Origin of the sequence: Rufibacter roseolus, from assembly GCF_017916365.1 — a bacterium.
In the GTDB taxonomy this organism is placed as follows: Bacteria; Bacteroidota; Bacteroidia; order Cytophagales; family Hymenobacteraceae; genus Nibribacter; species Nibribacter roseolus.
On record NZ_JAFMSU010000001.1, the window covers coordinates 1 to 57,671 of the forward strand.

Sequence of the window (57,671 nt, forward strand, 5' to 3'; positions counted from 1 at the left end):
GTTTCGAGGCCCGCAGGCTTCGTCCCGAAGCGGGGTGCAAAGGTAAGAAGATCCTTCCGCTTTGCAAGCACTCAGTAAAAGTTTTTTTTCTTTTCCCGCTCACCCTGTCGGCAGTGCGGGCCTCCTTTTCGGAAGGGAGTGCAAAGGTAAGGAGAAGTTTCTAATCCGCAATAGATGCGGAAAACTTTTTCTTTCCTTTTGCGTCTACCCTAAGTTCTGTGTCCCCTCCGGTTGAGCGGGCTGCAAAGGTAGGAAACCTTTTTGGAGTTTCAAGGCCTTTTTTCGGAAGAAGGCTAAGTCTGTAGCTTCTCCGCCGTAGCCTAAGAGGCAACCCAGCTCAGGGCCAGGGAGTTCCGGGGCGAAAGTTTTTTTCCTGCTTTGCCCTTCTCCGGGACAGGTCCCGGTTGGCCCCTGGGCAAGAACCACGATGAGGTACCTGGAAGTTCCCGATGGGGGGGGGGGAATTTTTCTTCTTTTTGCCTTCGAAGAAGGGCTCCCAGCTGAAACCTGGGGAAGAACTATTGCTGGAGGGTAGAAGTTCCGCTCCAGCAATAATCTTATGCAGTGGCTACTTTGTCCTTTGGCTTCTTGTAGATAGGCACAGTAGAGCATGGTTCTCCGTACATAATGCTGCTTACTACTGGCAACAACTTCTGCATGATCTCTACATAGGCAAAGGTAGGTACCGGAATCTGCCCACAGCCTTTAATTACTACCTTGGCATCCTGGTAATCATCAGCGTTTATTTTGGCAATGGCATCCTGGAGCAAAGCCTGCTCCAGGGAATCCAAGTCACCGAACACATATCTGTTTACATAGGGCTGCAGCTTACTTGCCAGCAGCATATAAGCCCAGGTGGGAACAATGGCATCAGTGGAGCAGATGATGGCCACGCTCTTGCCGGTGTACTGAGACCAGTCATTATCTTTCACAAAGGCACGAAAATCCTTTTCGCGTAGCATAAGCCCCATGAACAGGTTGTCCTTTATATCATAGACCACGCGCTCACCAGGGTGCAGGTATTCTTCCAGGTTTAAAGTGACGAGGCCACTGTTGGCCACTCGGTTTACAAACTCTTCCATCTTTCCTTTATTTCCCTGAGGGTTTTGTGATATATACTTCTTTTAAATAGAATGGCTCATAATAGGCCACATCTTCAAATTGCGCTGCCCGCAGTTTGGCAAAGGCCAACTCACCAATAGCTTTGGCTGTAGGTTTAACATTCTCCAGGTAAAAAGCGTTCGGGTGGGGTGCCAGAAGTTCTTTGGCTTTGGCCGCTCCACTTCCGAAGAAGATTATGGGCTGTTTTCCTAATTCTGCGGCAAAGCTCGATGCCTCTAAAATGAGGGGCTCTACCGGCAACTGCAATTCCAAGTCATGAGATAAGAGGCAAGTGTAGACCTCAGCACGGCGGGCGTCAATCATGGGGCAGAACAGGTAACGCTCCGGAGCCGGTGTCACGGAGATGATCTGCTGGGCCATGGCCTCCAAGGTGCTCACCGAGATTAAAGGCTTGTCCAGGGAAAAGCACAGACCTTTGGCCGTACCTGACCCGATGCGCAAGCCGGTATAGGAACCAGGCCCACCCGATACGGCCACTGCCGCCAACTGCTCCAGGCGCACTCCGACATATTCCAGCACTTGCTGCACCATCACGGTAATGTGAGAAGAATGGGATTTCTCCATCTGCAGTTCTGCGTAAGACAGTAGTTGCCGGTCTTGGTGCAGGGCCACAGAACAAACAGTGGTGGAGGTTTCTAAGGATAAGAGGTACGCCATGGATTGATAAAAGGCTTAACAGCAATTATTCTGCAAAGCTACGCTATTCTAAAACATAAGGGCAACCGTGCTCCGGTTGCCCTTATTATACTATATAATATAGTGTAATCTCTATTTCTTGGTGCTGGTAGAGAGTAAGCTCTGATACTTAGTCGGGTTGTTGAGCACCTCAACGGCGGCCACAATGTTTTTGTCGTCGTTAAAGGTGGCTTCTACCAAACCTTTCTGCAGGTAATAGCGGGATACGATCTCCTGCTCCAGCAACTCTACAATTTCGGGCTTGAAGCGCATCAGGTCATTGCCTTTATTGGCGGCCACCTTTTTCCTGATCTGCTCAATATCGCCTTTCACTTCGTCATAGTGTTTGTCTTCCTTGGCTTTCTTGATCATGTCGTCCAGGGCTTTCTCCACATCGGTGGAATAGGAGATGTCCTTTCCGTTCAGGAAGGTCACGAATTTCTGGTACTCAGCATCTGACAGCCGGAAGTCTTTAGCTGAGGCAATGGTTGGGTTAGCGGCTCTGAAGCGAGTAGCATAATCAAAGATGTAGTTTTTGGAAACTAGCTTACGGATGATATCCGGCACGGGCTGCTCTTTCACCTCCACATCTGGGCTGATGCCGCCACCGTCATACACTACGCGGCCACTGGCTGTTTTGAACGCCACCCGCAAGGAATCCGGGGTCTTGTGCAGCGAGCCATCGGCGGCGCGATGGGCGTAGTCAATGGCCTGGATACAGCGACCACTAGGGATGTAGTATTTGGCAGTGGTTACTTTCAATTGGGAGTTATAGGAAAGCGGACGCGTCATCTGCACCAACCCTTTCCCGAAGGTTCTTTCGCCTACCAACACTGCGCGGTCATAGTCCTGCAGGGCACCGGCCACAATCTCGGCGGCCGAGGCGCTGTTGCTGCTGGTCAGCACTACCAACGGCATCTGCACATCCAGCGGCTCATCCAGGGCTTTGTACATTTTGTTCCAGTCGGCCACTTTGCTTTTGGTGCTCACAATGTCTTTGCCGCGCGGCAGGAACAGGTTAGAGATGTTCACCGATTCGTTCAGCAAGCCGCCTGGGTTATCGCGCAGGTCCAGGATCACTTTCTTGGCGCCTTGCTCCTTCAGTTTCACAACGGCGTTGTGGACCTCGCGGCCCGCGTCTACGGTAAAGCCCGAAAGTTGCAGGTACCCGATCTCAGGAGTGACCATGCCGTAGTAAGGCACGTTGTTGATCTGGATGTTGGCACGGGTAAGATCTACCAGCATGGGCTTCTCTACGCCAAAGCGTTTGATCTCCAGCTTCACAGTGGTGCCCGCCTGCCCTTTGAGCAGTTTGCTTACCTCGTTGTCGTTTTTCTTGGAAAGGTCAATGCCGTCAATCTTCAGGATCTCATCGCCAATGATGAGACCGGCTTTCTGGGCCGGAGATCCCTCGTGCGGCAGGGAGACAATAATGCGGCCGTCGCGCTTACCCACTAAGGCGCCTATGCCACCGTACTGCCCGGTGGTCATGGTACGAAAATCCTCTATATCGTCTTCCGGGATATAGTTGGTGTAAGGGTCCAGCGATTTGAGCATGGCATCAATGCCAGTACGCACCAGTTTGGAGGGCGCCACCTCGTCTACGTAGTAGGTGTTCACCTCCTTGAAGAGCGTGGCAAAGATGTCCAGGTTTTTAGCGATATCGAAATAGCGTTCAGAACCTTCGCCCTTGAAGGCAAAAAGGCCATACGCAGCGCCCGCCACCAGAAGGCCGGCAAAAGTTTTCTTCAACATATCAGCAGAGATGAAAACAGGAAAAAAGGAAGACTATTTATTAAGCAAACGTTCCAGTCCTGAATTTAGTTTTTTGCTGATAACATTGAAAGGACTTTTTTCTTTACCTATATAAAGGATGCCGATGCACCAGGTACCGCCCTCAGATTTTGCGCTGGAAAAGACGTGTTTGTGCAGCCGGTAAGCTTCCCGCATTTGCCGCTTGATACGGTTACGGTCTACAGCTTTTTTGAAACTCCGCTTTGAAACCGACACCAGCACCTGAACGGGAAGTTCAGTGGGTCCGGGCACCTGCAGCGCCACGAAACGGAGCGGGTAGGAATTAAAAGAAGAACCCTCACGGAAAAGCTGTTCAATCAGCTTTTTGCTCCGTAAACGTTCTTCTTTGGGAAATCTATAAGAAAGCGGTTGCTCTTCTGCAGAATGTTCAGTGAAGGTACCCATTCGCAAGGCGCCTTGCAGCGAGCTACTCAGAAAAATTAGGCTTTATGTCTTCTTTCGTCAGAAACGGTCAGTTTATGACGGCCTTTAGCTCTTCTGCTAGCCAATACTCTTCTACCATTTGCAGTCTCCATTCTAGAGCGGAAACCATGCTTATTTCTTCTTTTGCGTTGCGAAGGTTGGAATGTTCTTTTCATCTTACACTAAACATTTTATTAAGGGATGCAAAATTAGGAAACCAATTCTGATAAATCAACCCCTTTGCCCATTTTAATTTGATTAATTGTACGTTACCCGCCTCTTCTGAAAGCCTTGCTGCACCAACAAACCCCAGAAAAGCCGTTTTTAGGCCTATTTTCAGAAATCAGCCTTAAAGCCCACAAGCCAGGTAAACCCGTAAACGCCAGCTCCAAATAGCACCAGCCGGCGCTCTGGACCACAAAGATAGCCGAACCGTTCCTCCCCGCAAACAATTCCCTCCATCACAGCAAGCTGCTTTTGCGTACATCCTTTTTGGCTTGTTTTGCTGAAATGAGGCCGAAAACGCTCTACCTTCGTTACCAAGAAGAAATCAACATAAGAACCATACGCAGTGCCGCACTACCACCTCTCCTCCCAGAACCCGCTCTCCGGTTTTCTGCAGATCCGGACGTCTATTGAGAACATCGCCACGCCAGAAGTTTACCTGCAGCTGCCCGCCTGGCGGCCCGGCCGGTATGAACTGCAGAATTTCGCGCAGAAGCTGCAGGCCTTTGAAGTTCTGGCCCCAGATGGTTCCCCCCTGCCCTTCCGAAAGGAGACCAAAGACCGCTGGCGGGTAGAAACGCAAGGACACCAGACCCTGGAAGTGCGCTACAATTTCTTCGCCCGCCAGATGGACGCCGGGGGCTCCTGGCTTGCGCAAGATTTCCTGTACGTGAACCCCGTCAACTGCCTGCTCACCGCCCTGGGTCAGGAACAAGAACCCTGCACTTTAACCCTAGAGATCCCCGATGATTGGCAGATTGCCTGCGGACTCTCGGTTTCAGCCCCCCGCACGCTACAGGCCCAGAACTTTGATCATTTGGTAGATTCTCCGTTCATCTCCAGCGCCACGCTGCAGCACCAGGTCTATGAAGAAGGTGGTATTCTGTTCCACGTGTGGTTCCAGGGCGATTGCACACCAGAATGGAAACAAATTCTGCCGCACTTTCAGGCGTTTACCAAAGAGCAACTGGACCTTTTCGGGAGTTTCCCGGTCAAGGATTACCACTTCCTCAACATTATTCTGCCTTTCCAGCATTACCATGGGGTGGAGCACCTCAATTCCACGGTGATCACGCTGGGGCCATCGGAGCAGCTGATGACACCGGCACTCTATAAAGAACTCTTGGGCGTGAGCTGCCACGAGCTTTTCCACACGTGGAACATCAAGCAAATCCGGCCCAAGGAGATGCTGCCCTATGATTTCACCCGCGAAAACTACTTCCGGACGGGCTACGTGGCCGAGGGCGTCACCACTTATTACGGCGATTACCTGCTGGCCCGAAGCGGCGTGTTTACCTCAGAGCAGTACTTCCAGGAACTGAACACCGTACTCAAGCGCCACACCGTGGACCAGGGCGAACAGAACCTCTCCGTTGCTGATTCCTCTTTTGACACCTGGCTGGACGGCTACAAACCCGGCATCCCCGACCGCAAGGTGAGCATCTACCACAAAGGCTGCATTGCGGCACTGGTCTTGGACCTAGAAATAAGAAAAGCCACCCAAAACGCCCGTTCCCTGGATGAGGTCATGCGCCGGATGTGGCTGGAGTTTGGCAAGCAAGGCATCGGCTACGCCGAAGAAGATTACCAGCGCCTGGCTGAGGAAGTAGCAGGCGTTTCTTTGGAGCAATACTTTCGGGAAATGGTTTTCGGGACGACGGCTTTTGAAACCTGGCTGGCACCGGCGCTGGAATACGTGGGTTGTCTGCTGGAAAAAGAACCGGCTGCACTGGCTTACGAAAGCACGTATGGTTTCCGGTTGAACGCTGCCTTGCCCTCTGCCTCAGTCATTGGCTACGTGGTTCCTAACTCGCCGGCGGCCCAGGTGCTTTCCGTAGACGATGAGTTGATTGCAATCAATGGTCGCAAAGTGGAGAACAGCAACTTGGCTAATCTGGTCAAAGGTCAAGCTGAGCTGGAAATTACCTTGTTCCGGCAAAAGAGGCTGAAAACGGTAAAGCTCAAACCTGACGGAACGGTGTACCTGCCGCAGTACTGCGTGAAAAAGAACCCATCGGCTACGGCCCAGCAACAGGCCAACTTCAAAGCCTGGCTTAATCAGGACTTCAGGGATACAGCAAAGGCAACCAAGGCATAAATTTCGTTTCTGAGGCTCTTTTGAAGAAACAGGCTCTAAACGCTTAAGGAAGATCTCCGGGAAAATTGGAGGCGCTTTCTTACCTTGAAGAGACAAAACAAGAAGACCATGCGCATTTCCCTTTCCCTGCTGACTCTGGCGTTCCTGGCGCTGGGCTGCACGGCTATGAAACAGAAAAAGAATATGCTGCGATTAAGAGAAGAAGTTCTGGCGGAACTGGGTAAGCAGAAAGGCACCTTCGCGGTGGCGTTCAAAGACCTGAAAACCGGCGAGGAGCTCCTGATCAACGAGCACGAGAGTTTCCACGCGGCCAGCACCATGAAAACGCCGGTGCTCATTGAAGCTTACAAGCAAGCCGCCGAGGGCAGATTCGCCATTACAGATTCTATTCTGGTGAAGAACGAGTTCAAGAGCATTGTAGACGGCAGCCCCTTTAGCATTGCGCCGGAAGATGACAGCGAGCAGGAACTCTACACCCAACTGGGGCAGAAGCGGCCATTGTCTGAGTTGCTGTACAAAATGATTATCCAGAGCAGCAACCTGGCTACCAACATCGTCATAGAGCAACTGGATGCGAAGAAGGTAACCCAAACCATGCGTGAGCTGGGCGCCAAAGACCTGCAGGTGCTGCGCGGCGTGGAAGACACCAAAGCCTACCGTCAGGGCCTGAACAACACCACTACTGCCTATGACCTCATGGTGCTCTTCCAGCTGATGGCGCAGGGGAAAACTGTAAGCCCATCGGCTTCACAGGAGATGATCAAGGTGCTGCTGGACCAGAAATTCAAAGACGTGATTCCGGCCAAACTGCCCCAGGACGTGAAAGTAGCCCACAAAACCGGCTGGATTACTGGCGTGCGCCATGACTCCGGCATTGTGTTCCTACCCGATGGCCGCCAGTATGTGCTGGTGCTGCTCTCCAAGGGTCTGGTAGATGAGAAAGCGGGCATCCAGGCCATGGCCAACGTCTCGGAGATGATTTACCGGCACATGGTGAGATAGTTCTGAGTCTGGAGTTCTGAGTTTGGGAAACTTGATCCAACATCAGCCTTGAATCAGAGGCATAAAAAAGGGAGGCTGCTCTTTGAAGAACGGCCTCCCTTTTTGCTTTATCTGCGGTGTATCTTATTTACCGCGGTCTACCTGGTTGTCGCTTGGGTTACTGCGCGGACGGTCACCGCCATCGCCGTAAGAGGCATTTACCCCTTCGCGGTTGTTGTTACCGGTTCTGGACACCGCACGCTCATCCTGAATGGTAGTGCCACCGCTCTTGGAGCTCATATAGCTACTCTCAGGGGTCTGGGGCGTTTGATCATCCGGGGTCAGGTGATTTTTGTCAGTGTTATCAATAAACCCGCCCTTCTTGTTATCCTTTTCTCCACTGTGATTTTTCTTATTGCTGCTCATAAAATCCTCCGTTTGGTTAAGTAATACCTTCCTATACGAGCGGCTTGGGCAAAAGTATATCACTTTATCAGCTAAAAGCTAGGACCAGGAGCACTAATAAGGTGGGCAAGGACAGATAAAACCAGAAGAGCACGTGACGGCGGTAATGGCGGGGCACCTGCGAACTGGCCAACAGCAGCGCTCCCACCACTATGCCCATGTAGAGGAGAATAAAGGTCATAACCTTATTCCAGTTGCGCACAATAGAGCCGCCCTGCTCCTCTACCTCGGGGTCTGTGGGCACCAACCAGGTAACCAGTCCATAATAAACCATCACCTCTAAGGCCAGGAACACCACCGCCCCCACAAAAACAGCTAGCGCGGCACTCTCTTTTTTCTGCATATTTGTTCAGCTAAGAGCCACTCCAATGGAGTTTGGGCAGGAATTTCGGAGTTTTTCTCCGGTTTTAAGCCTATTTTCGCAAAATCTACCCTAAACAGCAGCAAGAATTAGACAGCGTTGCACGTTCTACCCTTGACGTTATTTTGAGGGCTTTGAGACTAGAGATGAACACAAATCAAGTAGACACTAGCTTGCAGGCAGTGGTGGCGACCTATAACGGATTTCTGAAACACCCGGAGTTCAAGGAGATTGCCGAGGGCAGCCTCCAGTTGATCAAGGAGAGCGGTTTCTCCAAGATTCTGGTAGACACGCGCCAGACCAGGGTTATTCAGAAGGAGAGCCAGGAGTGGATAGACCGCGATTGGTTTCCCCGGGCCATACGGGCAGGCGTAAAGCAAATGGCGTTTCTCACCCCAGATGATTTCTTCGGGAAGATGAGCGTGGAAGCCACAAACAAGCAAGCCGTGCTAGTGGGCGAGATAGACATCCAATATTTTACTTCTATTAACGCTGCCAAAAGATGGCTTCTGTCAAAGAACGGGCATTAAGCATCTTCTGTAGAAACAAAAAAGCGAGGGGCTATTGACACAGATCAAGAGCCCCTCGCTTTTTTGTTTCTGTTTAAGGCCTGTTTTCAGTAAACCAGCCCTAAACGGTTTAGGCCTGTGGCTGGAAATTCACCAGTTTCACAAACTCCAGTACGCGCTGCACCACTTCATCGGGTTGCAGGTCCACCAGGCGCTCGGTCCCGAACTGCTCTACGCAGAAAGAGGCCATCGCCGAGCCGTGGATAACGGCGCGTTTCATGTTCTCAAAGCTGATATCATCTGTAGAAGCCAGGTAACCTATGAACCCGCCCGCAAACGTATCGCCGGCACCGGTTGGGTCAAACACTTCCTCCAGCGGCAGGGCCGGCGCAAAGAAAACCTCTTCCCCGTGGAACAACAGCGCACCGTGCTCGCCTTTTTTGATGATAAGGTATTTAGGCCCCATGCCCATGATCTTCTTGGCGGCTTTCACCAGAGAGTACTCACCGCTCAACTGACGGGCTTCCTCGTCATTAATGCTGAGCACGTCTACCATGCCAATGGTCTGAACGAGGTCATCTAGGGCAATGTCCATCCAGAAGTTCATGGTGTCCATCACAATCAGTTTGGGACGGTTGTTCAGACGCTCAATTACCTGGCGCTGTACCTGCGGGGCCAGATTGCCCAGCATGAGGTATTTGCAGTCCTGATAGCTCTCGGGGATTACCGGATCAAAATCGCCCAGCACGTTCAGCTCGGTCACCAGCGTCTCACGACTGTTCATATCATTGAAGTACCGGCCCGACCAGAAAAACGATTTCTCATTCTCTTTGATCTGCAGACCATCCACGTTGATGCCTTTGCTCTGCATCATCTCGATGTCTGATTTCAGGAAATCGCCCCCTACCACAGACACCAGGTTCACCGGCTGCACAAAGTTGGCCGCTGACAATGAAATGAAGGTTCCGGCTCCGCCGATGATCTTGTCCCGTTTCCCGAACGGAGTTTCCAGCGCATCAAACGCCACCGATCCAATGACTAATAGACTCATGTGTTTTTCTCTTTTATGTGTGACCTGCTTCAAGTAGCAGGTATCAGGTATCAAGTAGCACGAATAACTAAACAACCCTTCCCTTCTGTCATCCTGAAAGGATCTTGCGTACCAGCTAGAAAGGCGCAAACTTACCTTTATTACGGTTTGCCGCCAAGATTCTTTCCAGACCTCTCTTGTTTTGCAACTGCTTTCTGGAAAACAGCCTTAAAACGAAAAAAGCCCCTGACGAATCAGGAGCTTTTTGGGTGGCCGATGGGGTTCGAACCCACGACTTCCAGAATCACAATCTGGTGCTCTAACCAGCTGAACTACGGCCACCGTGTAATTGGAGAGCAAAAGTAGGGGCTTTCTCTATTCAACGCAAGCTTTGGCGGCAAATTTTCTTTAAAAATTTACTTCCTAGCGGCTAAACAGCACTCTTTCACCACGTTTACTTTCGTCAAACTGTCCGTTCTGGTAAGCCAGATGACCAGACACGATGGTATGCGTCACCACGCCTGGCAGGGTCTGTCCTTCCAACGGCGACCAGCCGCACTTATAAAAGGTATTCTCTTTGCTTACTGTCTGGCTTTGCTCCAGGTCTACCAGCACCAGATCGGCCCAATAACCTTCCCGGATGAACCCACGCTTCTCCACCTGGAAACAGATGGCCGGAGCGTGGCACATTTTCTCCACCACCCGCTCTAGCGAGATCTTGCCTTGTTTGTAGAACGCCAGCATCACCAGCAGAGAATGTTGTACCAGCGGCAAGCCCGAGGGTGCTCCTTTATAGGTAGGTGCCTGCTTTTCTTCCCAGGTATGCGGCGCGTGGTCCGTCGCGATGATATCCAGCCTATTATCCAGCAATCCCTGGAACAAGGCCTCTTTGTGGCCGGCTTCTTTGATAGCGGGGTTGCATTTAATCTGGGTACCCAGGGTTTCGTACTGGGCGGCGTCAAACCAAAGATGGTGCACGCAGACCTCGGCGGTGATGCGCTTCTGCTCCAACGGCACGTCATTAGCGAACAAGGCCAGTTCTTCTTCGGTGGAAATGTGCAGGATGTGCAGCCGCGTATTGTGCTTCTTGGCTAGTTCCACCGCCATGCTGGAGGATTTATAGCAGGCCTCTACGCTCCTGATCACCGGGTGCGCACTCATGGGGATGTTCTCCTCTCCGTACTGCTCTACAGCCTGCTGCATATTGGCCCTGATGGTGGCCTCGTCCTCGCAGTGCGTGGCAATAAGCATGGGCGACTGCTTAAAGATTTCCTCCAGCGTGTGCACGTTATCCACCAACATATTGCCGGTGCTGGAGCCCATGAACAGCTTGATGCCGCAAACGCTCCGCGGATCGGTCTTCAGGATTTCCTCCAGGTTATCATTGGTGCCGCCCATGAAGAAAGAGTAGTTGCCTAAAGATTTCTGCGCTGCGGTGTCATACTTCTGCTGGAGCAGCTCCTGCGTCGTGGCGTTGGGTACCGTGTTGGGCATCTCCATGAAGGTAGTCACGCCACCGGCTACCGCCGCTCTGGGCTCAGAGTACAGATCGGCTTTGTAGGTGAGGCCGGGGTCCCGGAAATGGACCTGGTCGTCAATGATGCCGGGCAGCAGGTACTGGCCACGGGCGTCTATTACGGTATCGGCGGAGGCGCTCAGGTTCTGCCTGATGGTATGGATGTAACCGTCTTTTACCAGCACATCGGCGGCCTGGATGCGGCCTTCATTCACCAGCTGGGCGTTTTTGATCAGGATGCTCTTCATGGCGCTAAGATAAAGGCACCTTTTCTAAGTCAGGTATTTTTAGGCTGATTTTCTAAAAACAAGGCGAAAACGGCAAAGTATAGACGCTCGCAGGTCCTTCCGGACGTTATGAGGTCAAGTAATTAGTCTTAAGTTCTGAGTCCTGAGTGGGGAATGTGTTTTTAGGTCTTCTGAAGAAAGAGGTCAGAAACGCAGTTGAACCTGCCCCTCCCAAGAGGGGAATCCTGTTTTACCATCGCTGGCGCGGGCCTCTGGCTCGTGTCCGCACGCGTTCCTGGTCCCTACGTTTGAGAATCAGCGCTCATCAGCAAAAGAAGGCATGAGCCGGAGGCTCGCGCCAGCGAGAGGTTCGCAGGTCCTCCAGACCTCGTAGCGTCCGGAGGACCTGCGAGCGTCTCACCACCATTTCGTTCCCTGCCTGTTTCCCCAAAATCGGCTTGAAAACGTAATCTAAAACAGAACCCGTACCTTTGCACCGATGATAGAAGAAGAAAACGATAATCTTGCCCCCGAGCAGGACGAGCCTATAGCCCCAGAAGAGACCCCAGATAACGCACAGGAAGAAGAGGAGCAACCTAGTTTTGAGGATTTCAAGCTGAACAAACAGTTGCTCAACGCCATAGCGGAGCTGGGCTTCCAGAAACCTACGCCGGTGCAGGTGAAGACCATTCCCCTGGCCATGGCGGGGCATGACGTGATGGGCATTGCGCAGACGGGTACGGGCAAAACGGCCGCTTACGTGCTGCCGCTGCTCATGAAAGTGAAATACGCCCAGGGCAAACATCCGCGCGCGCTTATCCTGGCCCCCACCCGCGAACTGGTGATGCAGATAGAGGAGAACATTCAGAAATTCAGCGCTTACCTGGACGTGCGCACTGTGGGCATCTACGGCGGCGTGGGCCCTAAAACCCAGATTGAGCGCATCCAGGCTGGCTTGGATATTTTGGTGGCCACACCCGGCCGCCTCATGGACATCTACCGGAAAGGCGAACTGCACCTGAAAGAACTCAAAACGCTGGTGCTGGATGAGGCCGACAAGATGATGGACATGGGCTTTATGCCGCAGATCAGGCAGATTCTGGAAATAATACCCCGGAAACGGCAGAACCTGCTGTTCTCCGCTACCATGCACGAACGGGTACACACGCTTTCAGAGGAGTTCCTGGAATTCCCGATGGTAATAGAAGTGACGCCACAGGCCACGCCGGTAGAGACCGTGAGCCAGAAACTGTACCGCGTACCCAACCTCCGCACCAAGATTGCGCTGCTGGAACATCTCTTTGAAGACAAGGAAACGTTCAACCGCGTCATGATCTTCACCCGCAGCAAAACCAACGCCGATAACGTGAGCTCCTTCCTGGACCGCAAAGGCGAAGGCGGTGTGCGCGTGGTACACGGCAATAAAGGCCAGAACACCCGTATCAACGCCGTGGAAGCATTCAGGGAAGGCGAAGTGCGCTACCTGGTAGCTACTGACGTGGCCGCCCGCGGCATTGACATCAACGACGTGAGCCACGTGATCAACTTCGATGTGCCCATTATCTATGAGGACTACGTGCACCGCATCGGGCGCACCGGACGGGCCGAGCAGACCGGGGCTTCCATCATTTTCGCCAACGAGGCCGAGATGCACCACATTGACCGTATTGAGAAGCTGATCAAAATGAAGATCCCCGAAGCACCCATCCCTGCGGAAGTGCGGGTGTACGAGACGCCGTTTGAGGAGCAGCAGGTCATTAACCGAGAACTGGACAACCAGCGCCGGCGCGATGACCCTGATTTCAAAGGCGCGTTCCACGAGAAAAAAGCCCGACCAAAGGAGAACATTGGCAAAGGCGAGAAAGTGAGAGACCTGAAGAAAGCTGGTTGGAAAAAAACTAAATCTGGCGGGGCCAGCAAACGGAAGAGCGGCCGGCGGTAATTGATTGCTGATTGCTAGTTGCTATTTCTGCTATTTTAAAGAGGGCATCTCTTTTTGAGGCCAATTTTGAAATAGCACCTAAAAACAGAAGAGCCGCATGGTTATCCACGCGGCTCTTCTGTTTTATACCTGTTTTAAGAAAAATCACTTCAAATCGCCTACACTCGGTCTATTTTCCTTTTTACCAATCAGCAATCAACAATTACTTAAGGAACTGCAGAAAAGGAAGGTGGCTCAGTTCAAACAAGGTCAAGGTGACGGTAAAACCCCAGAAAACGGCGCTCCAGAGCATGTGCAGCATGATGCGGCTTTTAGAGACCCCCAGAACAGTTGCCAGCACGGTGCCCACAATGGGCGTAAACAGAATTGGGGTCAGAAAGGCGATGCCAGACATCCCAAACTTCTGCCATACAGAGACAATCCGGCGGTTCTTTTTGCTGAATTTGGGCTTGTTCTTGGTTCGTTGCCGGGCCACATAGCGGTCATGCACCGCAGACCCGATGAGTGAGAACAGACAAACGCTGGTCATCATGCCGGCGATGGTTAGCCCCAGGGTAGCCCAGAAAGACACTCCCATGGTAAAACCTACCAAAGGGCCTCCAAAGAACTTCACAGAACTTAGAAGATAGACAGAAATATATTTTAGAACTGCAGAAACCATACAGTCTTACCTTGAAACATTGAACCCAACAATATTATTTACCTAATCCGCAGAAACATAGACCTAAGAAGAACAAAGGTCAGGGGGATTTAAAGATACAACTATAGTTAAGCAACACAGTTATAAATCTTTAGTTTAAAAATTATTTTTTTCAGGCTATCAGCTCTTGGAGCCGAAGGCCAGGTCACCGGCATCGCCCAGACCCGGTACTATATACGATTGCTCGTTCAGGCGCTCATCCACCGCTCCTACCCATAATTCTGCCTCTGGTATTTGTTCCTGCACGTGCGCCACGCCCTCGGGGCTGGCGATGATGGCAGAAATAATGATCCGCTTGGGCGTACCGAAACGCAGCATGTCCTTATACGTGAGCACCAGAGATTTTCCGGTGGCCAGCATAGGGTCTACCAGAATCAGGATCTTGTCTTCCAGGTGCGGCGTGGCCATGTAATCTAAGTGTACAGACAGCTGACGCCCCCCTTCTACCCTATAGGCACCCACAAAAGCACTGGTAGAATGGTCAAAATAGTTGAGAAAACCCTGGTGGAACGGCAAACCGGCACGTAGCACCGTGGCCAGCACGGGAAACTCAGTGAGCAGCGTCTGCTGCGTCTGGGCCAGCGGTGTCTGGATGGTCCGCTCCGTGTAGCCCAAGGTCTCGGAGATTTTGTAGGCCATCACCTCGCCCAGGCGCTCCAGATTCCGGCGGAACCGCAGACTGTCTTTCTGCACCGTCACGTCGCGCAACTCAGAGATAAAATGATTGGCTAACGAAGGTGTCTGGCTAAGAATCTGAAGACGTTTGGGGTCCATGATAAGGCGGCTGGGTTAGGTTTTAGGCTTAAAGATACGTACGTGGCGGGTTGAGCGCCAAAACCGGCGTAAAATTTAGCAACCCCCGGCACCTCGCTGCCTTCAAAGTCAAAGGTCTTCCCAGAACCGGCTTCCCGCTGAATAAGTTGGTCCAGCAGAAAGGCCATGGCGTTGTGGGTCCTACCTTCCGCGGAACTGGCTCCGAACAGGAAGGTGGTTCTCTGTTCAGTACTCAGGATGAACGCCGCCGCCAGCAACTTATTTTGCCGATGAACCTCCCACACCTGGCCCACGCCTTGCTGTTTGGCTTGTGCGTAGAGATCAGCCAGCCTTTGGTAGTGCCGGGGCCGCAGTTCAGGCAACTCCTTGCCTTTGGTGCTTTGGAACAGTTCTATCAAGGATTGTATAGCGTCAGCAGGTTGCAATATCAGTTCTTCCTGCCCTGCTTTCTTCAGGTTCCGGCGGAGGTTATTGGCGTAGTTTTGCCCTAATTCTGTGTATTCGGCCCCTAAACTCAGTTCAAAGTTGGGTCTCCGCCGCCAGGTCCAGGCCTCCGGCAGGTTCACCGCCGCTTCCTGAGGCCATGGCAGTTGGTACTGCACCTGTCCATACAAATCGGCCGCCAAGGCCAGGTATTCTTCTGGCGCGGTATGCCGGCTAGCCGATGTTACTACCAAGCCCAATTGTTGCGTGAACAGCGGCTGGTACACTTTCTTCTTTCCTAAGAACCTTCTAACGGGCAGCGGAAACACAGATACGTAGGCACCGGCTTGTATTTCTACCAGGGCGTCCCACTCACCGACGCACACCACCTCCAGGTACCAGGCCTGCCGGTACACCAAAGACTCCCGGGCGTTCTGGAGGCAGGTCTCCCAACGGGCAAAATCAATCTCATGGTGGCGCAGCAGCTGGATCATGTGAGCGGCAAGATACTGTTTTCAGCGCACTCCGTAGAGCCCCATGGAAGATTGGAATAGTTGCATAGAGGTGTTTTGAGACTGTTTTGGCAGAACCGGCCTCAAAACACGTGCTTGTGCGTTCTTCCCCAAGACTCGCACAGGCAACCTGAGGGGGCTCGGAAGAGTACACGCTCAAAATTCCCTTATCTTTAGGGATCCACAATTCCATTATATGAGAAAAACATACCGTCTGCTATTGGGTTTCCTCTTTTTGGCAGGTTCAGCCACGGCGCAGGATGCCACTGTGCCGCTAAACCCGGATGTATACCGGGTAATTGACCGCTACCATATCAAGCAAAACACCGAGAACCTGCATACTTCCTTTAAACCTTACGGCCGTGCCCGGGTAGCCGAGTTGGGCGAGGCAGCCCGTCAGGAGACCAACAACTCCGGTTCCCGCACCGATGAGTACAACGTCAATTACCTCCTCAACGATAACTGGAACTATACCCGCTTTGCCCGCGAAAACGAAAGCCAGCGCTCTTTAGGCCCGTTTTTCAGAAACAAGACTGATCTCTACCACTACGAAAGTCCAGAGTTCTCCCTGCGCGTGAACCCGGTGATCGGGCTGCAGGTCGGCAAAGACACCGATTCCGATGGTTTGCGCTACATCAACACCCGTGGCTTGCAGATAGAAGGCTCCATTGATCAGAAACTGGGCTTCTACACTTTCCTGGCGGACAACCAGGTAAAGCTGCCTGATTACGTGAATGAGCGTGTGAACCGCGACAACATCGTACCGCACGAAGCCTACTGGAAACCCTTCGGGAGAAGCGGTGGCTATGACTTTTTCTCGGCCCGTGGCTACATCAATTACGCGGCCACCAAGCACATCAGCGTGATGCTGGGCCACGACCGCAATTTCATCGGCAACGGCTACCGCTCCATGATCCTGTCTGATTACGCCGCGCCTTACTTCTTTCTGAAACTGCAGACCCAGGTCTGGAAACTGCAGTACACCAACCTCTACGCCGAGCTCACCCAGGACTTCAAGTTCGCAGATCAGCTGTATGACAAAAAGTACATGACCCTGCACCACCTCAGCATGAACATCCTGCCTAACCTTAACGTGGGCGTGTTTGAGTCAGTGATCTTTGGCCGTGACCACGGCCGGTTTGAGTTGCAGTACCTCAACCCTATCATTTTCTACCGCAGCGTGGAGCAGGGCCTGGGCTCAGAAGACAATGCTTTACTGGGATTTGATTTTAAATGGAACATCTACAACCGGGTGCAGCTCTACGGCCAGGCCGTGCTGGATGAATTCCTGATCAGTGAGCTGCGCGCAGGCAACGGCTGGTGGGGAAACAAATTCGCGCTGCAGGGCGGGGCTAAATACATTGATGCCTTCGGGGTGCCTAACCTGGATTTGCAGGGCGAGCTGAACCTGGCCCGGCCATTCACCTATCAGCACGAAGACCCTTCCAAGAACTACCAGCACTATCTTCAGCCTTTGGCGCACCCCATGGGCGCGAACCTGGCCGAGGCCGTGGCCATTGTGCGCTATCAGCCGGTGCCTAAGTTAACGCTCACCGCCAAAGCCATCGCCACGCGCTACGGACAGGACCCGGAGCCAACCGTTGATCCGTTAAACCCCGAGGGCGGCACCACTGTGTACAACTACGGCGGCAACGTGCTTAAATCCTACAACCTGCGCCAGGGCGATTACGGCTACCAGATTGGCAGCGGCATTACCACAGACCAGGTTTACGGCGAGGTCACGGCTTCCTTCCAACTGCGCTACAACATGTTCCTGGATCTAACCCAGGTAGTGCGCCGCGCCGATGCTGAGGATAACCGCTATGACCGCAACAACGCTTTCTCCGCCGTCTCTTTCCGGTGGAACATCCCGCAACGCACGCATGAGTTTTAGGAGTATTTGATTTGCGCCTCGGACATTCACCTTGGCCCTAAATGTAGGGGCAATCCCTTGTGGTTGCCCTTTCGCCAGCCACCGCAGCCTGGGTTGTTGGTGAGAACACATAACAACGACGTGGGTAAAGAGCTAAGTTAACACCCAAGGTACCCTCCGGATTTTCCTTATATGAGATTCAAAAGGATGGGCCGCTATTCTTCAGGAGTAGTGGCCCATGCCGTTTTCTGCCTCTTTTACAGAAAACAAGCCCGAAAGGCATAATGGAACCGGGTGCGGTTTCATTCCGGCAAAGCCGTACCTTTGCAGGAATGAAAACTTATTTCCGCATTTTAAAATTTGCGCGGCCGTTTAGCCAATACGTTCCGTGGTACGCCATGGCCACCTTATTGGCCACCATCTTCGGGGTTCTGAACTTCGGGTTGCTGGCTCCCTTGCTGAAGGTATTGTTCGGGCAAGCCAAAAACATGAATGACATTCCGGCGGCGGTGCCGGCGTTTGAATTCAATATCAGCTGGTTTACCAAGTTCTTCTACTACCATGTGGGTCAGATCATCCAGACCGAGGGGAATATTGGGGCCTTGCGCTTCATCTGTCTTATGCTGGTGATCTCGGTACTGCTAGCCAACCTGTTCCGCTACATCGGCCTCCGGATTGAGGGCGTGGTGCGGGCCCGGGTGGTGAAAAACCTCAGGATGCAGGTGTTTGAGCGTCTTACGCAGCTGCAACTAGGTTTTTTCTCCAACCAGCGCAAGGGCAACATCATGTCAACGCTCACCAACGATGTGCAGGAAGTGGAGAACTCGGTGGTAAGTACCTTGAACGTGCTGTTCAGAGAGCCTTTTCTTTTGATCGGGTATTTTGTGGTGCTGTTCTACATCTCGCCACAGCTCACGTTTTTCAGTTTGCTCGTGCTTCCGGTCTCGGGATTGATCATCTCCAGCATCTCCAAGAAACTAAAGCGGCAGTCGTCGCAGGGCCAGGATGCGCTGGGTTCTATCCTGGGCATTATTGACGAGACGCTGAGCGGTCTGCGCGTAATCAAAGGGTTTAACGCCCAACCGTACGTGCTGGACAAGTTCCGGCAGAGCAACAGCCTGTACGCGCGCATCATCACTTCCATGAACAACAAACGCAGCCTGGCCTCGCCTTTCTCAGAGTTCATGGGCGTTTCGGCGGTGGCAGGCATTCTGTTCTACGGCGGATCTTTGGTCTTGCGCGGCGAGTCTGACCTGGGCGGCGAAGACCTCATTGCCTACCTGGCTTTGTTCTCGCAGGTATTGGTGCCGGTGAAAGCCATTTCCAACGCCTTCAGCAACATCCAGCGTGGCCTGGTTTCCGGCGAGCGCGTGCTAGCCCTCATCGATACTGAGCCTCTGATCCGGGACCGGCCAGACTCCAAAACGCTGCCTGAGTTCACCAGCGCCATCGAGTTCAGGAATGTAGGTTTCCGGTACGCCAACGATCCCATTCTGCAGAACATCAACCTGACTATTCCTAAAGGCAAGACCATCGCGCTGGTAGGTCCGTCCGGTGGCGGAAAATCAACGCTGGCCGATTTGTTGCCCCGTTTCTATGACCCTACCGAGGGCGCCATCACCATTGACGGTCTGGATCTGCGCGATTGCTCCTTGTTCTCTATCCGGGAGCAAATGGGCATTGTGACGCAGGAATCCATCCTCTTCAACGACACCATCTTTAACAACATCGCCTTCAACAAAACCGATGCCACGGAGGCAGAGGTCATAGCCGCCGCCAAGATCGCGAACGCCCATGAGTTTATCATGCAGAGCCCGGATGGTTACCAAACCGTGATTGGCGACCGGGGCAGCAAACTCTCGGGTGGGCAGCGCCAACGTCTGAGCATTGCCCGCGCCATCCTCAAGAACCCGCCAATTTTGATCATGGACGAGGCCACCTCGGCGCTGGACACCGAGTCTGAGAAACTGGTGCAGGAAGCCCTGACCAACCTCATGAAGAACCGCACCTCGCTGGTGATCGCGCACCGCCTCAGCACCATCCAGCACGCTGACGAGATCATTGTTCTGCAAGGCGGCCGTATTGTGGAGCGCGGAAACCATGCTCAACTGGTGCAGCACGGCGGCGTCTACCATAAACTCACCCAAATGCAGCACACCTCATAACTGGTTCCGTCTGCTATACAGAAGCCGTTTCGGGCATGTTTTCTTACAAACAAGCTTGAAACGGCTTCTGCTTTTTCTGCATCGTGCGTTTTGCGTAGAGTTAGCGTAGCGCTCTACGCAAGAGCCGTACAGCCAATCTCCTGATTGGCATTAATTATCAGAAGCAGGATTCTCAGGATGGATCTGATTTTCTGGATTTAGGAAGGAGAGGCAGTTGGCACAGGCGCTCGCAGGCCTTTCAGATGCTACGTGGTCTTTGGAGCTGACGGTTTAGTGTTAGCAGCCAGAAACTCCCCTCCTAATTTAGAAAGGGTGGCAGGAAACAATGCCAAGACAAGCCAGTAAAAACCGGCATTCTACAGGTTGTTTCAGGCTTGTTTTTTGGAAATCAGGCCTGAGACACAGCACTTTCATTTTCTTCTACAGCTATTTCCCAGCTTTTGCGTACAGGTATATATTCATTATTCTTAATGTTTACCCGCAATCTGTACGGTTATGGAATCTCTGAAGAAGTTTATAAATATCGCGGTGATGACGTATTTGCTCATTGCCTTTCTGTTTCTGCTGCGCATACTAAGCGTATCTAAGTTCGTGATGCTATTTGACTTAGCCCATGACGCCGAGTTCTTCAACTACCTGCTTTGGATTGGGGCCGTGTTGCTGCTGGCAGAACTCTTGGTAGAAAACGTGTATATTGCCACGCTAAAACGGAGCCTTGAGCGCGAGCGCCGCCAACACACGGAACTGAAGGCGAAACACACCGAGTGGAAAGCGAAACACTATGACCAGCAGCTGAAAACCTCGGCCGCGCCGCTTATCCCGGAGCCTGCCCCTACCAGAACTGAGCACGTGCCGCCGCAAACTAGCCGCAACCCGGATACTTCGGCGGAGGATGAGCAGACTTTGATTATCACGCCGGCTCCTATTCCGCCAACCGTAAATCCGGACGAAAACCCCAACCTGCCGCCGGCAGAACACCGGCCTTTTGTATAGTACATGAATACCTCTCCTTCTGCCCTCATTCTGCAGGAACTGCAACAAGCCCAACAAGTCCTCACCGATTTTCTGGCCCAGCCCGCCACCGTTTCCTCTATTGAAGCGGCGGCGCAGCTCATGGCCAACAGCCTGAAGAACGGAGGCAAGATTCTTTCCTGCGGTAACGGAGGTTCCATGTGTGACGCCATGCACTTCGCCGAGGAACTCACCGGCCGCTACCGCGATGACCGGGCACCCATGGCCGCCATCTCCATTTCAGACCCCAGCCACATGAGCTGCGTGTCTAACGACTACGGCTATGACCACATTTTCTCCCGCTACGTGCAGGCCCTGGTAAGACCCGGCGATGTGTTGCTGGGCATCAGCACCAGCGGCAACTCAGCCAACGTGCTCAAAGCCGCCGAGGCCGCCAAAGCCCAAGGTGCCCTTGTGGTTACGCTCACTGGCAAAGATGGCGGCAAACTGGCTCCGTTGAGCGATGTAGAGATCAGAGTGCCCCATTTCGGCTACGCCGATAGAATCCAGGAAATCCACATCAAAGTCATCCACATCCTGATTCTGCTGCTGGAGAAACACATGGCCTGATAAAGTCGGTCCTTTACTTACAGGTACGCTTTGCGCCTGCTTTTCTAAAGACAGGCCTAAAAAATTCCTTTTACATGTACACTCGGCTCCTCTTAGCTTTTAGGTTTGAAGGGGGATCTGGTCAGTGCTTTGCTTCTAGTTATCTGTCACGGAATTTATTGCAGCCGCTTGCTGTTGGGCTTCAAAATAATATCCAAAATTGTATTAGAATCATCTATGCTTGTAAAGACCTTCGGAAGCGCCGTACAGGGCGTGAATGCCTTCACCATCACCATTGAAGTTAACGTTTCACCAGGCACCAAGTATTTTCTGGTAGGCTTGCCAGACAATGCCATCAAAGAAAGCGAACAGCGGATTGAGTCGGCGCTCAAGCACCATGGCTACCGGATGCCCCGCCAGAAAGTAGTCATCAACATGGCTCCCGCTAACGTGCGCAAAGAAGGCTCGGCCTACGATCTGCCCATAGCCCTGGGTATTCTGGCCGCCTCTGAACAACTCCTCACCGATCATCTGGAAGAGTACGTGATCATGGGCGAACTGGCGCTGGACGGGGAGCTCCGGCCCATCAAAGGCGTGCTGCCCATTGCCATCCAGGCCCGCAAAGAAGGATTCAAAGGATTTATCCTGCCCAAGCAGAACGCCCAGGAAGCTGCCATTGTGAACAACCTGGACGTGATTGGCGTGTCTAACTTAAAAGAAGCCATTGATTTCCTGCGTGGCGATCTGGCCATTGAGCCACTTAAAGTAGATACCCGCGACGTCTTCCAGATGACCATGCACCAGTACACCGCCGATTTCGCCGATGTACAGGGCCAGGAAAACATAAAGCGGGCATTGGAGATTGCCGCGGCTGGCGGCCATAACGTGATTATGATTGGTCCACCCGGTGCCGGTAAAACCATGCTGGCCAAGCGTCTGCCATCCATCCTGCCGCCACTTACCCTACATGAGGCGCTGGAGACTACAAAAATCCATTCGGTAGCCGGTAAACTGGGCGCACAGGGTTCTCTCCTGGCGCAACGGCCGTTCAGGGCTCCGCACCATACCATCTCAGATGTGGCACTGGTAGGCGGAGGTGGAAATCCACAGCCCGGCGAAATCTCCCTGTCGCATAACGGGGTTCTGTTCCTGGATGAGTTACCCGAGTTCAAACGCACGGTGTTAGAAGTCATGCGCCAGCCCCTGGAAGAACGGCGGGTAAGTATCTCGCGGGCTCGCCTTACCATTGATTTCCCGGCCAATTTTATGCTGGTGGCCAGTATGAACCCGTGCCCCTGTGGCTTCTACAATGATCCCAGCAAAGACTGTGTCTGCGGACCGGGCGTGGTGCAGCGTTATCTGAACAAAGTAAGTGGCCCCTTGCTGGACCGCATTGACCTGCACGTGGAGGTCACCCCAGTTTCTTTTGATCAGATGACGGAGACCCGCAAAACCGAGACCAGTGCCGACATACGCGAGCGGGTAGAACGGGCGCGCCAATGGCAGGCCAAACGTTTCCAGGATTTCCCCGACATTCACTCCAACGCCATGATGCCTCCGCAGATGGTAAAAGATCTGTGCCGCATCAACGAGGCCGGCCGCTTGCTCCTGAAAGCTGCCATGGAGAAACTGGGGCTCTCGGCCCGCGCTTATGACCGAATTTTAAAAGTAAGCCGCACTATTGCCGATTTGGCCGGTTCTGAAGACATCAAGATAGAGCACCTGGCTGAAGCCATCCAGTACCGCAGCCTGGACCGCGAAGGCTGGGCTGGCTAATACTCCTTCAAAGACTCACATTTTCTCTTTCCTCCTGATAGACTATGCTTTCCCAAAGCAGTTTGTCAGAAGGATTTTTATTTCCGCTTAGGATAGGGGTTATCTAATATAAGGCTGTCTAGTAGAGGAAGCATGGCAACGCAAAAGCCCCTTGCTCTCCCAAATGCATGAATGTGGGGTAGTGCGTGACAAAAAAAGTAAGAACCTTAACCTCTTAAAATTCACCCATATGTTCACTACCCTCAAAGATTCTTTAGCAGCTCAGGCCAGAGACTTTATACTTACTTTTTGGTATATACAAAAACCAATATTTATTCTAAATAGCATTACCCATTACTAAACCTCAAAAACATCTAAACCCTTATTATCCACTCATGAAAAAAGTAGTTTTTTTGATTGCCGCATTATTCACTACCTATTTTGCCCAGGCCCAGGACGGCATCAAATTAGGTTTGAAAGCAGGTGTTAATGTGAGCAGTGTTGTTGGCAAGGACACAGAGAATCTAGGTAACCTCCTTGGTCTTCATGCGGGCGGTTTCTTAGACTATGGTCTTACAGATCAGTTTTCTATCAGACCTGAGCTCCTTTACTCTTTAAAAGGCTTCTATGCCGAAGCCGAGGAAGAAGACTTTGAGTATAAATCATACCTCACCTCCCACTACATTGACCTTCCGGTACTAGGCAGATTTAAAGCTGGTAATTTCTTTATTGAGGCTGGCCCAACCTTCTCCTTTCTGTTAAGTGCAAAATCAAGAGACGAAGGCGAGATCATGGGCGAGGAGTATGAAGAAACCGAAACCGTGACCGATGAATTCAACAAATTTGACCTTGGCATTGCGGCCGGAGTTGGCTACCAGTTCCAGAGCGGTCTTGGCCTGGGCTTACGCTATAACCGTGGTTTGAGCAAGTTAGATAAGTCAGGAGAAGCCAAAGCCTTCAATTCTTCCTTCCAATTGGGCGTGAGTTACACACTGAGATAATCGCAGAAAGTATCTTTTCCTGCATACCTCCCTTGCCGGACGTTTCCCTTCATCAATTACCTAACCTAAATCATAAACTTCATGAAAAAGCTATTATTCTTTATTGCTGCATTGTTCACCACTTACTTTGCCCAGGCCCAGGAGGGCATTAAATTGGGTATCAAAGCAGGCGGGAACTTTACCAACGTTATGGGTGATGACCTGGATGACGCTGAGTATATCTTTGGTTTCCATGGTGGTCTCTTCGCAGACTACGGCATCTCTGAAATGGTCTCTATCCGGCCAGAATTACTGTACTCTTTGAAAGGCTTCAAGTTTGAAGGTGAAGAAGACGGCGAAGAAGTCACGCTGAAATCAAGACTTAGCTACATTGATGTTCCAATCCTGGCCCACATTAATGCCGGCGGCCTGTTTTTTGAGTTAGGACCTACCTTGGGTTTCATGGTAAACGATAAAAACACGCTGGAAATTGATGGCGAAGAGATTGACCTGGATACAGAAGAAGGAGAAGGCTACAAAAAATTTGAATTCGGGTACGCTGCTGGTATAGGTTACCAGATGCCTGCTGGCCTTGGCATTGGGCTGCGCTACCAGGGTGGTATCACCAGCATCAATGAAGATGATGATATCAAAGTTCGTAACTCTGTCTTCCAGTTGTCTTTAAGCTACATGTTTGGAGGTAGATAATCCTCTCTTCAAATGATTTTAAAAGGGGCCTCACATGAGGTCCCTTTTTTATTTGCCCCTTGTTGGGGTTATATAGGCTCTACTACGTTATTCCCAAGTTCTACCCTCATGACCAAGCAGAACCTCTTCGTGTACTTTGCACTATTCTTCAATAACTTACCCTCATTGCACTCCAAAACAGCAGGCTGATCTAGCATCTAACATAGGAAAAAGAACTAAATCTTAGTATTTAGCGCCGCATTCTTCCCTCTAAATACAAATTTTAAGATCAAACCCTCATTCCATGAGAAAACTACTACCATTCATAGCGGCACTATTTACTACTTACTTTGCTCAAGCCCAGGAAAGCACCAACTTTGGGGTAGTAGGCGGAGCCAACTTCAGCAACTGGACCGGGGCGAACGTAGGCGGAACCAAAAGCAAAGCAGGCTACCACGTAGGTGCCTTTTTAGATTATAAGTTTTCTGCCTTTGCCTCATTCCGCCCGGAGATTCAGTTGTCTAATAAAGGCTTTAAAACGGAAGGCGAAGGTGATGCCATACTGAGGGCTCAGGTAAACTACATTGATATTCCGGTCCTATTCCGGGTGAACGCTATTGGTTTGTTCTTTGAAGGCGGACCCACTATAAGCTATAAAATCTCCTCCAGGCTCAAGATAACGGAGGGTGACAGTAAAATCTCTACGCCACTGAACGGACTCAAAAGGGTAGACATTGGGTATGCGGCTGGTCTTGGCTATGAACTGCCCGCTGGCATCGGAATTGGCTTACGGTACAATGGCGGCCTCTCAAAACTTCCTAGAAAAAGTGAAGCAAAAGTCTATAACTCAAACGTTCAGCTATCATTGAGCTACATACTTATAAGAAAGTAACCAGTTCTCGCAAAGCTAAAGGGCCTCAGATGAGGCCCTTTAATTTTACCCATGCAGTCCCCGCACCTATTCTACCTACTTACTCCCTGAATCAGAAACTTACAATCCATTTTCTTGCCATGAGCTTAATGGCCATTTTCCTGAAAACAGCCCTTAAGAAGAAATACTTATTTTTTATTTCCGGCATAGACGTGTATTGCTTAGAACCTGGGTCAAAAAGGGCTAATACGTTGAAAAACAAAGCTTCTAAACTGCATTTTTATCTTTTTCTAAGTTGTTTAAAATGAAGTTTTCCTTCCTGTTCAGAAACTTAATCTGTAAAAAAACAACATTTTGCTACGATACCGTATAATGGGGTGAGTTTTAAAAGGGTATGTCAGACAAACAACCCATAACCTAATTCTATTACCTCTATGAAAAAGATTGTATTATTTGTAGCAGCCGTGCTTTCATTTGGTATTGCACAAGCGCAAACTGGCCCAAAATTCGGAATCAAAGCTGGAGTAAACTACTCTAACATTTCAGGAAAAGAGTTGGCCAACGAAGATATCTACCAGAACAAACTAGGCTTTGTGGGTGGTATCACCTCTAACTTTGACCTGAGCGGCGATGGCTTCCTGTCTATCCAGCCAGAACTTCTTTTCTCGCAGCGCGGCTACCAGTACCGTGATGAAAAGTACACCATTGGCAACAATGAATACAAGAGCAAAGGTGACATGAACTATAACTACCTGGACTTACCGGTTCTATTAAGAATCAACGCCGGTGGTTTGTTCTTTGAAGGAGGACCTCAAGCCTCTTACCTGTTAGGGATCAAAGACAATACAGAAACAATCGTCAACGGAAGAGACACTGATACTTCCAGAAAGGTAGAGAAAGACCAATTAGCTGAATTAGAGATTGGCTACGCCGCTGGTTTAGGATACCAGGCCCAAAATGGCCTTAGCTTAGGTCTGCGGTATACCGGCGGCATCAACGCCCTCGCCAAAGATAATGACAACGATGAGTTGGCCAATGCCCGCAACTCTGCCTTCCAACTTACCCTTGGGTATGTGTTTGGTGGCAGATAATCAAAAGTAAATTCTTGAAATAGGAGGAACGGCCGCTGGCAGTTCCTCCTATTTTTTACCCTTATCATTCAGGCACTTAGCTTTCGCAAACCCTAAATCCCAGTTTGACATGGCCATTACCTGAATTTAGGCACAGTGTTTGATAAAATATCTTCAAACAAGGGAACTAAAATCAACTTTTTAAAATCATGAAAAAATTCGTCTTCTTATTTGTAGCGGTTGTAGCCTCATATGCAGCACAGGCACAGGCAACCTTCGGGATCAAAGGAGGTCTTAACTATTCTAACCTCTCCGGCGATCTTCAGAACGAGGAAAGATTCAACAACAAAATAGGTTTCAACGCCGGGGTTTATTTCAACGCACCCGTTGTAGGTGATTTCTTCTCTATCCAGCCAGAGGTGCTGTACTCCAACAAAGGGTATAAGTATGATGACAAAGTAGAGACCAACCTGCTGGGCACTGAGTACCGCTACGAAGGAACTGCCAACTTCAACTACATTGACGTTCCGGTTTTGGCCCGCGTAAAAGCCAGCAGCTTCTTCTTTGAGGCCGGTCCGCAGGTTTCTTACCTGGTGAGCGTGAACGACAAAACCAAAGAGTACCGCAACGGCGAGTTGGTAGACCGCAACGTGAGCGAGAAAAGCAAATCTGGCTACTCAGACTTTGAGGTAGGCTACGCTGCCGGTCTTGGATTCGCGGCCGGAAACGGCATCAGCTTGGGTCTGCGTTACAACGGCGCTTTCACAGAACTGACCGATGATTCTCCAGCCCGCGGCGAGTTCAAAAACGCCCGTCACTCTTCAATCCAGTTATCTTTAGGCTTCCCGCTGAGCAGATAATATAAAGGAAGAAAACATAAGACTTTGCAGAAGTAAAAAGCCCTGCCCTCATCAAGAGGGCAGGGCTTTTCTGTTTAGAGGCCATTTTCAGCAAATCGGCTTGAGAACGGCGGCGTTTAAGTTTTTAGTTCTTGCCGTGCAATTGGGCAAAATGCTGGTAGAACAGCGGAATGGTTTCAATGCCTTTCATGAAGTTGAACACCCCAAAATGCTCATTAGGCGAGTGGATGGCATCTGAATCCAGCCCGAAGCCCATGAGTACGGTATCGGTCTCCAGCACAGACTTGAACATAGCCACAATTGGAATAGAGCCGCCGCTGCGTACCGGCACCGGCTTCTTCCCGAAGGTGTCTTCCATGGCCTTGGCCGCTGCCTGGTAACCCGCCGAGGTGGTAGGCGTGACTACCGGCTCACCTCCGTGGTGCGGCTTCACCACCACTTTCACGCTGGGTGGGGCAATAGACTCAAAATGTTTCTGGAACAACTCGCTGATTTCCTCTGAGGTCTGGTGCGGCACCAGGCGCATAGAGATTTTGGCAAACGCCTTGGACGGAATCACCGTTTTGGCGCCCTCTCCGGTGTAGCCACCCCAGATGCCGTTCACATCCAGGGTAGGCCTGATAGAGTTGCGCTCCATGGTGCTATAGCCAGCCTCTCCGTGTACATCAGACAGGTCAAGGGCTTCTTTGTAGGCATCCAGGCTGAAAGGGGCACGGGCCATCTCGGCGCGTTCTTCCTGGCTCAGTTCCTCCACGTTGTCATAGAACCCGGGAATGGTGATGTGGTTGTTCTCATCGTGCAAGGAGGCAATCATCTTACACAGAATGTTGATGGGGTTGGCCACCGCCCCGCCGTATAAACCGGAGTGCAGGTCACGGTTAGGTCCGGTCACTTCTACCTCGTGGTAGCTGAGGCCGCGCAAACCGGTGGTTACCGATGGCACATCGTTGGCCAGCATACCGGTGTCTGAGATGACAATGATATCGGCGCTCAGCCTTTCTTTATTTTCTTTCACGAAGGTGGCCAGGTTCACGGAGCCTACTTCTTCTTCGCCCTCAATCATGAACTTCACGTTGCAGGGCAGTGTCTGCTGCTGCATCATGGTCTCAAAAGCTTTCACGTGCATGTAGGTCTGGCCTTTGTCATCGCAGGCACCGCGGGCGTAGATTTTCTCGTCTTTGATCACGGGCTCAAACGGCGGCGAGTTCCACAGTTCATAAGGATCTGCGGGTTGCACGTCATAGTGTCCGTACACCAATACCGTTGGCAAAGCCGGGTCAATGATTTTATCGGCGTAGACAATGGGGTTACCCGCCGTCTGGAACAGCTGCGCGTTGTCTGCCCCGGCAGCCTCTAACTTCTCTCTCAGGAATTCAGCCGCCCGCATCACGTCTCCTTTAAAAGACAAGTCTGCGCTCACCGATGGAATACGTAACAACTCCAGCAACTCTTGCAGAAACCGGTCTTTGTTCTCTTCAATATAGGCTTTCATAGTATGGGATTGATGATGGGTGAAGTTAAAAACAAAAAGCGTCCTTCTATGGGAGGAAAGCCGCCTTAATCATGAATTCGCTTTTAATAGGCTCCTGCCGGATTCGCAGATGCGCTATGCAAAATAGTATTTCCGGTTTCAGCCCGGTTTTCTGAAAATGGCCTGAAAACGGAGAAGCGGCAACTGGCTAGGTTCGGAGCAGGTTACTTTTTGCCGAAAGGATTGATGTTGGCTTTGCTTTCCACGCCCTGCAACAACCGGTTGATGTTCTTCTTATGGGTCAGGACCACCATCACGGCAATGAAGATCCCGAAGATAGGCAGCAGCAGGTTATCTGGCCGGAACATAGGCAGCATCAGGAGCAAAGGGAAAGAAATGGCCGCCAGCATGGAACTGAGCGACACGTATTTGGTTAAAAGCAGCACCACCACAAAAATACCTAGGCAGATCAGGGCCACCGGCAGATGCACGGCCAGCACCATGCCCATCACCGTGGCCACGCCTTTGCCTCCTTTAAAGCCCACGTACACCGGAAAAATATGACCAACCACGGCTACCACGCCCAGAATGAGTTTGAACATGATCAGTTGCTGCGGTTCAATCGCCTCCCAGTTCACCAGCAGGTTGGCCAGCGACGTGGCGGCCCAGCCTTTGAAGATATCCACGGCCATGACAATAGACCCGGGCTTTTTGCCCAGCACTCTGAAGGTATTGGTAGCGCCGGCGTTGCCGCTGCCGTGCTGCCGCACGTCAATGCCATAAAACTTTTTGCCCACCCACACCGCCGTAGGGATAGAACCAATCAGATAAGCCAACAAAATGATTCCGCCAATAATGACTATCTCCATGCTATTCTGGTGTTAGATGCGTGCGTTTTCTCCTATCTGGCAACTGTTCTTGCGTTTTAGCTGCCTTTTATCCTTCAAATATAGGCAAACCCGCAGCATGGCCCAACACCCCGGCCGCCGGACACGAAACATCCCGTTTCCGGGCTGTTTATGTAAAATCAGCCGGAAAACGGGATGTTCAAAAAGGTAATGAAGGTAAGCTGCCTCTCAGTTAGTTGCCGGTAGGCGGAATGTCGGGCGGGGTCTCCCCTGCTTTCTTCTTCTTGTCTTTTTTCTTTTTGTCAGAAGTCTCTTCCTGGCCGTTGGTTACCGGGGTTTCAAAGCCTGAAGGAACATCAACTTCTGCCTCCTTCTTTTTCTTCTTGTCTTTGCCTTTGGCTTCTTCTACCGGAGCTACCGGGGTTTCAAAGCCAGCGGGAACGGCATCAGTGGCCTCTTCTTTCTTTTTCTTCTTGGATTTAGGTTCCTCTGGCTGGGTAACTGGGGTATCAAAGCCCGGCGGGGTGGCGCCAGTGTCCACCATTTCTTCGCCTTTCTTTTTCTTCTTGCTCTTCTTGCCAGAGTCTTCCTCAGTGGCGGTGTCAAAGGTATTGTACACCGGTTGCGGCGCCGCTTTCAGAGGCTCTTTGCCCAGGTACGTCTTCCGGAAGTAATTCACAAACTCCATTCTGTCTATGTCCTCCAGCGGGTAGAAGGTGTAATCCCCCCCGGCCACGGTTCTTCCTTTTGACTTGGAAGCCACCGCTCCGTTGAACTGCGGATCTGAAGAAGTCATTCCCAGGCCTCCTTCAAAGAAGTTGAAGTAATACCACAGATAAGGATTCACCTCCAGGTACATCGCAACGGCATCGCCGGTGGCACCTGCTTTTATCTCAATGTAGCCGGTGATCTTGGCGTTTACATCCGTTTTGTCAATACCCGCTATACTGATTGGGCCTACGCTGTACCAGGCATTTTTCTTTGGCGACCATTTAAGGTTCACCTGGTTCAGTACCAGCGTATGGATGAGCTTCTCAGAGATCTTTGAGAAAGGCACGTATCCTTTGGCCGTTGCAGCCGTGAAAGCGGGCACGCCTTTGTCGCCAATGAAGGCCGCCAGTTTAAACGGAAGCGTAGGGTTGTTTAAATCTATCCCTTCCGGAAGTCCGGCTACCTCTTTCGCCACTTTGGCGCCCATGCTTTCTATGGCCTGTTCCGGTGCGTCAAAGTCAAAGGCCATAAAGGTGTCTAACTCATACTGGCTGCTATCAGTGCGCCCGGTACCGCTGCCCACGGTCGTCATTTTGAAACCTTTCACGCGTCTGATAAGGTTGAACTGTCCGTCGTACTTGGCCTCTTTGGTAACATCATTGTACTGGAGCATGTTACCGGTGTAGGAGTTTCCGTAGGCCCGGCCTTCATCTCCTATCTTGTACATCTTTTCTTCCTTGTTGAAAGAAAGTACTCCCTGCACGTCAAACACGTCTATGTCATCGTCAAACTGCTTCTTGGAGACAAACGTGTTGTAGATCTTACCTGAGGTGGCGTTGATGTGGACCCCGGTTTTGAGCGGCGTTCCATCTGCCAGGGCCGGGTCCTTGATTTCTATGCGCACATCCTCCGGGTCCACGCCGTCGCGCTTGTACGGGAACCAGTCGGCGCTCTCCTTGCCCCCGAAGAGCATCTTGGCATGTCCGTCAAAGTTCAGGGTCTTCTTGTTGGAGGCAATGGCCACGTTACCGTAGTAGCGCACTTTAGGGATGATAAACAGAGTGTCTTTCTCCGGCACCGTTCCTTCGGCCAGGAAGAAGGCCGGGGCTTTGGGCTCGTCTTTCTTCCCGCCTTCTGGTCTCTGCCAGGCAAACTTATCAAACTTGATCTTGTAGGCGTCTCCGCCGGCATTGGCGAAGGTATAGATAGCGTTACCCGTGATACCAAACCGGTTATCCACGTGCAGTTCCCCTTTCACCATCTGGTGGTGTTTCTGCACAGAGTCCATGGCCAGACTGGCTCTCTGGAAGGTTCTCAGGTCGGCATCCTTCATAAACTGCACCCGGTTGCTGTCTGGGACAATGTAGCTGTCTCCAACAGGAATGTACGGCACCCCGGTAGCCACCAGCGTATAGTTGCTGAAATCATAGGTGGCTCCTTTGGCTTTGAAGGCCAGCGAGTCGTCACCTGTTTTCATAGAGTAGAAGTAAGACTCGCCCCCGTCTGTATTGCCGCTGGTGAGGGTGAGTTTCCTGGTTTTGAAATCCCACTTACCGGCAGACAGAGAAGATTTGTACTTGGCAAACGGAAACTCAGTCGTAGCGCTACCTATTCTTTCGGCTTTGTACTCTGCGTAGCCTTCATCCATGTGGAAATCCAGAACTACATCATAGGTTGTGAGCGCGGGCGTTTTCTTATCAGAGGAAGCCACTTCCATACCGGCCTGGTTTCCGTGGATGAGGCCTTTCTTGAACACGAAATGCGGTGACTTCATGGCCACTTCTTTGTTCTCCACCACGCCATTCCCAAACAAGGAAGACGGCGTAAAGCCCAGCATGCCTTTGTAAGTAAACCGGTCGTTGAAGATGCTCATGAGCTCGCGGTTCACGGTATGGATCTGCAGAGTATCTTTATAAGGTTTCCAGTTCATCTTGAAGGCTTTGAAGGTTCCGCTAGGGTAAGAACCCTGCGCCACAGTGCCTTCTTTGAAGCTTCCTTTCTTTCCTACCTCGGTAATAGCGGAGTCCACGAAGAACACAAAGCCCGGTGAGTACATGGTAGCGGTCTGGTAGCTCAAAACACCTTTCCCACGCAAACCTTTGGTATCCATGGTAAGCGTATCGGTGAAGCGCCCTTTGCCGCCGTACACCGCGAAACCTGCCTTAGGCACCGGATACTGGAAGCCCAGCGCCCCGTCTGGCTGAATGGCCAGTTTGGTCTCAAAAGGCGGGAAAATGCCCCCCGAGTTGAACGTTCCCTTGAACCCGATGACGTTGTGCTTGGTACTGGCCATGCTGTCTATCTTGAACGGCGGAATGTTGAAGTACACAGTTGTGTCATACACCCCACCCAGGATCTCGGGTTTGTTGAAGTATACCGTAGCCCCGGAGATAGCATCCAGCGCCGGGTAACCCTGTGATTTCTTACTGCCAGATTTATTGTCTGGGCGGTTAAGGTACAGTTTGGCCTGGCCTTTTCCGCCGCGGTTTACCAAGGTGAAAGGCGTTTCCTTTTCTTTACCGTCCTTGGCCTTGGTTCTGGTGGTGAGTACCGTAGAGTCTATTTTGGCCAGGTCAATAAAGAAGCCGTCATAGTCAAAAAGGAATTCCTTGCCTCTGAAGCTAAAGTCAGTAGATTTGACTTTACCGTTGAAGAGCATGTTACGGTTCTTCTTGATGCGTACGATCTGGCTGTCTGGCTCCACTACTACTGAGGAGTCTTTGTTAAAGGCGAAGGATTCCACCCCCCGCAGAATCAGGTCACCGCTGGCCAGGTCCAGCGTAGCATTGCGGCCCGCCGGAGACAATGCGTTCAGGTTGATGTAGTCGTAGTCTTTCTTGTTACGGGAGGCGTCCACATAGTGGTAGGCTTTCTCGCGCAGGTGCACCAATCCCGTGGTTGCGTCATAATCCAGGAAATTTTCCTGGGCCAGGGTAGTGAGCGCCTGGTGCAGCACCTCCTTCTTGATCTTTGTGTCTTCAGACATCTGCGCCAGATAGAACGTCTGGCTGCCCACCTTCGCCCCGTAACCTACGGTGGTGTACAGCGGGTGGAAGTTGGAGATGGTCTTGATCTGCTGAAAACGCGTCTCGGTGAAGTATTCCTTGGAGTTCACCTGCACCGGCACCTGGTTTTTCGCCGTCAGGATGGAGAACTCAATGTTAGGCTCCGTGATGTTCCAGGCGGCCATGTCAGTGGTGAGCTCCACCTGGTGGTAAGAATGGTAATAAGGCGTGAGTTTGTACAGGCCCTCGGGGTTGATGAGCACCAGCCGTTTGCCGGCCTTGTTGTACTTGAACTTCACGCCCGGGTGGGTGATGGAGTCTTTCCCCTGGAACAGGGCTATACCCGCTTCGGGGGCGGTGATCAAGGAATCGTTGATGGTGTAGTTACGCGAGGTAGCCCTGAATTTGCGCTCTCCTTTGTCTGACACCCAGATAGTGGAAGGGCTGGCATCCAGCGCGGCACTCATGAGTGTACCGCCAGCCAACGAAAGCCCACCCAGGTACTTGATATCTTCCCCGAAGCGCTTGATTTTGGCGTTATTAGTGTGCGAGATGAACTTAGGATAGCCGTTATCTCCGTTTGCTTTAGCCTTGGTAAGCCGATATTCCAGATTCCCCCGGATGCTGTTTTCCAATACCGCCGGATAAGTTAGCGTTACATCCTCGGCCTTGAAAGCCGGTTTGGCTATCTCAAAAGTAAGGCCTTTGAATTCGGCGGTAGCATCTCCGCCCAATTGGTTCCAGACCAGTTTTCCGCCGTTACCGGCATAGATTCCGTTGGCCAATGAAATAGCCCCGGTAGCTTCCTTGATGGTCACTGAGTCAGATGCGGAGGTAAACACCATGTTAGATTTCTCCAACACCACCACCGGACCAGCCAGCACCGGCAACGGAGCCGCAAAGTATTCTGCCTCCACTGGTTTCACCGGCTCTGCCTTCTCTGGTACCGGTTCTTTTTTAGCCACTGCAGATTTAGTACCTGTTGACTTCTTAGCGCTGCTTGATTTCTTGGCGGTTTTAGGAGCGGGCTTGCTCGCTTTCTTAGGCGTGTCCCAGGCGGCCCAAGGGTCTTCCTCTACCGGCTTGGATGCTTTTTTGGGAGCAGCCCAGGGATCATCTTCCACCGGTTTGGCTACCTTCTTGGCAGCGGGCTTGGGGGCCGCCGCCGTGGCTTTGGCGTCTGGGGTTTGCTTGGAGGTTGTTTTACCGGCAGTAGCAGGAGTAGCGGCAGGCGTTTCCTGTGCTCCCCAGCCAGAATCAGCGGCGGGAGCCGCGGTGCCCTCGCGGTACTCAAACGTAAAGGCGCCGCCTTGCGCCTGCAGGCTGTTGGTAGGTCCTTTGTAGAGTGTTTTGCTCAGCAAGAACTGCTGGGTGTTGGCCAGGAATTTCTCATATACCTTGATATCCTGCTTCTGGAGGGTCTGCTCCATCACTTTAAGCAGTTGGTCCAGGTTAGCGCCGGTGTACTGGTGCAGGTTCACGCTGGAGCCCACCGTACCCAGGAAATTATCAAAGTGCGGCCGTGACTTGAGCTTTTTCTTGAGCATTTCCTGCGCCAGGTCCATCACCTTTTTCTTCTGGGAGGAATTCAGGCGGCCGCTGGCCCAGGCCTCTTCAAAACCGGTGCCCACCTGCACGGCGGCGGCGTTCTTGGTGCCGGCCATCATGGCGCGCATGTCCAGCACAAACTGCTCAGGATCCTCGGCGGAGACCTTATAGCTTTGGGCATGGCTGACTAGGCCACTCAATAAAAGAATCAGAAAGAGGTAACAATGCTTCATAATCAATAGGCTGATTAACGGACTATTTTGTGGCTGTTTTCCGGAAAATGGCCGAAACCCAGTTGTTCTTGTTTCTGGACGACTCAAAAATAAGGCCAAGCTCCGTGGCCCTTTCCTGCAGTATGGGAAGGTCTTCGGTGTAGAAGCCGCTCAGCACCAAGGGATCGCCTTCCTGCAGCAATTGGCTGTAGACGGGCATGTCCTCCAAAAGCACGTTGCGATTGATGTTGGCCAGGATGAGGTCAAAGGGCGCTTCGCCCTGCAGCACGGAGGCATTGCCCAGGCGTACTTCCAGCGTTTGGCAGTTGTTGCGCTCAGCGTTCTCGCGGGCGTTCTCCACAGTCCAGTCCTCAATGTCCACGCCCAGCACCTCGCGGGCGCCCAGCTGCTCGGCCATGATGGCCAGGATGCCGGTGCCGCAGCCCATGTCCAGAACGCGCTTACCAACGTGGTCAAGGGTCAATTGGTTTTCAATCATGAGCGTGGTGGTCTCGTGGTGGCCCGTCCCGAAGGACATTTTAGGCGTGATCACGATGTCGTATTGAACTCCCTCGGGCTTGGGATGGAAATCGGCGCGCACTGATACTTTATCGGCGATGAGCAGCGGCTCAAAGTTCTTTTCCCACTCCTCGTTCCAATTCTGCCTGGCGATGCTGCGGGTCTCGTAAGGAAACTCGCCGGCGAAGCTGTAGCGCTCCAGAACTTCCTGCAGGTCTTCTTCAGAAAAACGGTCATCTTCAATATAGGCCTGGAAACCTTCCTCGGTGTCCTGGAAGGTGTCAAAGCCAAGTTCGCCCAGCTCCGCGATCAGGATTTCTGAGTATTCTGGCGATGCGGTGATGGTTACTTCAATAAAACTCATAAGCGTGTTTATACAAATTCTGCCATTTGACAGAAGAGGTGGTAAATATTTCAACGAAAATAAGAGTAAAATCTTGCGTTTTAGACTTATTTCTAGAAAAGGAAGCGAAAAGCACAAAATAAAATATCGGCCTCAGGCCACGCCAGATGCGATAGTAAGTTGGCTTAAAAGCATTTTGGGCCTGTTTTCTGCAAAACAGGCCCAAAATATAAAGATTATACTATATAAATATTCGGGCTCCCTGTAAGGCTGCCCACCCAACAGAGACTAGAAGGATTTAATGATATCGGTGAAGTCTCTTGACTTGAGCGAGGCGCCGCCGATGAGGCCGCCGTCTACGTCTGGCTGCGCAAACAACTCTTTGGCATTACCGGGATTGGCGCTACCGCCATACAGAATGGTTTTGTTGTAGGCCGCCTCGGCATCAAACAAACGGGAAAGCTCTTCCCTGATGTAGGCGTGCATCTCCTGCGCTTGCTGGCTGCTGGCGGTACGGCCCGTCCCGATGGCCCAGATGGGCTCATAGGCGATCACGATCTGGTCAAACTCCTCGTTGCTCAGGTGCGCCACGGTGTCCCGCAGTTGCTGGCCTACGTACTCAAAATGGTTTTCGGCCTCCCGTACTTCCAGCGGCTCGCCGCAGCAGAAAATAGGCTTGATGCCTTGTCCCAAAGCGGCTTTCATTTTCTTGAACAGCAGGTCTGCGTCCTCATGATGGTACTGCCGGCGCTCTGAGTGGCCCACCAACACGTACTCCACGCCCACAGACTTGAGCATAGCCGCCGATACCTCGCCGGTGTAGGCGCCGCTCTCGTGGGCGCTCACATCCTGGGCCGCCAAATGCATGCGCTGGTTTCCCTGGATAAGCTTGCTGATGGAGTGCAGGAACGGGAACGGCGGCGTTACGATCACCTCCACGTTGTCTGCGGTGACCTCGTCTTTCACCATGTTGTCAATCTCACTTACCAGCGCCTGGGCATCCTGGTAGGTTTTGTTCATTTTCCAGTTGCCGGCAACAATGTTCTTTCTCATAGCCACTAATGATTGAAATAGATGGAAACGGCCACTTCTGGCGCAGCCGCCTTTTAGGTTCATTTTTCTGAAAACAGTTCTGAAACGGCACAGACCGTTGAGGGCTTGCACCGTTGGGCCGCTAAGTTAAGGATTTTGCCGTATGTGCGTGGCTTTGTTCCGGCTACAGGCCGATGGCGGCTTATTTGCCGGAGGCCTGTTTGACGGCGGCGGCCAGGAAAACCTGCTGGTCCATGGCGTGCATGATGCGCAGGTCTTCCCACAGCGAGGTCTCCTCGTTGAGGAATTTGAGGATGAGGCTGGCCGGAAGCTTACTGAACATACTGTGGAAAACCTCCCAGGGCGCTAGCTTCTTCTCCAGCAGTACCCGTAGGAACACACTGTCATAGAAGGCGTACTTGTCAAGGATTTTATCGGCTCCCGCCAGCGGTTTCTTACCCTGCGCCAAATTCCGGGCGATAGCCGCACACTGCCGCTGGATAAAGCTGAAGGTGTAGCCCGTAGATGCCTTGGTAGCGCCGCCCGCCGTGCCGATGTTGATCACCCGCTCGCTTATACGCTTGGAGAAAGGCGCATCGGTCATCGGAATAATCCCGAACTCCTCATGCATGATTTCATAATCCGTGATACGGAGATAGTCTTGCAGATATTGCTTTATCTCGCAGTCATAGGCTTCCTGCGGCAAGGCAGCTTCTGAGAAACCGGTGTATTCCACCAGCGCCTCGTGGGCATTGACCGGCAACACGTACATGAATCGGCAGTCCTGGTGCTGCGCCACCCGAAAATCCATGAGCGTGGGTTCCTCGGGCTTGAACGTAGGTTGGGCAGTTTTGATGAAAATGCCCTTGAAATGCTGCACCAGGTAATGCTTGCCCGCTAGTTTGGGAATCTGGAAGAGAACGCTATTGAAGACGTACTGCGCCTCGTATACCGCCTTTTTACCGGTAATCACGCCTTCGGGGCTCAGAGACACAATCTCATCCTGCCGGAACTCCACGTTGGGAAAGTCCTTCATCAGGCTGAAGCAATGCTGGTAAAAAGACAGGCTGTCCAGCATTTTGTATCGATAGGGGCTAATGTCCAGCAGCGCCGAGAACTTGGGCGAGTGGAAATAAAGCTGGCTCCATTGACTTTTCAGGCAGCTTTCAAAGGGGCTTTCGCCGGTTTGCCAGAAGCACCAGGTGCGGTCGTTCTTTTGCTTGGCATCGCGGTCCAGCAGTAGAATCCGTTTGGACTGTAGTTCCGGGTGACCCAGGAGGTGGCACATCAGGCTCAGGCCCGCCGCTCCAGCTCCCGCAATGATGTAATCATACGTGAGGGACTTATCTGGCATAAAAGAATTCCACTACGTTGAGCAACAGGAAAAACACGAACTGCACCAGCAGGAAGTAGGGCGCAAAAGGGTTTCGGGAGTTTTTAAGCAGTGGAATAAGCACCAGCGCGAACAAATAACTGAAACCGTACCAGGCCAGGTAGTTCTGCAACGGAGGCGCGTGGTGGTCCCAATACCAGAAATCGAACTTCTCGCAGACCTGCTCAATCAAAAAATCTATGCTCACCGGAATAGCCGCCGCCAGGGCAGCTTTGATCCAAACAGGCCGTTGCCATACGTTCACCACCGCTACCGAGGCAAAACACAAAGCCGCCCAGTTCATGCCAATCACCAGCGGTACATCCATGAACTTATGCCCGAACGCCTCGCCGTAATGGTAGCCACCAAACACCTGTCCCGTCCGCACGCCAATGATCTCGGCAGTTAAGCCTACCAGAAACACGCCTACGGCTCCCAGCACCATCTTCACAGTAAGCCCCTGATGGTTCCAGAGCAAAAGTCCGGTGGCCAGCACCAGGTTCAAAGGCGTGTTGCTCAGAAACCACTCCCTGAAAGGCGTATAGAACCCAATAAGCCCGCACACGTGGAACAGGCAGATAATACCCACGGCCAGGTGCAGTTTTTGGACAGGAAGCGGAGCGGTGAGTTCCTTCATTCTTAGTTGAGCTTGATAAGGATAATAAAGCAAAGGCAGCTATACGATGCAGGGGCAATATAGTGAACCGCCGACAGGAAGAATTGTTCTGGCCCGAGGCTTACTTCTCCACCACCGTCACCAACAGATCTGAAGAGAACATGCTGGCCGGTGAGATAACTTTCTCCTCGTACGGAATTTGGCGCCCGTAGCGTTCGCGCATTTTAGCCTGCACCGGTTTGGCGCTCAGGTCAAAGTCTCTGAGCTTTTCCAGCTTCCCTATCTCCAGACCCGTAGCCCGCTGGTAGACTTTCCAGATGAGCTCTGAGCAATAGATTTTCTCATCAGACCACTCAAAGGTGAGGTCATAGTCTTTGCCAGCCAGTTTCTGTCCTTCTTCCTTCATCTTAGCCAACGCCGATTTGCTCAGTACTTGATCTGCGTTTTTGAGGCGTTTCACCACAAAGTGACCACCCTCGCCCCGGGCAATCCATTTAGCCAAAGGCGTGGTAGAGACCGGTTGCACGGCCTCAAAGACAAAATAGTCATTCCCGTTTTTATACACGATGCCGCAGTGGCTGTACTTAGATTTGGTGGCTAGCTGAATGGCCTGACTCTGAGCCGAGCGCGAGGTATGGAAAATAAGATCTCCGTTCTGCAATTCATTGGAAGCAGATAGTTCCTTCACCCGGTCCGCCGCTACCTCCTCGTACTCATCTGGACTGGGTTTCCCATAGCGTTTTTCCAGAAAGTAGCCAGCTGCCACTAGGGGAAGTAGTACCCATAAAGCCAGCAGAATTTTTGAGCGGAGTTTCATACCACAAGGTAATAGAATTATCTCTTTTTCTTAACAGCTAACCTATAGGGGCAATCCCTTTTGGTTGCCCAAAGGCAGTTGCGAACTTAAAGGGCAACCACCAGGGATTGCCCCTACAAACAAAAAGACCTGTGAGGTTTTGAAAACCTCACAGGTCTGAATCGTCTGATTCCGTTTAGCGCCTATTTTCTCAAAAACAGCCGCAGAACAGCTTTATAACTTTGGCTTCAGGTATTTGGCGGTATGGTTGTCTTCTTGCTTCACCAAGTCTTCCGGGGTGCCTTCAAACAGCAGGTGGCCGCCGTTAGTACCGCCTTCAGGGCCGAGGTCAATGATCCAGTCGGCGCATTTGATGATGTCCATGTTGTGCTCGATGACCAGTACGGTGTTGCCGTTTTCCACCAGGGCATTCAGGGCCGTTAAAAGCTTGCTGATGTCGTGGAAGTGGAGGCCGGTGCTGGGCTCATCAAAGATGAACAGGATGTTGCCGTTGTGCGGCGTGGCGCCTTTGGTTAGGAACGAGGCCAGCTTCACGCGCTGCGCCTCGCCACCAGACAAGGTGTTGCTACTCTGCCCCAAGCGGATGTAACCCAAGCCCACATCTTGCAGCGGCTTTAGTTTCTCCAGAATTTTGGGCTGGTCTTTGAAGAAAATCAAGCTATCGTCAATGGTCATGTCCAGCACTTCGGAGATGTTTTTCTCGTGGTACTGAATATCCAGGATGTCCTGCTTGAACTTCTGTCCGCCGCAGGCCTCGCAGGTGAGGTAGATATCAGCCATAAACTGCATCTCAATTTTCACCTGGCCCTCACCCTGGCATACTTCGCAACGGCCGCCTTCAATGTTGAACGAGAAGTGCGATGGCTTGAACCCGCGGGCTTTCGCCAGCGGCTGATCGGCGTACATGGTTCTGATGGCATCGTAGGCTTTCACGTAGGTCACCGGGTTGGAGCGCGACGATTTTCCGATGGGGTTTTGGTCCACGAACTCCACGTGCGCCACCTTGTTAATGTCGCCGGTGAGTTTGTCGAATTTACCCGTAGCATCAGCGTGGCCGCCCAAAGCTTTGATCAGCGATGGCGCCAAAATCTTCTTCACTAAGGTAGATTTACCGGAGCCACTCACGCCCGTCACTACTGTCATCACGTCCAGCGGGAACTTAGCCGACACGTTTTTAAGGTTGTTCTCGCGGGCGCCGTGTACTTCCACGCAGTTTCGCCACGGGCGGCGGGTGGCAGGAACCGGCACTTCCATTCGGCCGCTCAGGTAACGCCCGGTATAGGTATCGCTCTTCAGGAGTTCATCGAAAGTACCCTGGAACATGAGGTTTCCACCGCCGGAACCAGCTTCCGGACCGATATCCAGCACCTGGTCGGCGACTTCCATCATGCCTTCCTCGTGCTCTACCACAATTACGGTGTTGCCCATCTCCTGCAAGCTGCGCAATACTCCAATCAATTGATCCGCGTCTTTCGGGTGCAAACCAATACTGGGTTCATCCAGGATGTACATGGAGCCCACCAGCGCGCTACCCAAAGAGGTGGCCAGGTTGATGCGTTGACTTTCGCCTCCGGAAAGCGTATTAGAAAGACGGTTCAAGGTTAGGTATCCCAGACCCACACGAGTGAGATAGCTCAGGCGGTTGGTTACTTCGGTTACCAAACGGTCGGCCACGGCCATGTCATGCTCGCTCAGGTTCAGGTTCTGGAAGAAGTCCAGCGTTTTGGTCACAGGCATGAGCACCAAATCAGTGATACTTTTTCCGTCTACTTTCACGTAACTGGCGTCTTTCCGCAGGCGCGAGCCTTTGCAGTCAGGGCAGGCGGTACGTCCGCGATAGCGCGACAGCAACACGCGATATTGAATTTTATGCGTCTGCGCCGAGATGTGCTTGAAGAAATCGGTGAGGCCCCCGAAGTACTTGTTACCGGTCCAGAGCAATTCCTGCTCGTCCTCGGTGAGTTCGTTGTACGGGCGGTGGATAGGGAAATCGAAGCGCACGCCGTTCTTGAGCAAGGGCTGCAGCCACTCGTTCTGTTTCTCGGTGCGCCACGGCGCGATGGCTCCCTCGTACACCGTCAGGCTTTTGTCTGGGATGACCAGGTCAGGATCGATGCCCAACACGCTACCCCAGCCTTCGCAGGTCTGGCAGGCGCCGTATGGGTTGTTGAAGGAGAAGAAGTTCACGTTAGGCTCCTCGAACACCATGCCGTCCAGCTCAAAGCGGTTGGAGAACACGCGGGTCTCGTCACCGATCTGGATGTGGCATTCGTCGTGGCCTTCGTAGAAGGCGGTCTGCACCGAGTCTGCCAAGCGCATCTGCAGGCTTTCGTCTTCCTCGCCCTGCTTGATCACGGCGCGGTCAATCAGGATGGAAACCGTGCCTTTGGGCTCTTTCTGGCCCTCGGCGATGAGTTCCTCAATGAAAGAAACCTCGCCGTTGTAGAGCACACGGGAATAGCCTTTCTGCAGAAGCAGGTCCAGTTCTTTGCTGAGTTTCCGGTCTTTGCTCTGTTGCAGCGGCGCCAGGATCATGATGCGGGTACCGTCTTCCAGGGTCATCAGGAAATCGACCACGCTGGAAACGGTGTCCTTTTTCACTTCCTGCCCCGAAATAGGGGAAATGGTCTTGCCTATGCGGGCGTACAGCAGCTTGAGGTAATCGTAAATCTCGGTGCTGGTGCCCACGGTAGAGCGGTTGTTCCGGATGCTGACCTTCTGCTCAATGGCAATGGCCGGACTGATGCCCCTGATGTAATCCACATCGGGTTTGTCCATGCGGCCAAGGAACTGGCGGGCGTAAGAGCTCAGGCTCTCCACGTACATGCGCTGCCCCTCGGCGTAGAGCGTGTCAAAGGCCAGGGACGATTTACCGGAACCGGAAAGGCCGGTCACCACAATGAACTGGTTACGCGGCAGGGCCACGCTCAGGTTCTTTAAGTTATGGACGCGGGCCCGCTTGATGATGATGTGCTCGCGGGCGTCCAGCGCGTCCAGTTCGGTATCTTGTTGAATGAGATCTTCTGTCATATGGAATTATAGCCTCTCTAGAACAACAACCGCGGAAGAATAATTCTGTTCAGGCGGGTTTAAAACAAGCGCGAGGCCAAACCGCAAAGGTAGGCATACGCATCGGGATTTAGAAAGGGAAGCGTGGATTCCGTTTTAAGGTTACTTTCTGAAAACCAAGCCACAAACGGTTTTAGAAACTTGCGCTTTTTAGCGTGGCTTTGTAACTTTCTTTCCGTGACTCTCGCATGAGATAACTTGTCACCACATGTTTCATTTATAACCAATTACTATCACCATGGGAAAAGGAGATAAAAAAAGCAAAAAAGGCAAGATCAGTAAAGGTTCTTACGGCAACAGCCGCCCCCAGAAACCGAAGAACGAGGCCACTAAAGCCGCTAAACTGACCATCGCCGGCAAAGCATAAACCTTTTACGGCAACAGCGAGGCCCGCCAGAGAAATTCTGGCGGGCCTCGCTGTTTTAAGATTGATTCCAGAAATCGGGGCTAAAAACGAAAACAGAAGGTTCTCTGTGCAAGAAGCCTGGCCCTAGCCTAATCAGAAGGCACTCAGCGATGAAAGAAACTTTTTGTTTCCCCACCTTCCGGCATTCTTTTTATATTTGCCCGCAGAACCTCCTCCCCTGTTGTGAAAGTCAGAGTTATCTTTTTTGCGGTTTACCTCTTGCTGGGCTCCCTGCTGCCCAACTCTGATTTGCACGAGCTGTCCAAAATCTCTGACCTGCTGCAGCATTACCAGACGCACATCGCCCTGAATGGCCAGCTGAGCTTCACAGAGTTTCTGGACATGCACTACCAGGGATCCGAGAACACCCCTTCAGAAAACCACGACCGGCTCCCGCTCAAACAGATGGGCAACTCGGCGTACGACTATTTTGTGGCCATGCCGCTGCTGCAACCTTTTTTCCAGGTGCAGGAAGCGCAGGAGCCACAGCAATTCACTTCTCATCCCCAATCCCGGGTTCCTGAGGCCTTCACCGGCAGTATCTGGCAACCTCCGCAAGTGGCGTAAAACTCCTCCTTTTCTGGCTACATAAGCAGTTTGGCTAATTTAAAAAGGCCGGATCTTCTCTCTTTTGTCATCTTGGAAGGATGACAAAAAGGTCTGGTTACTTCAATCCTGTACGCAAAACGTAAAATGCGTTTCTGATCTATTTTCTGATAAACAGGCCAAAAACGCATCCTCGACTCAGGAATCAGGACTTAGAACTCAGGACTCATTGTTTGACCTCATAGCGTCCGGAGGACCTGCGAGCGTCTCCGCCAATAGCCTCAACCTCATCCTCCCAGAAACCTCTGCGCTACCACAAGCCGGAAGGTTCTCTCATCCTGCTGCTAACTGCCAAACCCGGCGAATGCAGCTTCATTCCAACGCAAGAACATGTTACAGAAGATTATAGAGTTTTCCATCAAGAACAAGCTGGTGATCGGCTTGCTTACGGTGGCTTTGGTGGCGTGGGGCGTGTACAACGTGCAGCGCCTGCCCATTGATGCCGTGCCAGACATCACCAACAACCAGGTCCAGGTCATCACGGTGTCGCCGTCTTTGGGCGCGCAGGAAGTGGAGCGCCTTATCTCTTTTCCCGTGGAATTGTCGGTGGCCAGCGTGCCGGGCATTACGGAGATAAGGTCGTTCTCCCGCTTCGGGCTGTCTTTGGTGACGGTGGTCTTTGACGAGGACCGCGACATTTACTGGGCCCGCCAGCAGATCACCGAGAAGCTGAAAGAAGCCGAGGAGCAGATCCCCGAGGGCATGGGTTCGCCCACCCTAGCCCCCGTTTCCACCGGTCTAGGCGAGATTTACCAGTACGAACTGCACCCCGCACCCGGCTTTGAGCACAAGTACAACGCCACTGAGCTGCGTTCCATCCAGGACTGGATTGTGCGGCGGCAACTGTTGGGCACCCCCGGCGTAGCCGAGGTCAGCAGTTTCGGGGGGAACCTGAAGCAATACGAAGTGGCCATCAACCCCGAGAAGCTGCGCAGTTTCAACCTCACCATCACCCAGGTGTTCGATGCGCTGGAGAAAAACAACGCCAACGCAGGCGGCGCTTACATTGAGAAAGACCCTAACGCCTACTTCATCCGGACCGAAGGCTTGGTGAAAACCAAGGAAGACATCGGGCGCGTGGTAGTCACCAACACGCCCGGTGGTGCTCCGGTGCTTATCAGAGATTTGGCCGAGGTGCGCGAAGGCTCGGCCATCCGCTACGGTGCCATGGTGAACGAGCACGGCGAGGTGGCCGGTGGCATCGTGATGATGCTCAAAGGCGAAAACTCCTCCCAAGTCATCCAGCGGGTGAAAGACAAAGTAGCCGAGATCCGGAAAACCCTGCCCGAGGGCGTGGTGCTGGAGCCGTTCCTGGACCGCACCAAACTGGTGAACCGCGCCATCAGCACGGTAGAAAAAAACCTCGCCGAGGGTGCTTTGATTGTGGTCTTCGTGTTGGTGCTGCTCCTGGGCAACCTGCGGGCGGGGCTGTTGGTGGCCTCGGTGATCCCGCTGGCTATGCTGTTTGCCATCTCGCTTATGAACGTGTTCGGCGTATCGGGGAACCTCATGAGTTTGGGTGCGCTGGATTTCGGGTTGATTGTGGATGGGGCCGTGATCATTGTGGAGAGCGTGATCCATAACATCCAGACCAGCGAGTATTCTCAGCAGGGTGTGTTCAAACTCTCGCGCAAGCAGATGGACGATGAGGTGCAGGGCTCGGCGAGCAAAATGATGGGCTTTGCGTCGTTCGGACAGATCATCATCTTGATAGTGTACCTGCCTATTCTGGCGCTGGTGGGCATTGAAGGCAAGATGTTCAAACCCATGGCGCAGACCGTTTCCTTCGCTATTCTGGGGGCGTTCCTGCTGTCGCTCACCTATGTGCCCATGATGTCATCGCTGGTGTTGAGCCGCAAAACCCAGCACAAAGAGAACATCTCAGACAAGATCATGAACGCCATTAACCGGGCGTACCAGCCGCTGCTCAACTTCGCGCTACGGGCTAAAATGCTGGTGCTGGGCATCGCCCTGGGGCTGTTCGCGTTGAGTCTGGTGCTGTTCACACAAATGGGCGGGGAGTTTATTCCGTCTCTGGACGAGGGCGATTTCGCCATTGAAACCCGCGTGCTTACCGGCAGCTCTCTCAACGAGACCATCAAAGTGGTGCAGAAAGCTTCCGAAGTCCTGAAAAAGACCTTCCCCGAGGTAGAGAAAGTGGTCACCAAAATCGGCTCTGCCGAAGTGCCTACTGAGCCCAACCCCGTGGAATTGGGCGACATGATTGTGGTCCTGAAGGAACGCTCTGAGTGGACCAGCGCCAGCTCCCGCGTAGAACTAGCCAACAAAATGTCTGAGGTACTGCACCAGAACCTGCCGCAGGCTTCCTTCGGGGTGCAGCAGCCCATCCAGATGCGCTTCAACGAGCTCATGACCGGCGCCCGGCAAGACGTGGTGCTCAAAATCTATGGCGAAGACATGGACCAACTGGCCCGCGCCGCGGAGAAAATCGGCAAGCTCATCCAACCCATTGAAGGCGCGCAGGACCTGTATATTGAGGAAATGAGCGGACTGCCGCAGGTGGTGGTGGAATACGACCGCGAGAGCATGGCGCGCTACGGCCTCACCATTGAAGACGTGAACCGCACCGTCACCGCTGGGTTCGCGGGCGAGGTTGCCGGTCAGGTCTACGAGGGCGAGAAACGCTTTGACCTGGTGGTGCGCCTGAACCAGCAGAACCGACGCGATATCTCTGACGTGCAGCGCCTCTACGTGAGCAACGCCAACGGCCTGCAGATTCCGCTGGAGCACATTGCCAAAGTGGAGATGAAGGAAGGCCCCAACCAGATCCAACGAGACGGAACCCGCCGGCGCATCACCATCGGGTTCAACGTGCGTAACCGCGATGTGCAGAGCATTGTCACCGAGATCCAGCAGAAAATAGAGGGTAAGATCAAGCTGCCGCCGGGCTACACCATCACCTACGGCGGCGAGTTCCAGAACCTGATCGAAGCAAAAAAACGCCTTTTGGTGGCCGTACCGCTGGCCCTGGCGCTCATCTTCGTGCTGCTGTTTTTCGCCTTCAAATCCATCAAGCAGTCCATTCTCATCTTCACGGCCATTCCGCTCTCGGCCATTGGGGGCATCTTCGCCTTGCTCCTGCGCGATATGCCGTTCAGTATCTCGGCGGGCGTGGGCTTTATTGCGCTGTTTGGCGTGGCCGTACTCAACGGAATCGTGATGATCGGGTACTTTAACCAGCTCAAAGCTGGCGGCATGACCAATCTGGAACAGATCATCCGGGAAGGAACGGCGGCTCGTCTGCGGCCCATCGTGATGACGGCCACGGTGGCCTCGCTCGGGTTCCTGCCCATGGCCTTGTCTTCCTCGGCGGGCGCCGAAGTCCAGAAACCGCTGGCTACCGTGGTGATCGGCGGATTGCTTTCGGCCACGCTGCTCACGCTGGTGGTGCTGCCCATCATCTACTATTTCTCCGAGAAAGGTTTGGGCGGATTGAAAAACTCGGGCACAGGCCTGAAAAAACTAAAAAAAGAAGCCGCCCTGGGCTTGGTACTGTTCTGCCTGGCTTTACCGAAGGTAGGTCAGGCCCAAACGCCGCAAACCCTTTCTTTGGCGCAGGTCCTGGAGTTGGCGCAACAGAACAACAAACAGCTACGCAGCGCAGCGCTGGAAGTGGAAATGCGCGGTGCTCTGCAGAAAACGGCGGTGGATATCCCTAAAACCGAGGTGACCTACAGCCAGGGTGAGATCAATAGCCCCGTCACCGATGACCGCATTGGCGTGAGCCAGACCATTCCGTTCCCTACCACGTGGAATGCGCAAGGCAAACTGTTGCAGGAGCAGAAAAACCTGAGCCAACAGCAACTGAACCTGCAGCAGCACGAGTTAGCTTACCAAGTGAAACAGGCGTATGCGCGCCTGGCGTTTCTGCACGGCACCGCCCAGCTGTTACAGCGGCAAGACAGCATCTTCCAGGTGTTGGAACGGGCGGCCGACGTACGGTTCAGAACCGGCGAGACCGGTCTGCTGGAGAAAACAACTGCCACCACCCAACGCCTGGAACTCACCGACCGGATACGGCAGAACCAAACGGCCTTGTCCGTAGCCCAGGCGCAACTGAACGCCTTGATCCAGGCACCCGAGCCCCTGGTAATCACCCCGGAGCCGTTGCGAGCAGACAGCACCACTATCGGCGCTGCCGCCCTTGAAAGTCACCCGCTGCTTTCTGTGTACCAGCAGCAGATCACCGTGGCCGACCGCGAGCAACAGGCCGAGAAAAGCAAACTGGCGCCGGATATTACCTTGGGCTACTTCAACCAATCGTTGATTGGCACCTATGACATCAACAGCCGCGTGGAAACGGCAGTAGACCGGGGCCGACGGTTCCAGGGCGTGGAAGCAGGATTGGCGGTGCCGCTGTGGCAGGGACCGCAGCGGGCGCGGGTGAAAGCCGCCGCGCTGGGCAAGCAGGCCGCCGAGGCCACGCTGCAAAACCAACAGTACCTGCTGCAGAACGAATGGCAGGCTGCCCAGGCCACGCATCAGCAACTGCGCCTGAGCCTGCAGTTCTACCAGCGACAAGTGCTGGGGAACGCCCGCCTGGCCCTCACACAAGCTGATAAGGCTTACCGTAGTGGCGAGGCCAGTTACCTGAGCTACCTGCAAGCCGCCGACCAACAGCTGCGTACCCAACAGAACTACCTTCAGCTCCTGCTGGATTATCAATTAAACGTCTTTCAACTCCAACACTTAGGAGGCAACTAACCATGAGAACATCTTTTTTCACGTATAGCCTGGCCGGGCTTCTGCTGTTCTCGGCCTGTTCTGAGAAAAACACCCCTGAAACGCCTACAGCTGAAACTGCTGCTGCGCCAGTAGAAACGCCTGAGCTCATCACCCTCACCCAGCAGCAGATGCAGAACGCCGGCGTGGAACTGGGCTCGCCCACGCAACAGAAACTGGGCAACACACTGCAGCTTTCCGGTGAAATAGACGTGCCACCCACCAGTTTGATCAGCGTCTCGGTGCCGTACGGCGGATTTGTGAAATCCATGAACCTGCTGCCGGGCCAGCACATCAACAAAGGCCAGGTTCTGGCCACCCTCCAGCACCCCGATTACGTGCAGCTGCAGCAGGATTACCTGGACACCCGCGCCCGCCTGCAGTTGGCCAACCTGGAGTACCAGCGTCAGCAGGAACTCACCCAGGAGAAAGTAAGTGCTCTCAAGAACCTGCAGCAAATCAAAACCGAGCGCGAGGTACTGCAGAACAGCCTGGCCGCCCTGCGCGAGAAACTGCTCATGATCAACATCAACCCGGCGCGCCTGCAGAACGGCAAAATCAGCCGGAGCATCAACATCACCTCGCCTATCAACGGCTTCGTGAAAAACACACTGGTGAACGTGGGCAAAATGGTGAACGCCTCTGATGTGCTTTTTGAACTGGTGAACACCGATGACCTGCACCTCAAACTCAACGCCTTCGAGAAAGACGTGCCTTACCTGAGCCCGGGCCAGCGCCTCACCTACACCCTGCCCAACGATCCCGCGCCCCGCACCGCCGAAATCATCCTGGTAGGCCACAGCGTGGAAGGCGACAAAACCGTTCCTATCCACGCCCACCTGGACCACCACGACGAACATAAACTGCTTCCCGGCATGTACGTGACCGCCACCGTCCAAACCACTGACCGTACCGTTACCGCCCTCCCGGAAAGCGCCGTGGTTCAGTTCGATGGCACGCCCTACGTGTACGCCAGCCCCGGCAACCGCCAGTTCAAACGGGTAGAGGTAAAAACCGGCCTCAAAGGCAACGGCTATGTGGAAGTGCAGCTTCCGGCAGAACTACAATCCACCAGCAGCATTGCCGTGAAAGGCGCGCACAACCTGCTGGCCATGCAGGAGAACAAGGAGGAGGAAGAATAGGTGGTATAGACGCTCGCAGGTCTCCGGACGCTACGATGTCAACCAATGAGTTATGAGTTATGAGTCTTGAGTGCTGAGTTCTGAGTCGGGAATGTGTTTTGGCGTTGGCCTGAGGAAAAGAGGCCGTAAATGCAAAAACCTGTGAGGTTCTCAAAACCTCACAGGTGTAGTCACCCACGCAGCAAATGCCTGCTCAAAAGACCTCGTAGCGTCCAAAGGACCTGCGAGCGTCTCCGCCAACTGCCTTGATTATCGCACATTATCTAGGGAGCAAATAGAGCCCTTCCGCAACTTCATCCCATAACAAAGCCCCTGCTTTTGACCTGCTTTTCAGAAATCAGGGCAAAAGCAGGGGCTTTGCTTCTTATAAACCTACTACAAACTCAGCTTCCGCAGTTTATCCGCTTTCCAGGCAGTGAAGGCCACAATCAAAATCGTCATAGTGCCGCCGAACACCACCGAGGGCACTACGCCCAGCAGCTTCGCGGCTAGGCCTGATTCAAAAGACCCGATCTCGTTGCTGGAGCCCACAAAGATGTTGTTCACGCTGGAGACGCGGCCTTTCATGTGCTCCGGAGTGAGCGTATGGATCAAGGTGGACCGGATGATCACCGAGACGCTGTCCAGCACGCCGCTCAGCAACAGCATCCCAAACGATAGCCAGAAGATCTCTGATAAGCCAAACACGATGATGCACGCCCCAAAACCCGCAACCGCCCACAGCATTTTCTTCCCGGCGTTGAAGGTAATCGGCCGGTAGGCCATGAACAAGGCCATAGTTACGGAGCCGATAGCCGGCGCGGAGCGCAGCAAGCCCAGGCCCTGCGGCCCGATCTCGAGGATATCCGAGGCGAACACCGGCAACAGAATCACGGCGCCGCCGAAAAGTACCGCAAACATATCTAGGGCCAGCGCGCTCAGGATGATCTGGTTCCCGAACACGAACCTCAGTCCGGTCTGCAGGCTTTCCTTGATCTTGAGTTTAGGACCCTCGCTCACTGGCAGCGGCCGGGCGGCGATAAACGTGTACAGCAGCAGCGACAGCAGCACCAGTGAGGCATCTACCCCGAATGCCGCCGTTACCCCACCAAAGGCATACACCAAACCACCGATGGCCGGGCCCGCCACGGAGCCCGCCTGCCAGGTGGTGCTGCTCCAGGTGATGGCGTTGGCGTACAGTTTACGGTCTGGCAAGAGTTGCGGCATAAACGCAAAGACGGCCGGCCCCATGAACCCACGGGCAATCCCGCTCAGGAAAATCACCGAGTAGATGGGCAGCGTCCCGAAAGCGTGCAGGATTTTACCAACATCCAAGGTGTAGAACAAAAGCGCCAACGAGCAGAAAAGCAGCACGCTCAGAACCGTGATAATGATCCGCTTGCGCGGGATGATATCGGCTACGTGGCCCGCGTACAGTGCCACTGTGATGGACGGAATGGCCTCTACTAAGCCTATCAAACCTAGGGAGAAAGGGTCTTTGGTGATGTCATAAATCTGCCAACCTACTACTACGGCCTGTATTTGCATGGCCAGCGTGATGCAGAAACGGGCAGAAACAAACAATCTAAACTCGGGGATACGGAGGACGGCGTACGGATCATGCCGCTCCTCCTGATTGGGGGTGGTTGTGGTCACAGGTTAGGAAATCAAGAAGGCAAAGGTATTGCATTTTTCAATGGAATACGGTTATTCTGCCTCGGGAGTGAACGCCTCGGAGAATATAGATGTTCCCTATATTCTGAGTCTACCTATAATTTAACAAGGCAAATAGACTTGGTTGTGCGTATTGTTTGTAAGTTTACCTCACTAAACGTCCCCCCTATGTCTCCATTATTTCTAGATGCCATTGCGTTGACCTACCGTCCAGACCTGGATGTGTTGATTCTTCGCTGGCCACAACCTGTGTACGCCTTCACAGCCAGGGAAGTGTACCAGCAAGTTTTGGAGTTGGCCAAGGACACCCATGCCCGCTACTGGCTGTTTGATGTCAGAAGCCGAGGCCCACTCTCCCAAGTAGATGTTGAGTGGCTTCGTGAAACCTATTTCCCCGCTTTACACGGTCAATTAGGGCATATCACCCATGTAGCTTACCTGGTGTCACCTGCACACGCCAATGATTTAGAAACAAAGTCCTCAGCAGCGCAGATGAGAAGCCTGCCCTGGTACGGACAAGGTGCAGATTTTGAAGGCTTCACCTCAGAAACCCAGGCGTTGCTTTGGTTAAAGAAATGTCAGTTAGTGGAAGTAGAGAACTAAGCTTTTGCCATAGATTTCAAATAACGGCCCCGAAAGGAAGAATTCTTTTCGGGGCCGTTTCATTTTGCCTCTCACTGTAAAGCCGTTTTGCAGGCATTTTCAGAAAATCGGCTTAAAAACAGGTGGTGCATTTTTAAGCGTGGGCTAACTGGCATGTCTATACTTCAAAGTCATGGATAGGCTTTTTCTGGAAGCTGTAGAACAGGTAGAAGAGCGCCGGCAAAATAAACACGCTGCCCAGCACCAGGGCCCAACCCAAGGCATTAATGGTAGCCGCCGGCGCCTGGGTCTCCAGCAAAGACAGGTGGTCACCGCTGCGCAGCAGGATAAAATCGGGAAAATGGGCCCACCCGATGGCCAGCAGAATCATGGTCACCTGGAACCCCGCCAGCACCCGCAGCACCTTTCCCTGACCCCGCCCCAGCAAGAACCACAGCAGCGCCAGTGACAATGTGGCCAGCACAATAGCGGTAAAAGAGATCGCATTCCCGAAAAGCCACTCCAGCAGCGGCACGCCTTCTACCTGGGCGGCCACAAACACCAGGGCTCCGCAAACCACCGCCACTATGTTCAAAATCAGGGCTTTCTCCACAAATCGGCGCCGGTCCTGCTCCTCGGCTTCGCCGATGAGATAGATAGCCGCCAAAAATCCGCAGAGCGCCACCGTAAAGAGCCCCACCGCCACCGAGAACCAATGCAGCCAGCTGAACACGTACGCATCCAGGAAATTATCGGCCTGCACATCTATATGCCCCGACACCGCACTACCTGCGATGATGCCCAGGAACAGCGGCGTCAAAAAGCTGGAGTACACGAAGATGTTGTTATAGACCACCTGCATCTCATCCACTACAGCGTCATAGTGCCGGAACACGAAGGCCGTACCGCGCGCGATAATGCCAATGAGCAGCAGCACCAGCGGAATATGCATGTACACCGACATGGTAGAATAGATCCTGGGGAAACCCACAAACAGAATTACGATGGCGATGATAAGCCACATGTGGTTCGCCTCCCAGATGGGCCCGATGGCGTGGTACATGGTGGTGCGGGTTTTCCTGATGTTGCGGCGGTGGGTGAACAGTTCTATGATTCCGGCCCCAAAATCGGCGCCGCCCAGCAGAAAGTACAGGAGAATACCCAGGCAGAGAAAAGCGATGACAACGTATAGCATGGCCTAAGGATTAGTGGGCAACGGGCGTTGGTTCCGGGGTGACGTCATACAGCGTGGGCACGGCCTTGATCTGACGGTACAGCAGATAGGCCACAACCAGACTCAGAGAAAAATAAATGCCCGCGAACAGGTAAAAAGAATAGACGATACCCGGCATCGGCGTCACCGCGTCGGCGGTGCGCATGATCCCGTACAGAATCCAGGGCTGACGGCCTACCTCGGTCACGGTCCAACCGGCTTCAATGGCGATGAACCCCAGCGGAATGGCCAGCACAAACAACCGCAGCAACCAGGTACTATAGAGCCATTTCTTTTTCTTCCAGAGCGCCAGCAAGTACAGCAGTGACACCAGCATCAGAAACGAGCCCAGCCCCACCATAATTTGAAACGCGATGTGCGTTACCAGCACCGGCGGTTGGTCTTCTTTCGGGAATTTGTCCAGTCCGGTGACTTCCTGCTCAAAATTACCATGGGCCAGGAAACTAAGCATGCCGGGGATCTTGATAGCGTAATTCACCTGTTTTTTGCCTTCATCGGGCAGGCCGCCCAACACCAGTGGCGCCGATTTCTCAGTGTGAAAGTGCGCCTCCATGGCAGCCAGCTTGGCCGGTTGTCGTTGGGCCACGTCCTTTGCCGAGAGATCGCCAGAGATGGGCTGCAGAATGGCCGCTACCGCCCCGAAGATGGCGGCAATCTTAAAGGCCTTGGCGTGGAATACCACGTTGTGCTTTTTCAGGATCATGAGCGCGTGCAAACCAGCCACGGCAAAACCTGTAGCCGTGAAAGCCGCCAAGGTCATGTGCAGAGCCTGCGTGAACCAGGCATTGTTGAACATGGCTTTGATCGGGTCTATGTTCAGGTATTGGCCGTTCACGTAGTCAAACCCGGCGGGGCTGTTCATCCAGGCGTTGGCGGCCACCACCAGAATGCCCGAGGCTAGTCCGCTCACACCTACCACTACGCCGGTAAACCAATGGAACCATGGGTTGAACCGTCCCCACCCGTACAGGAAGAAACCCAGCGCAATGGCCTCAATAAAGAAAGCCGTCCCCTCCAATGAGAAAGGCATCCCGAAGATAGGTCCAGCGTGCTCCATGAACCTAGGCCAAAGCAACCCCAACTCAAACGACAGCATGGTACCGGAGACCGCACCCGTAGCGAAAAAGATAGCCACGCCCTTGCTCCACGCTTTGGTGAGCCGTTTGTAGACATCTTGGTGGGTGGTTAAGTAGCGATAATGGGAAACGGCCATGAAGAAGGGCATGACCATGCCAATGCAGGCATAAATGATGTGAAAACCCAGCGACAGCGCCATCTGTGACCGGGCGGCAAAAAGGTCATCCATAGCAAAAGGGATAAGTGGGTACTCTGCCTAAAGCGGTGGAAAGGTAAGACAGGAAGTAATAGCAGGACAGGAAAAAGAGATATTTCTTACAGAGTGGTTTTAAATGTTTTGGGTGTTGGAGGAGGTGCACTCGTAGTCCGCTTTTGCTGGCGTGGCGCCGCAGCTTGCGTAGGTGCATAAACATTATTGTTTCATTGCTACTCTCCGTGCGCTCACGGCCGCGGGGCCCCGCCTTCCGGCCTCGCGCTGCGCCAGCTTCCTTTGCTCCCTTCGGTCGCAATGCCTAGCGGCAACGGAACCTGACAAGGCGCTCAACCGAAAGGCTGGAAAAGGAAATATGATTATAGGAGCGCCTCAGACCTCACAGGTTTTGAAAACCTGTGAGGTCTTCTGTATTTGCTATGGTTCAAGTCTGTGACTTGGACCTACTATGACCGGCAGTTCGCAAAGCCGTGAGGCACTAGCCTCAGAACCACTTATTGGGTCAGTTGGCCGGCTGCTTCACGGTCTCTAACTCCACTTTTATCAATAGAAGATTTTCCCTAGAAGGAGCGCAGGGGAATGTTTCTATCAACTGGCCATGGCTTTTCTATTATCATTTCCCACATTTCACCCCTGTTTTCAGAAAAACGGCCCTAAAATGACCACGGGCATTTCGCCGGAGGGCACTATTGCGTAACCTTGCCTTGTTAAAAAATGGGAGCTATCTGCTTCCGCGAAGGACATGAACAGAGAATTGAAATCTGATATAACCACTGAGGAAGACATCAGGATACTGGTGGATACTTTCTATGACCATGTGAACCAGGATGAATTGCTGGGGCCCGTGTTCAACGAGTTTGCCAAGGTAGACTGGGACCACCACTTGCCCATGATGTATGCTTTCTGGAGCACAGTACTGTTTGGCTCCATGGCGTACAAAGGCCAACCTTTTCCCAAGCATTTCGCACTGCCTATTGACCGCACGCATTTTACCCGCTGGATTGCGCTTTTCACCCAAACCGTGGAAGAACTGTTTGCCGGCGATATGGCTGAACAAGCAAAACAGAAGGCTGCCAGCATTGCCAATATCTTCCAGATGAAGATGGGCTTGTAGGCTACTCCGCTGGTCAAGCCCTGAAGCGTTTGAGGTCTGATTTTACAGAATCAGGTCTGAAACACCTACGCATGTATACAACAGAGATGCCCCTGGCTTAAGAAAGAAATACCTATAAAGCAGCAATGGAAGCCTTTGAGAGGCTTCCATTGCTGCTTTATAGAGGGTATATTGCTAGATGACATGGGTAACGTTTACCTAAAAACGTGGCCCGCCATTCGGGAAGAGAAAAGAAAAAGAAAGTGGGCGATTTTGCATTCCAACAACACTTCTTCGTACATCGCCGCACTTCCTTATTTCATTTAAGTACAATTTTCATACCAACATCAATCACTGCTGGCCCATATTCATCTGCACAGATTTTTCGGCTTTCAATAAAGCCAGCATCTGTTTTGCCGGAACGTAGGCATCGCGTTTGTGCTGGATCAGGGCACGCTTTATCGCAAATTTCCGGTATCCTATGCCACCTATCACTATCCCTAACGGAATTAGAAAAGCGGCAATCCACATGGAAACCGTGGAATTAAAAAACTGGTGCAAGGAAACTCCCGCAATAATGAGTGAAAGCGATGTTCTCAGGTAAGCCAGGAACGTCCGCTCGTTAGCGAAAGAGGTACGCTCAATGGCCAACGTATCCTTGATTTCGGCATTGGCTTTCTCCTTCACTTTAAGGTCCTTCTTTACCTCCTCCCTAAACTCCGGCGTCATGCTAAATTCATATTCCATACACAGGTTTATACGACCTCATTTTCAAGATAGATGCGCTATATTTTTAACTTTTCAAAGAACCTTTCTGCATCTTTTATTTAACCCACCTGCAACAATGGAATTTCGGCAGGCCTCTACCCCATCATCTAGATAGCAAATCCCGTATATAGAACCTGATTCAAACACACACCTATGAAAAGAACCGTTCTATACCGCTTATTCTTCTTTTTGGCTTTTACCGGCATTTCCCAACTGGCCTGGGCGCAGCAGACTTCAGATTCGCTCATCACGCGGTCCAACATCAAAGACAACACCATCTTCTGGCAACAGGGGAAACTGGTGCAGCACCGGGGCGGCAAACTCTATGAAGTACAGGAACCCGTACAGTACAGCAACGGAACCGTGGTATCGCCATCTGGCCAGGTGAACCTGTCCGGCGGTAAAACCTACACGCTCAAACAAAAGAACGCTGTGAACCCGCAGGGCAAAGTGGTATTGGTGGCTGATGACATTTTCACCCACAACACTATTATAGAACACGAGAAGAAAGTAGTAGGCGATACCGAGGTGCGCATTCTAACGGTAGACGGCCAGATAGTATCGGCGGGAAACCAAAAGCAGAAGGTCACCTACACCCTGGCGCAGGAGAAAAGGATACAGTTTCTGGAGCAGATTGTGAAACTGCAGGAACAGCGCAACGCCTTGCTGGAAGCCAACCTTACCGCCCAGGAGCGGAAAAGCATTGAAGCTTACTACAATGGCCTGAACAAGCAACTCACCTCTGTAAACCAGCAGCTACAGGCAATTTCTCCCCCAGTCAAGTAATTCTTACCTATAAGCTCCCGTTTCCTTGAATCCGCCTTTACCTCCTAAGCTCGCCGCCCTGAAAGTCAAGCGCCCCTGGGGAAGGTTTCGTGATATCCTGCTCATCTGTTTTGGGATCTGCTCCGCGGGCGTAGGCCTCAAAGGCTTCCTGATTCCCAACCATTTCATCGACGGTGGGGTAACTGGCCTTTCCATGCTTGTGTCCAAAA

General features: G+C 52.6%; 46 protein-coding genes, 1 tRNA gene and 1 pseudogene (1 of these 48 running past the window's edge). 22 read left to right on the top strand and 26 right to left on the bottom strand.

What is annotated here, in order from left to right:
- Positions 1-557: 557 nt before the first annotated feature.
- The 5 genes from J3P35_RS00005 to rpmH all read right to left on the bottom strand — a co-directional run bounded on the left by J3P35_RS00005 (position 558) and on the right by rpmH (position 4,190).
- Positions 558-1,082, bottom strand: a complete 525-nt coding sequence (locus J3P35_RS00005) for a DUF2480 family protein (RefSeq protein ID WP_210461884.1) — start codon at positions 1,080-1,082, stop codon at positions 558-560.
- Between the two features lie 7 nt (positions 1,083-1,089).
- Positions 1,090-1,779: a tRNA (adenosine(37)-N6)-threonylcarbamoyltransferase complex dimerization subunit type 1 TsaB gene (gene tsaB, locus J3P35_RS00010; protein ID WP_210461886.1), complete on the bottom strand. Its 690-nt coding sequence runs from the start codon at positions 1,777-1,779 to the stop codon at positions 1,090-1,092.
- A gap of 111 nt (positions 1,780-1,890) precedes the next feature.
- On the bottom strand, positions 1,891-3,552 hold the full coding sequence (locus J3P35_RS00015) for a S41 family peptidase (protein WP_210461888.1): 1,662 nt from the start codon (positions 3,550-3,552) through the stop codon (positions 1,891-1,893).
- Between the two features lie 33 nt (positions 3,553-3,585).
- Positions 3,586-3,996, bottom strand: a complete 411-nt coding sequence (gene rnpA / locus J3P35_RS00020; RefSeq protein WP_210461890.1) for a ribonuclease P protein component — start codon at positions 3,994-3,996, stop codon at positions 3,586-3,588.
- A 35-nt stretch (positions 3,997-4,031) separates the two neighbouring features.
- Complete coding sequence (gene rpmH / locus J3P35_RS00025; protein WP_071885432.1) at positions 4,032-4,190, bottom strand: 50S ribosomal protein L34; 159 nt, start codon at positions 4,188-4,190, stop codon at positions 4,032-4,034.
- 395 nt (positions 4,191-4,585) lie between these two features.
- On the opposite strand from rpmH, the gene J3P35_RS22145 reads away from it, so the two are divergent.
- Both J3P35_RS22145 and J3P35_RS00035 read left to right on the top strand, forming a co-directional pair.
- Complete coding sequence (locus J3P35_RS22145; RefSeq protein WP_210461892.1) at positions 4,586-6,337, top strand: M61 family metallopeptidase; 1,752 nt, start codon at positions 4,586-4,588, stop codon at positions 6,335-6,337.
- 108 nt (positions 6,338-6,445) lie between these two features.
- The gene (locus tag J3P35_RS00035; protein ID WP_210461894.1) at positions 6,446-7,339 is read left to right on the top strand and encodes a serine hydrolase; all 894 of its coding nucleotides are present in this window, start codon (positions 6,446-6,448) and stop codon (positions 7,337-7,339) included.
- A 123-nt stretch (positions 7,340-7,462) separates the two neighbouring features.
- On the opposite strand, the gene J3P35_RS00040 is transcribed toward J3P35_RS00035, so the two are convergent.
- Together J3P35_RS00040 and J3P35_RS00045 are read right to left on the bottom strand one after the other, a co-directional pair.
- A complete protein-coding gene (locus tag J3P35_RS00040) occupies positions 7,463-7,744 on the bottom strand; it encodes a hypothetical protein (RefSeq protein ID WP_210461896.1) in 282 nt (93 codons plus the stop codon).
- A gap of 67 nt (positions 7,745-7,811) precedes the next feature.
- Positions 7,812-8,126, bottom strand: a complete 315-nt coding sequence (locus J3P35_RS00045; protein ID WP_210461898.1) for a hypothetical protein — start codon at positions 8,124-8,126, stop codon at positions 7,812-7,814.
- 164 nt (positions 8,127-8,290) lie between these two features.
- On the opposite strand from J3P35_RS00045, the gene J3P35_RS00050 reads away from it, so the two are divergent.
- Complete coding sequence (locus J3P35_RS00050) at positions 8,291-8,674, top strand: STAS/SEC14 domain-containing protein (RefSeq protein ID WP_210461900.1); 384 nt, start codon at positions 8,291-8,293, stop codon at positions 8,672-8,674.
- Positions 8,675-8,783: 109 nt separating this feature from the next.
- On the opposite strand, the gene J3P35_RS00055 is transcribed toward J3P35_RS00050, so the two are convergent.
- The 3 genes from J3P35_RS00055 to J3P35_RS00065 form a co-directional block, all read right to left on the bottom strand.
- On the bottom strand, positions 8,784-9,704 hold the full coding sequence (locus J3P35_RS00055; RefSeq protein WP_210461902.1) for a PfkB family carbohydrate kinase: 921 nt from the start codon (positions 9,702-9,704) through the stop codon (positions 8,784-8,786).
- A 247-nt stretch (positions 9,705-9,951) separates the two neighbouring features.
- A tRNA-His gene (locus J3P35_RS00060) sits at positions 9,952-10,025 on the bottom strand.
- A gap of 81 nt (positions 10,026-10,106) precedes the next feature.
- Complete coding sequence (locus tag J3P35_RS00065; protein WP_210461904.1) at positions 10,107-11,447, bottom strand: dihydroorotase; 1,341 nt, start codon at positions 11,445-11,447, stop codon at positions 10,107-10,109.
- A gap of 478 nt (positions 11,448-11,925) precedes the next feature.
- Between J3P35_RS00065 and J3P35_RS00070 the strand changes: the two genes are divergently transcribed.
- Positions 11,926-13,368: a DEAD/DEAH box helicase gene (locus J3P35_RS00070; RefSeq protein WP_210461906.1), complete on the top strand. Its 1,443-nt coding sequence runs from the start codon at positions 11,926-11,928 to the stop codon at positions 13,366-13,368.
- Between the two features lie 202 nt (positions 13,369-13,570).
- Here the strand turns inward: J3P35_RS00070 and J3P35_RS00075 are convergent, their stop codons facing one another.
- The 3 genes from J3P35_RS00075 to J3P35_RS00085 form a co-directional block, all read right to left on the bottom strand.
- A complete protein-coding gene (locus J3P35_RS00075) occupies positions 13,571-13,945 on the bottom strand; it encodes a hypothetical protein (RefSeq protein WP_246849876.1) in 375 nt (124 codons plus the stop codon).
- 243 nt (positions 13,946-14,188) lie between these two features.
- Complete coding sequence (gene upp / locus J3P35_RS00080; protein ID WP_210461908.1) at positions 14,189-14,842, bottom strand: uracil phosphoribosyltransferase; 654 nt, start codon at positions 14,840-14,842, stop codon at positions 14,189-14,191.
- Positions 14,797-15,759 (bottom strand): GNAT family N-acetyltransferase, encoded by a 963-nt coding sequence (locus J3P35_RS00085; protein ID WP_210461910.1) that lies wholly within the window; start codon positions 15,757-15,759, stop codon positions 14,797-14,799. The genes upp and J3P35_RS00085 overlap by 46 nt, the downstream gene beginning before the upstream one ends.
- A 214-nt stretch (positions 15,760-15,973) precedes the next feature.
- Between J3P35_RS00085 and J3P35_RS00090 the strand changes: the two genes are divergently transcribed.
- The 10 genes from J3P35_RS00090 (at position 15,974) to J3P35_RS00135 (ending at position 27,598) form a co-directional block, all read left to right on the top strand.
- Positions 15,974-17,671: a hypothetical protein gene (locus J3P35_RS00090; protein ID WP_210461912.1), complete on the top strand. Its 1,698-nt coding sequence runs from the start codon at positions 15,974-15,976 to the stop codon at positions 17,669-17,671.
- A gap of 311 nt (positions 17,672-17,982) precedes the next feature.
- Positions 17,983-19,815 (top strand): ABC transporter ATP-binding protein, encoded by a 1,833-nt coding sequence (locus tag J3P35_RS00095; protein ID WP_210461914.1) that lies wholly within the window; start codon positions 17,983-17,985, stop codon positions 19,813-19,815.
- A 495-nt stretch (positions 19,816-20,310) separates the two neighbouring features.
- The gene (locus J3P35_RS00100) at positions 20,311-20,808 is read left to right on the top strand and encodes a hypothetical protein (RefSeq protein WP_210461916.1); all 498 of its coding nucleotides are present in this window, start codon (positions 20,311-20,313) and stop codon (positions 20,806-20,808) included.
- 3 nt (positions 20,809-20,811) lie between these two features.
- Positions 20,812-21,396, top strand: a complete 585-nt coding sequence (lpcA, locus tag J3P35_RS00105) for a D-sedoheptulose 7-phosphate isomerase (RefSeq protein ID WP_210461918.1) — start codon at positions 20,812-20,814, stop codon at positions 21,394-21,396.
- A 216-nt stretch (positions 21,397-21,612) separates the two neighbouring features.
- Entirely contained in the window at positions 21,613-23,151 is a 1,539-nt protein-coding gene (locus tag J3P35_RS00110; protein ID WP_210461919.1) for a YifB family Mg chelatase-like AAA ATPase, read from the top strand.
- Between the two features lie 374 nt (positions 23,152-23,525).
- Positions 23,526-24,131 carry a porin family protein gene (locus tag J3P35_RS00115; protein WP_210461921.1) on the top strand — a complete coding sequence of 202 codons (606 nt, stop codon included), beginning with the start codon at positions 23,526-23,528 and terminating at the stop codon, positions 24,129-24,131.
- Positions 24,132-24,212: 81 nt separating this feature from the next.
- Positions 24,213-24,818, top strand: coding sequence for a porin family protein (locus tag J3P35_RS00120; RefSeq protein ID WP_210461923.1), 606 nt, complete (start codon positions 24,213-24,215; stop codon positions 24,816-24,818).
- 283 nt (positions 24,819-25,101) lie between these two features.
- Positions 25,102-25,689, top strand: a complete 588-nt coding sequence (locus tag J3P35_RS00125) for a porin family protein (protein WP_210461925.1) — start codon at positions 25,102-25,104, stop codon at positions 25,687-25,689.
- Positions 25,690-26,102: 413 nt separating this feature from the next.
- Positions 26,103-26,759 (top strand): porin family protein, encoded by a 657-nt coding sequence (locus J3P35_RS00130; protein WP_210461927.1) that lies wholly within the window; start codon positions 26,103-26,105, stop codon positions 26,757-26,759.
- Between the two features lie 188 nt (positions 26,760-26,947).
- Positions 26,948-27,598 carry a porin family protein gene (locus tag J3P35_RS00135; RefSeq protein ID WP_210461929.1) on the top strand — a complete coding sequence of 217 codons (651 nt, stop codon included), beginning with the start codon at positions 26,948-26,950 and terminating at the stop codon, positions 27,596-27,598.
- Positions 27,599-27,722: 124 nt separating this feature from the next.
- On the opposite strand, the pseudogene J3P35_RS00140 reads toward J3P35_RS00135, so the two are convergent.
- The 9 genes and pseudogenes from J3P35_RS00140 to uvrA all read right to left on the bottom strand — a co-directional run.
- A pseudogene (locus J3P35_RS00140) lies at positions 27,723-29,102 on the bottom strand (dipeptidase); the annotation flags it as partial.
- Positions 29,103-29,293: 191 nt separating this feature from the next.
- A complete protein-coding gene (gene plsY / locus J3P35_RS00145; RefSeq protein WP_210461933.1) occupies positions 29,294-29,938 on the bottom strand; it encodes a glycerol-3-phosphate 1-O-acyltransferase PlsY in 645 nt (214 codons plus the stop codon).
- Positions 29,939-30,149: 211 nt separating this feature from the next.
- Positions 30,150-35,414: a hypothetical protein gene (locus J3P35_RS00150; RefSeq protein ID WP_210461935.1), complete on the bottom strand. Its 5,265-nt coding sequence runs from the start codon at positions 35,412-35,414 to the stop codon at positions 30,150-30,152.
- Positions 35,415-35,436: 22 nt separating this feature from the next.
- A complete protein-coding gene (prmA, locus tag J3P35_RS00155; protein WP_210461937.1) occupies positions 35,437-36,276 on the bottom strand; it encodes a 50S ribosomal protein L11 methyltransferase in 840 nt (279 codons plus the stop codon).
- 267 nt (positions 36,277-36,543) lie between these two features.
- Positions 36,544-37,308, bottom strand: coding sequence for a triose-phosphate isomerase (tpiA, locus tag J3P35_RS00160; RefSeq protein WP_210461939.1), 765 nt, complete (start codon positions 37,306-37,308; stop codon positions 36,544-36,546).
- A gap of 181 nt (positions 37,309-37,489) precedes the next feature.
- Positions 37,490-38,641 (bottom strand): lycopene cyclase family protein, encoded by a 1,152-nt coding sequence (locus J3P35_RS00165; protein ID WP_210461941.1) that lies wholly within the window; start codon positions 38,639-38,641, stop codon positions 37,490-37,492.
- A complete protein-coding gene (locus J3P35_RS00170; RefSeq protein ID WP_210461943.1) occupies positions 38,631-39,296 on the bottom strand; it encodes a carotenoid biosynthesis protein in 666 nt (221 codons plus the stop codon). The genes J3P35_RS00165 and J3P35_RS00170 overlap by 11 nt, the downstream gene beginning before the upstream one ends.
- Before the next feature lie 100 nt (positions 39,297-39,396).
- Positions 39,397-40,092 carry a YiiX family permuted papain-like enzyme gene (locus J3P35_RS00175; protein WP_210461945.1) on the bottom strand — a complete coding sequence of 232 codons (696 nt, stop codon included), beginning with the start codon at positions 40,090-40,092 and terminating at the stop codon, positions 39,397-39,399.
- A 213-nt stretch (positions 40,093-40,305) separates the two neighbouring features.
- On the bottom strand, positions 40,306-43,122 hold the full coding sequence (uvrA, locus tag J3P35_RS00180) for an excinuclease ABC subunit UvrA (RefSeq protein ID WP_210461947.1): 2,817 nt from the start codon (positions 43,120-43,122) through the stop codon (positions 40,306-40,308).
- A gap of 277 nt (positions 43,123-43,399) precedes the next feature.
- Here uvrA and J3P35_RS00185 point away from each other — a divergent pair, with 277 nt between their 5' ends.
- The 4 genes from J3P35_RS00185 to J3P35_RS00200 all read left to right on the top strand — a co-directional run bounded on the left by J3P35_RS00185 (position 43,400) and on the right by J3P35_RS00200 (position 50,058).
- A complete protein-coding gene (locus J3P35_RS00185; RefSeq protein ID WP_210461949.1) occupies positions 43,400-43,528 on the top strand; it encodes a 30S ribosomal protein THX in 129 nt (42 codons plus the stop codon).
- Between the two features lie 222 nt (positions 43,529-43,750).
- Positions 43,751-44,134 (top strand): hypothetical protein, encoded by a 384-nt coding sequence (locus tag J3P35_RS00190; protein WP_210461951.1) that lies wholly within the window; start codon positions 43,751-43,753, stop codon positions 44,132-44,134.
- A gap of 369 nt (positions 44,135-44,503) precedes the next feature.
- A complete protein-coding gene (locus J3P35_RS00195; protein WP_210461953.1) occupies positions 44,504-48,898 on the top strand; it encodes a CusA/CzcA family heavy metal efflux RND transporter in 4,395 nt (1,464 codons plus the stop codon).
- A gap of 2 nt (positions 48,899-48,900) precedes the next feature.
- Positions 48,901-50,058 (top strand): efflux RND transporter periplasmic adaptor subunit, encoded by a 1,158-nt coding sequence (locus J3P35_RS00200; RefSeq protein WP_210461955.1) that lies wholly within the window; start codon positions 48,901-48,903, stop codon positions 50,056-50,058.
- 375 nt (positions 50,059-50,433) lie between these two features.
- Here the strand turns inward: J3P35_RS00200 and J3P35_RS00205 are convergent, their stop codons facing one another.
- Positions 50,434-51,693, bottom strand: coding sequence for an MFS transporter (locus J3P35_RS00205; RefSeq protein WP_210461957.1), 1,260 nt, complete (start codon positions 51,691-51,693; stop codon positions 50,434-50,436).
- A 186-nt stretch (positions 51,694-51,879) separates the two neighbouring features.
- Between J3P35_RS00205 and J3P35_RS00210 the strand changes: the two genes are divergently transcribed.
- Positions 51,880-52,314 (top strand): hypothetical protein, encoded by a 435-nt coding sequence (locus J3P35_RS00210; RefSeq protein ID WP_210461959.1) that lies wholly within the window; start codon positions 51,880-51,882, stop codon positions 52,312-52,314.
- Between the two features lie 157 nt (positions 52,315-52,471).
- Here J3P35_RS00210 and J3P35_RS00215 read toward each other — a convergent pair whose 3' ends face one another.
- Positions 52,472-53,488, bottom strand: coding sequence for a cytochrome d ubiquinol oxidase subunit II (locus tag J3P35_RS00215; protein WP_210461961.1), 1,017 nt, complete (start codon positions 53,486-53,488; stop codon positions 52,472-52,474).
- A gap of 10 nt (positions 53,489-53,498) precedes the next feature.
- The gene (locus J3P35_RS00220) at positions 53,499-54,833 is read right to left on the bottom strand and encodes a cytochrome ubiquinol oxidase subunit I (RefSeq protein ID WP_210461963.1); all 1,335 of its coding nucleotides are present in this window, start codon (positions 54,831-54,833) and stop codon (positions 53,499-53,501) included.
- Positions 54,834-55,557: 724 nt separating this feature from the next.
- On the opposite strand from J3P35_RS00220, the gene J3P35_RS00225 reads away from it, so the two are divergent.
- Entirely contained in the window at positions 55,558-55,929 is a 372-nt protein-coding gene (locus J3P35_RS00225; protein WP_210461965.1) for a group III truncated hemoglobin, read from the top strand.
- A 330-nt stretch (positions 55,930-56,259) separates the two neighbouring features.
- Here the strand turns inward: J3P35_RS00225 and J3P35_RS00230 are convergent, their stop codons facing one another.
- Positions 56,260-56,655: a YidH family protein gene (locus tag J3P35_RS00230; protein WP_210461968.1), complete on the bottom strand. Its 396-nt coding sequence runs from the start codon at positions 56,653-56,655 to the stop codon at positions 56,260-56,262.
- Positions 56,656-56,829: 174 nt separating this feature from the next.
- On the opposite strand from J3P35_RS00230, the gene J3P35_RS00235 reads away from it, so the two are divergent.
- Together J3P35_RS00235 and J3P35_RS00240 are read left to right on the top strand one after the other, a co-directional pair.
- Complete coding sequence (locus J3P35_RS00235; protein ID WP_210461970.1) at positions 56,830-57,462, top strand: DUF6799 domain-containing protein; 633 nt, start codon at positions 56,830-56,832, stop codon at positions 57,460-57,462.
- A 25-nt stretch (positions 57,463-57,487) separates the two neighbouring features.
- Positions 57,488-57,671, top strand: partial view of a YitT family protein gene (locus J3P35_RS00240; RefSeq protein ID WP_246849878.1) — the 5' portion only. 704 nt of this gene lie beyond the right edge of the window; only the first 184 of its 888 coding nucleotides appear in the window; its start codon is at positions 57,488-57,490; its stop codon lies off the right edge, out of view.

Excerpts from the sequence above, each read along its gene's own strand:
- J3P35_RS00125 (WP_210461925.1), top strand. The coding sequence starts at position 25,102 with ATGAGAAAACTACTACCATTCATAGCGGCACTATTTACTACTTACTTT.
- J3P35_RS00045 (WP_210461898.1), bottom strand. The coding sequence starts at position 8,126 with ATGCAGAAAAAAGAGAGTGCCGCGCTAGCTGTTTTTGTGGGGGCGGTG.
- J3P35_RS00065 (WP_210461904.1), bottom strand. The coding sequence starts at position 11,447 with ATGAAGAGCATCCTGATCAAAAACGCCCAGCTGGTGAATGAAGGCCGC.
- J3P35_RS00220 (WP_210461963.1), bottom strand. The coding sequence starts at position 54,833 with ATGGATGACCTTTTTGCCGCCCGGTCACAGATGGCGCTGTCGCTGGGT.
- J3P35_RS00115 (WP_210461921.1), top strand. The coding sequence starts at position 23,526 with ATGAAAAAAGTAGTTTTTTTGATTGCCGCATTATTCACTACCTATTTT.
- tsaB (WP_210461886.1), bottom strand. The coding sequence starts at position 1,779 with ATGGCGTACCTCTTATCCTTAGAAACCTCCACCACTGTTTGTTCTGTG.
- J3P35_RS00120 (WP_210461923.1), top strand. The coding sequence starts at position 24,213 with ATGAAAAAGCTATTATTCTTTATTGCTGCATTGTTCACCACTTACTTT.
- plsY (WP_210461933.1), bottom strand. The coding sequence starts at position 29,938 with ATGGAGATAGTCATTATTGGCGGAATCATTTTGTTGGCTTATCTGATT.
- J3P35_RS00035 (WP_210461894.1), top strand. The coding sequence starts at position 6,446 with ATGCGCATTTCCCTTTCCCTGCTGACTCTGGCGTTCCTGGCGCTGGGC.
- J3P35_RS00150 (WP_210461935.1), bottom strand. The coding sequence starts at position 35,414 with ATGAAGCATTGTTACCTCTTTCTGATTCTTTTATTGAGTGGCCTAGTC.
- rnpA (WP_210461890.1), bottom strand. The coding sequence starts at position 3,996 with ATGGGTACCTTCACTGAACATTCTGCAGAAGAGCAACCGCTTTCTTAT.
- J3P35_RS00235 (WP_210461970.1), top strand. The coding sequence starts at position 56,830 with ATGAAAAGAACCGTTCTATACCGCTTATTCTTCTTTTTGGCTTTTACC.
- J3P35_RS00055 (WP_210461902.1), bottom strand. The coding sequence starts at position 9,704 with ATGAGTCTATTAGTCATTGGATCGGTGGCGTTTGATGCGCTGGAAACT.
- J3P35_RS00165 (WP_210461941.1), bottom strand. The coding sequence starts at position 38,641 with ATGCCAGATAAGTCCCTCACGTATGATTACATCATTGCGGGAGCTGGA.
- J3P35_RS00090 (WP_210461912.1), top strand. The coding sequence starts at position 15,974 with ATGAGAAAAACATACCGTCTGCTATTGGGTTTCCTCTTTTTGGCAGGT.
- J3P35_RS00050 (WP_210461900.1), top strand. The coding sequence starts at position 8,291 with ATGAACACAAATCAAGTAGACACTAGCTTGCAGGCAGTGGTGGCGACC.
- J3P35_RS00200 (WP_210461955.1), top strand. The coding sequence starts at position 48,901 with ATGAGAACATCTTTTTTCACGTATAGCCTGGCCGGGCTTCTGCTGTTC.
- J3P35_RS00175 (WP_210461945.1), bottom strand. The coding sequence starts at position 40,092 with ATGAAACTCCGCTCAAAAATTCTGCTGGCTTTATGGGTACTACTTCCC.
- J3P35_RS00075 (WP_246849876.1), bottom strand. The coding sequence starts at position 13,945 with ATGGGAGTGTCTTTCTGGGCTACCCTGGGGCTAACCATCGCCGGCATG.
- J3P35_RS00095 (WP_210461914.1), top strand. The coding sequence starts at position 17,983 with ATGAAAACTTATTTCCGCATTTTAAAATTTGCGCGGCCGTTTAGCCAA.
- prmA (WP_210461937.1), bottom strand. The coding sequence starts at position 36,276 with ATGAGTTTTATTGAAGTAACCATCACCGCATCGCCAGAATACTCAGAA.
- J3P35_RS00100 (WP_210461916.1), top strand. The coding sequence starts at position 20,311 with ATGGAATCTCTGAAGAAGTTTATAAATATCGCGGTGATGACGTATTTG.
- J3P35_RS00230 (WP_210461968.1), bottom strand. The coding sequence starts at position 56,655 with ATGGAATATGAATTTAGCATGACGCCGGAGTTTAGGGAGGAGGTAAAG.
- J3P35_RS00085 (WP_210461910.1), bottom strand. The coding sequence starts at position 15,759 with ATGATCCAGCTGCTGCGCCACCATGAGATTGATTTTGCCCGTTGGGAG.
- J3P35_RS00070 (WP_210461906.1), top strand. The coding sequence starts at position 11,926 with ATGATAGAAGAAGAAAACGATAATCTTGCCCCCGAGCAGGACGAGCCT.
- J3P35_RS00210 (WP_210461959.1), top strand. The coding sequence starts at position 51,880 with ATGTCTCCATTATTTCTAGATGCCATTGCGTTGACCTACCGTCCAGAC.
- J3P35_RS00215 (WP_210461961.1), bottom strand. The coding sequence starts at position 53,488 with ATGCTATACGTTGTCATCGCTTTTCTCTGCCTGGGTATTCTCCTGTAC.
- J3P35_RS00195 (WP_210461953.1), top strand. The coding sequence starts at position 44,504 with ATGTTACAGAAGATTATAGAGTTTTCCATCAAGAACAAGCTGGTGATC.
- rpmH (WP_071885432.1), bottom strand. The coding sequence starts at position 4,190 with ATGAAAAGAACATTCCAACCTTCGCAACGCAAAAGAAGAAATAAGCAT.
- J3P35_RS00185 (WP_210461949.1), top strand. The coding sequence starts at position 43,400 with ATGGGAAAAGGAGATAAAAAAAGCAAAAAAGGCAAGATCAGTAAAGGT.
- J3P35_RS00110 (WP_210461919.1), top strand. The coding sequence starts at position 21,613 with ATGCTTGTAAAGACCTTCGGAAGCGCCGTACAGGGCGTGAATGCCTTC.
- J3P35_RS00135 (WP_210461929.1), top strand. The coding sequence starts at position 26,948 with ATGAAAAAATTCGTCTTCTTATTTGTAGCGGTTGTAGCCTCATATGCA.
- upp (WP_210461908.1), bottom strand. The coding sequence starts at position 14,842 with ATGGACCCCAAACGTCTTCAGATTCTTAGCCAGACACCTTCGTTAGCC.
- J3P35_RS00040 (WP_210461896.1), bottom strand. The coding sequence starts at position 7,744 with ATGAGCAGCAATAAGAAAAATCACAGTGGAGAAAAGGATAACAAGAAG.
- lpcA (WP_210461918.1), top strand. The coding sequence starts at position 20,812 with ATGAATACCTCTCCTTCTGCCCTCATTCTGCAGGAACTGCAACAAGCC.
- J3P35_RS00005 (WP_210461884.1), bottom strand. The coding sequence starts at position 1,082 with ATGGAAGAGTTTGTAAACCGAGTGGCCAACAGTGGCCTCGTCACTTTA.
- J3P35_RS00170 (WP_210461943.1), bottom strand. The coding sequence starts at position 39,296 with ATGAAGGAACTCACCGCTCCGCTTCCTGTCCAAAAACTGCACCTGGCC.
- J3P35_RS00015 (WP_210461888.1), bottom strand. The coding sequence starts at position 3,552 with ATGTTGAAGAAAACTTTTGCCGGCCTTCTGGTGGCGGGCGCTGCGTAT.
- uvrA (WP_210461947.1), bottom strand. The coding sequence starts at position 43,122 with ATGACAGAAGATCTCATTCAACAAGATACCGAACTGGACGCGCTGGAC.
- J3P35_RS00225 (WP_210461965.1), top strand. The coding sequence starts at position 55,558 with ATGAACAGAGAATTGAAATCTGATATAACCACTGAGGAAGACATCAGG.
- J3P35_RS00130 (WP_210461927.1), top strand. The coding sequence starts at position 26,103 with ATGAAAAAGATTGTATTATTTGTAGCAGCCGTGCTTTCATTTGGTATT.
- tpiA (WP_210461939.1), bottom strand. The coding sequence starts at position 37,308 with ATGAGAAAGAACATTGTTGCCGGCAACTGGAAAATGAACAAAACCTAC.